47 protein-coding genes and 1 tRNA gene are annotated in these 57,671 nt (G+C 71.3%); 26 read left to right on the top strand and 22 right to left on the bottom strand.

Translation table 11 applies throughout. The annotated features are described in order from the left end of the window. Window positions 1-371 precede the first annotated feature (371 nt). The 4 genes from CXQ92_RS18690 to ssd all read right to left on the bottom strand — a co-directional run bounded on the left by CXQ92_RS18690 (window position 372) and on the right by ssd (window position 4,379). The gene (locus CXQ92_RS18690) at window positions 372-1,100 is read right to left on the bottom strand and encodes a hypothetical protein (protein WP_181033650.1); all 729 of its coding nucleotides are present in this window, start codon (window positions 1,098-1,100) and stop codon (window positions 372-374) included. Next, window positions 1,100-1,888 (bottom strand): type II secretion system F family protein, encoded by a 789-nt coding sequence (locus CXQ92_RS12655; protein WP_181033649.1) that lies wholly within the window; start codon window positions 1,886-1,888, stop codon window positions 1,100-1,102. Before CXQ92_RS12655 ends, CXQ92_RS18690 begins: the two co-directional genes overlap by 1 nt. Next, entirely contained in the window at window positions 1,885-3,141 is a 1,257-nt protein-coding gene (locus CXQ92_RS12650) for a TadA family conjugal transfer-associated ATPase (protein ID WP_104168248.1), read from the bottom strand. Before CXQ92_RS12650 ends, CXQ92_RS12655 begins: the two co-directional genes overlap by 4 nt. Window positions 3,142-3,305: 164 nt before the next feature. Further along, entirely contained in the window at window positions 3,306-4,379 is a 1,074-nt protein-coding gene (gene ssd / locus CXQ92_RS12645; protein WP_104168041.1) for a septum site-determining protein Ssd, read from the bottom strand. Window positions 4,380-4,484: 105 nt separating this feature from the next. Between ssd and CXQ92_RS12640 the strand changes: the two genes are divergently transcribed. Then, window positions 4,485-6,179 carry a bifunctional 3'-5' exonuclease/DNA polymerase gene (locus CXQ92_RS12640; protein ID WP_104168247.1) on the top strand — a complete coding sequence of 565 codons (1,695 nt, stop codon included), beginning with the start codon at window positions 4,485-4,487 and terminating at the stop codon, window positions 6,177-6,179. 89 nt (window positions 6,180-6,268) lie between these two features. Here the strand turns inward: CXQ92_RS12640 and CXQ92_RS12635 are convergent, their stop codons facing one another. From CXQ92_RS12635 to CXQ92_RS12625, 3 genes are all read right to left on the bottom strand, one after another. Then, a complete protein-coding gene (locus CXQ92_RS12635) occupies window positions 6,269-6,952 on the bottom strand; it encodes a CoA pyrophosphatase (protein WP_104168040.1) in 684 nt (227 codons plus the stop codon). 96 nt (window positions 6,953-7,048) lie between these two features. Then, on the bottom strand, window positions 7,049-7,852 hold the full coding sequence (gene nth, locus CXQ92_RS12630) for an endonuclease III (protein ID WP_104168039.1): 804 nt from the start codon (window positions 7,850-7,852) through the stop codon (window positions 7,049-7,051). A 56-nt stretch (window positions 7,853-7,908) separates the two neighbouring features. Beyond that, entirely contained in the window at window positions 7,909-9,324 is a 1,416-nt protein-coding gene (locus CXQ92_RS12625; RefSeq protein WP_104168038.1) for a hypothetical protein, read from the bottom strand. Window positions 9,325-9,611: 287 nt separating this feature from the next. Here CXQ92_RS12625 and acs point away from each other — a divergent pair, with 287 nt between their 5' ends. Then, entirely contained in the window at window positions 9,612-11,570 is a 1,959-nt protein-coding gene (acs, locus tag CXQ92_RS12620) for an acetate--CoA ligase (protein ID WP_104168037.1), read from the top strand. Between the two features lie 61 nt (window positions 11,571-11,631). Here acs and CXQ92_RS12615 read toward each other — a convergent pair whose 3' ends face one another. Next, entirely contained in the window at window positions 11,632-12,054 is a 423-nt protein-coding gene (locus CXQ92_RS12615) for an organic hydroperoxide resistance protein (protein WP_104168036.1), read from the bottom strand. A gap of 107 nt (window positions 12,055-12,161) precedes the next feature. Here CXQ92_RS12615 and CXQ92_RS12610 point away from each other — a divergent pair, with 107 nt between their 5' ends. The 4 genes from CXQ92_RS12610 to CXQ92_RS12595 all read left to right on the top strand — a co-directional run bounded on the left by CXQ92_RS12610 (window position 12,162) and on the right by CXQ92_RS12595 (window position 16,546). Next, complete coding sequence (locus CXQ92_RS12610) at window positions 12,162-12,740, top strand: TetR/AcrR family transcriptional regulator (protein WP_104168035.1); 579 nt, start codon at window positions 12,162-12,164, stop codon at window positions 12,738-12,740. A 72-nt stretch (window positions 12,741-12,812) separates the two neighbouring features. Further along, entirely contained in the window at window positions 12,813-14,159 is a 1,347-nt protein-coding gene (locus CXQ92_RS12605; RefSeq protein WP_258069896.1) for an MFS transporter, read from the top strand. 3 nt (window positions 14,160-14,162) lie between these two features. Beyond that, window positions 14,163-14,645 (top strand): type II 3-dehydroquinate dehydratase, encoded by a 483-nt coding sequence (aroQ, locus tag CXQ92_RS12600; protein ID WP_104168034.1) that lies wholly within the window; start codon window positions 14,163-14,165, stop codon window positions 14,643-14,645. 56 nt (window positions 14,646-14,701) lie between these two features. Beyond that, window positions 14,702-16,546 carry an ABC transporter ATP-binding protein gene (locus CXQ92_RS12595; protein ID WP_104168033.1) on the top strand — a complete coding sequence of 615 codons (1,845 nt, stop codon included), beginning with the start codon at window positions 14,702-14,704 and terminating at the stop codon, window positions 16,544-16,546. 6 nt (window positions 16,547-16,552) lie between these two features. Here CXQ92_RS12595 and CXQ92_RS12590 read toward each other — a convergent pair whose 3' ends face one another. Continuing rightward, window positions 16,553-18,025, bottom strand: coding sequence for a reverse transcriptase domain-containing protein (locus tag CXQ92_RS12590; protein WP_181033648.1), 1,473 nt, complete (start codon window positions 18,023-18,025; stop codon window positions 16,553-16,555). Window positions 18,026-18,327: 302 nt separating this feature from the next. Here CXQ92_RS12590 and CXQ92_RS12585 point away from each other — a divergent pair, with 302 nt between their 5' ends. Further along, window positions 18,328-19,302 (top strand): DUF5996 family protein, encoded by a 975-nt coding sequence (locus CXQ92_RS12585; RefSeq protein ID WP_258069895.1) that lies wholly within the window; start codon window positions 18,328-18,330, stop codon window positions 19,300-19,302. A gap of 77 nt (window positions 19,303-19,379) precedes the next feature. Here CXQ92_RS12585 and CXQ92_RS12580 read toward each other — a convergent pair whose 3' ends face one another. The 3 genes from CXQ92_RS12580 to CXQ92_RS12570 form a co-directional block, all read right to left on the bottom strand. Next, window positions 19,380-20,321 carry an ABC transporter permease gene (locus CXQ92_RS12580; protein ID WP_104168031.1) on the bottom strand — a complete coding sequence of 314 codons (942 nt, stop codon included), beginning with the start codon at window positions 20,319-20,321 and terminating at the stop codon, window positions 19,380-19,382. Continuing rightward, a complete protein-coding gene (locus CXQ92_RS12575) occupies window positions 20,318-21,322 on the bottom strand; it encodes an ABC transporter permease (protein ID WP_104168030.1) in 1,005 nt (334 codons plus the stop codon). The genes CXQ92_RS12580 and CXQ92_RS12575 overlap by 4 nt, the downstream gene beginning before the upstream one ends. 96 nt (window positions 21,323-21,418) lie before the next feature. Further along, window positions 21,419-23,113 (bottom strand): ABC transporter substrate-binding protein, encoded by a 1,695-nt coding sequence (locus CXQ92_RS12570; RefSeq protein WP_104168244.1) that lies wholly within the window; start codon window positions 23,111-23,113, stop codon window positions 21,419-21,421. A gap of 203 nt (window positions 23,114-23,316) precedes the next feature. Here CXQ92_RS12570 and CXQ92_RS12565 point away from each other — a divergent pair, with 203 nt between their 5' ends. Then, window positions 23,317-24,321, top strand: coding sequence for a DUF2332 domain-containing protein (locus tag CXQ92_RS12565; RefSeq protein WP_104168029.1), 1,005 nt, complete (start codon window positions 23,317-23,319; stop codon window positions 24,319-24,321). 19 nt (window positions 24,322-24,340) lie between these two features. Here the strand turns inward: CXQ92_RS12565 and CXQ92_RS12560 are convergent, their stop codons facing one another. Further along, on the bottom strand, window positions 24,341-25,540 hold the full coding sequence (locus CXQ92_RS12560) for a MarP family serine protease (protein ID WP_258069894.1): 1,200 nt from the start codon (window positions 25,538-25,540) through the stop codon (window positions 24,341-24,343). A 232-nt stretch (window positions 25,541-25,772) separates the two neighbouring features. On the opposite strand from CXQ92_RS12560, the gene CXQ92_RS12555 reads away from it, so the two are divergent. Further along, window positions 25,773-26,450, top strand: coding sequence for a Crp/Fnr family transcriptional regulator (locus CXQ92_RS12555; RefSeq protein WP_043441798.1), 678 nt, complete (start codon window positions 25,773-25,775; stop codon window positions 26,448-26,450). Between the two features lie 173 nt (window positions 26,451-26,623). Here the strand turns inward: CXQ92_RS12555 and CXQ92_RS12550 are convergent, their stop codons facing one another. The 3 genes from CXQ92_RS12550 to CXQ92_RS17870 are packed head-to-tail and all read right to left on the bottom strand — an operon-like array spanning window position 26,624 to window position 28,182. After that, a complete protein-coding gene (locus CXQ92_RS12550) occupies window positions 26,624-27,538 on the bottom strand; it encodes an NUDIX hydrolase (protein ID WP_104168027.1) in 915 nt (304 codons plus the stop codon). A gap of 3 nt (window positions 27,539-27,541) precedes the next feature. After that, entirely contained in the window at window positions 27,542-28,024 is a 483-nt protein-coding gene (locus CXQ92_RS12545) for a RidA family protein (RefSeq protein ID WP_258069893.1), read from the bottom strand. Between the two features lie 2 nt (window positions 28,025-28,026). Further along, entirely contained in the window at window positions 28,027-28,182 is a 156-nt protein-coding gene (locus CXQ92_RS17870) for a DUF4177 domain-containing protein (protein ID WP_137370103.1), read from the bottom strand. Between the two features lie 35 nt (window positions 28,183-28,217). Between CXQ92_RS17870 and CXQ92_RS12540 the strand changes: the two genes are divergently transcribed. The 5 genes from CXQ92_RS12540 (at window position 28,218) to CXQ92_RS12520 (ending at window position 35,399) form a co-directional block, all read left to right on the top strand. Beyond that, window positions 28,218-30,479, top strand: coding sequence for a transglycosylase domain-containing protein (locus CXQ92_RS12540; RefSeq protein WP_104168025.1), 2,262 nt, complete (start codon window positions 28,218-28,220; stop codon window positions 30,477-30,479). A 61-nt stretch (window positions 30,480-30,540) separates the two neighbouring features. Next, entirely contained in the window at window positions 30,541-31,428 is an 888-nt protein-coding gene (locus tag CXQ92_RS12535) for a metallophosphoesterase (protein WP_258069932.1), read from the top strand. A 113-nt stretch (window positions 31,429-31,541) separates the two neighbouring features. Beyond that, window positions 31,542-33,365, top strand: a complete 1,824-nt coding sequence (locus CXQ92_RS12530) for an ABC transporter ATP-binding protein (RefSeq protein WP_104168023.1) — start codon at window positions 31,542-31,544, stop codon at window positions 33,363-33,365. Then, the gene (locus tag CXQ92_RS12525; protein ID WP_104168022.1) at window positions 33,362-35,224 is read left to right on the top strand and encodes an ABC transporter ATP-binding protein; all 1,863 of its coding nucleotides are present in this window, start codon (window positions 33,362-33,364) and stop codon (window positions 35,222-35,224) included. The genes CXQ92_RS12530 and CXQ92_RS12525 overlap by 4 nt, the downstream gene beginning before the upstream one ends. A gap of 98 nt (window positions 35,225-35,322) precedes the next feature. After that, window positions 35,323-35,399 (top strand) — tRNA-Pro (locus CXQ92_RS12520). Between the two features lie 54 nt (window positions 35,400-35,453). On the opposite strand, the gene CXQ92_RS12515 is transcribed toward CXQ92_RS12520, so the two are convergent. From CXQ92_RS12515 to purD, 3 genes are all read right to left on the bottom strand, one after another. Further along, window positions 35,454-36,443 (bottom strand): hypothetical protein, encoded by a 990-nt coding sequence (locus CXQ92_RS12515; RefSeq protein WP_104168021.1) that lies wholly within the window; start codon window positions 36,441-36,443, stop codon window positions 35,454-35,456. Window positions 36,444-36,740: 297 nt separating this feature from the next. Beyond that, entirely contained in the window at window positions 36,741-37,640 is a 900-nt protein-coding gene (locus CXQ92_RS12510) for a phosphoribosylaminoimidazolesuccinocarboxamide synthase (protein ID WP_104168020.1), read from the bottom strand. Beyond that, entirely contained in the window at window positions 37,637-38,929 is a 1,293-nt protein-coding gene (purD, locus tag CXQ92_RS12505) for a phosphoribosylamine--glycine ligase (RefSeq protein ID WP_104168019.1), read from the bottom strand. The genes CXQ92_RS12510 and purD overlap by 4 nt, the downstream gene beginning before the upstream one ends. 105 nt (window positions 38,930-39,034) lie before the next feature. Here purD and CXQ92_RS12500 point away from each other — a divergent pair, with 105 nt between their 5' ends. The 9 genes from CXQ92_RS12500 to purM all read left to right on the top strand — a co-directional run bounded on the left by CXQ92_RS12500 (window position 39,035) and on the right by purM (window position 48,338). Next, window positions 39,035-40,708: a molybdopterin-dependent oxidoreductase gene (locus CXQ92_RS12500; protein WP_104168018.1), complete on the top strand. Its 1,674-nt coding sequence runs from the start codon at window positions 39,035-39,037 to the stop codon at window positions 40,706-40,708. 114 nt (window positions 40,709-40,822) lie between these two features. Continuing rightward, on the top strand, window positions 40,823-41,827 hold the full coding sequence (locus CXQ92_RS12495; protein WP_104168017.1) for an asparaginase: 1,005 nt from the start codon (window positions 40,823-40,825) through the stop codon (window positions 41,825-41,827). Window positions 41,828-41,839: 12 nt separating this feature from the next. Further along, the gene (locus CXQ92_RS12490) at window positions 41,840-42,205 is read left to right on the top strand and encodes a sterol carrier family protein (RefSeq protein WP_104168016.1); all 366 of its coding nucleotides are present in this window, start codon (window positions 41,840-41,842) and stop codon (window positions 42,203-42,205) included. Continuing rightward, window positions 42,202-43,761: a DUF2079 domain-containing protein gene (locus tag CXQ92_RS12485; protein ID WP_181033647.1), complete on the top strand. Its 1,560-nt coding sequence runs from the start codon at window positions 42,202-42,204 to the stop codon at window positions 43,759-43,761. The genes CXQ92_RS12490 and CXQ92_RS12485 overlap by 4 nt, the downstream gene beginning before the upstream one ends. Before the next feature lie 19 nt (window positions 43,762-43,780). Further along, complete coding sequence (locus tag CXQ92_RS18685) at window positions 43,781-44,212, top strand: hypothetical protein (RefSeq protein WP_258069892.1); 432 nt, start codon at window positions 43,781-43,783, stop codon at window positions 44,210-44,212. 99 nt (window positions 44,213-44,311) lie between these two features. After that, window positions 44,312-44,485: a DUF1059 domain-containing protein gene (locus CXQ92_RS12475; RefSeq protein WP_104168014.1), complete on the top strand. Its 174-nt coding sequence runs from the start codon at window positions 44,312-44,314 to the stop codon at window positions 44,483-44,485. A gap of 11 nt (window positions 44,486-44,496) precedes the next feature. Then, on the top strand, window positions 44,497-45,618 hold the full coding sequence (locus CXQ92_RS12470; RefSeq protein WP_258069891.1) for an EAL domain-containing protein: 1,122 nt from the start codon (window positions 44,497-44,499) through the stop codon (window positions 45,616-45,618). A gap of 48 nt (window positions 45,619-45,666) precedes the next feature. Continuing rightward, the gene (gene purF / locus CXQ92_RS12465; RefSeq protein ID WP_104168012.1) at window positions 45,667-47,226 is read left to right on the top strand and encodes an amidophosphoribosyltransferase; all 1,560 of its coding nucleotides are present in this window, start codon (window positions 45,667-45,669) and stop codon (window positions 47,224-47,226) included. Then, window positions 47,223-48,338 carry a phosphoribosylformylglycinamidine cyclo-ligase gene (purM, locus tag CXQ92_RS12460; RefSeq protein ID WP_104168011.1) on the top strand — a complete coding sequence of 372 codons (1,116 nt, stop codon included), beginning with the start codon at window positions 47,223-47,225 and terminating at the stop codon, window positions 48,336-48,338. Before purF ends, purM begins: the two co-directional genes overlap by 4 nt. A gap of 80 nt (window positions 48,339-48,418) precedes the next feature. Here purM and CXQ92_RS18425 read toward each other — a convergent pair whose 3' ends face one another. Together CXQ92_RS18425 and CXQ92_RS12450 are read right to left on the bottom strand one after the other, a co-directional pair. Further along, a complete protein-coding gene (locus CXQ92_RS18425; protein WP_219815719.1) occupies window positions 48,419-51,454 on the bottom strand; it encodes an endo-1,4-beta-xylanase in 3,036 nt (1,011 codons plus the stop codon). A gap of 26 nt (window positions 51,455-51,480) precedes the next feature. After that, window positions 51,481-52,620 carry an endo-1,4-beta-xylanase gene (locus tag CXQ92_RS12450; protein ID WP_104168009.1) on the bottom strand — a complete coding sequence of 380 codons (1,140 nt, stop codon included), beginning with the start codon at window positions 52,618-52,620 and terminating at the stop codon, window positions 51,481-51,483. A 181-nt stretch (window positions 52,621-52,801) separates the two neighbouring features. Here CXQ92_RS12450 and CXQ92_RS12445 point away from each other — a divergent pair, with 181 nt between their 5' ends. From CXQ92_RS12445 to CXQ92_RS12435, 3 genes are all read left to right on the top strand, one after another. Beyond that, the gene (locus CXQ92_RS12445; protein ID WP_104168008.1) at window positions 52,802-53,827 is read left to right on the top strand and encodes a LacI family DNA-binding transcriptional regulator; all 1,026 of its coding nucleotides are present in this window, start codon (window positions 52,802-52,804) and stop codon (window positions 53,825-53,827) included. Between the two features lie 99 nt (window positions 53,828-53,926). Beyond that, window positions 53,927-55,117: a xylose isomerase gene (gene xylA, locus CXQ92_RS12440; RefSeq protein ID WP_043441759.1), complete on the top strand. Its 1,191-nt coding sequence runs from the start codon at window positions 53,927-53,929 to the stop codon at window positions 55,115-55,117. A gap of 3 nt (window positions 55,118-55,120) precedes the next feature. Beyond that, on the top strand, window positions 55,121-56,617 hold the full coding sequence (locus CXQ92_RS12435) for an FGGY family carbohydrate kinase (RefSeq protein WP_104168007.1): 1,497 nt from the start codon (window positions 55,121-55,123) through the stop codon (window positions 56,615-56,617). A gap of 172 nt (window positions 56,618-56,789) precedes the next feature. Here CXQ92_RS12435 and CXQ92_RS12430 read toward each other — a convergent pair whose 3' ends face one another. Continuing rightward, window positions 56,790-57,605 (bottom strand): GAF and ANTAR domain-containing protein, encoded by an 816-nt coding sequence (locus CXQ92_RS12430; protein ID WP_104168006.1) that lies wholly within the window; start codon window positions 57,603-57,605, stop codon window positions 56,790-56,792. Window positions 57,606-57,671: the final 66 nt, after the last annotated feature.

Genomic DNA, 57,671 nt, shown 5'->3' with positions numbered 1-57,671 from the left:
GGGCACCGGGTGCCTCCGTGGACGCGCTGCTTCGACAGGGGCGAGGGCGTCCAGGATCCACCCGGGGTACCCGGAAGGCCGAGCCCCTTCCATCCGTGTGCTGCGGCCGAATCGACATGGCATGCCCTTTCGTCGGCGTGGAGTCGTCCCCACGTGCTGTGAGCGACGGATGTCGCTGGATCAACTCTGGCGATCCTGGGGTTTGCTGCGGGGTGGAGGAGTCGCTAAGTGGATAACCCGGGATTTCCCCGGGCCAGCGGGGCCGCGGTCGTCCGGAGTGCACGGAGCCGGCATGAAGGGGGCGCCCACGATCGGACGGACGGGGCTGGGAACGGACGCCTGCGGGACGGCACGAGCGACAACCGGCCGGGTTACAGGTCGGGCAGCAGGCCCAGGACCAGGGGCACCACGCCCAGGCAGATGAACGCCGGCAGGGAGCACAGGCCGAGCGGCAGGACGAGCTGGACCCCGAGCGCGGCGGCCCTCCTGTCCACCTCGCGGTTGTGTCGCCGTCGGAGTTGGGCGGCGTGCGCATGCAGGAGCGCCGCGGACGGAGCCCCGGTGGCCGTGCCGAACCGCAGACCCCGCCGGATGTCCTCGATGACCGGCAGCGGGTCGGTCCCTCGGAGTGTCCGCCGCCGCAGGGCAGGTCCGGGCAGGGCCGGTCCCAGCAGGGCAGGTCGCCGGCCGGGCGCCAGCCGCTCGGGCCTCGATTGACCGGTCGTCGGGAAGCCGGCCGTCGGGAAACCGGCCGCCGGGAAACCGGTCGACGGGCCATCGGTGGACAGGCGGCCCTCCGCAGCACCCGCGTCCCACGCGGCCTCCCAGGAGGCACCGAGGAGGCGCGCCGCTCGCACGCGGGTCAGCACCGAGCCGACGGCCGGATCGCAGGCTTCCCCGACGACCAGCAGGGCGCTCTCGACGGATGCTCCCGCGGACAGCACGGCAGCCAGCAGGTCGAGGATGAGCGGGCCGTCCTGGATCCCACCGCGCAGCGCCCGATCCACCGGCGCATTCCTGACCCGGTGCAGCCGCCCCGACGGCGCCGTCAGGACCAGTGCTCCCGCGGCGAGGAGGAGGGACACGACCACCCCCGCCATCACGGGGCGCCGTCGACTCGACCGACCAGGCGGCGGGACCAGAGGCGGGCCACGACCATGAACAGGACGCCTCCGGCGAGGGCCAGCCGTCCGGGTAGGGACCCCAGCAGCACCTCCAGTGGATTCACGCCGAGAGTGAAGGCCAGGACCACACCCAGGGCGGGAAGCCATGCCAGGAGCACGACCGTGGCACGTGGTCCGGCGAGCGCCGTCTCCCGCGCCGCCAGGCCGTCGAGCTGGGCATCGAGCTGCGCGGCGTACTGCTCGAGGATCCCGGCGAGGGGCGCACCGCTGCGCTCCGCGACGATCAGGCACCCGGCGAGATCGATCCACAGCCGGTCGACGCGGGCGCTGGTCCGGTCTCCCCCCGACGGCCCGGGGCCGGCATCCCGCGCCTGGCGGAGAGCATCAGGGACGCTCAGCCCGAGCTCGGCCGCCCGCCGGGCCGTCGCCATCACCGGCAGCGCCGTCGCCGCGAAGGCGGTGCGTCCGTCAGCGTGGACACGCTCCATGTCCGCCCACAGGACATGGGGAGGGCGGCCCGCGCGGAGGAGGCCGGCGAGCTGGTGCACGAACAACGGGAGCTCGTGCAGGTCGACGGCCCCGCGCGCGGCGGACCGGCTCGGGTCGGCGGCGTCGAGGAACCATCGGGACTGCCGCGCAGCCCCGACCGTCGGGACGGGTTCCTCACCCGCCCCGGACACCACCCCGCTTCGTCGGCCGGGCCGGGGATGGGCGAGGGTGATGCCGGCCATGGCCAGCAGGAGAGCCACCGCGATTCCGCTCACGGCGCCCGGCGGCCGTGTCCTGGCCCCGCCTCGCGCCCGGGCCCCGGCTCGGCGTCGTGGCCCGGGGGCTGTGCCTGGCCTGGCCCCGCGCCTGGCCCGGTCCGGTGCCCCGGATCCCGCCCGCCCTCGGACCACTGCACCCGATGCGCGAAGCCCTCCCAGCCCGCAGCGCGCCGGCATCCCATCCCGGTGTCCGTGAGGACGGGTATCACGGCGAGTTCCCCCGAGGGGGCTCGCTCCAGGCTCCCGATGCTCTCAACACGCCGGCCTCGCGCGTCCCGCACCACGTGCACCACCGCATCGAGGGCGCTCGCCGCCTGCAACACCACTCCCTCCGGGCTGAGCCCGGCGAGCGCCGCGAGTGCGTTCAGTCGCGCGGGTACGGCCTCGGCGGAGTTGGCATGGAGGGTCGCACCGCCGCCGTCGTGTCCCGTGTTCATCGCCGCGAGCAGCTCGCGGACCTCGGCGCCCCGACACTCCCCCACCACGAGCCGGTCCGGCCGCATGCGCAGCGCCTGCCGGACGAGCTCCGTGAGATCCAGCACGCCCGCGCCCTCGAGATTGCCGTGCCGGGCCTGCAGCCCGACCGTATGCGGGTGGTCAGGATTCAGCTCGGCGGCGTCCTCGACGAGGACCAGGCGCTCGTGGGGCGCGGCCAGGCCGAGCAGGGTGGCCAGGAGCGTGGTCTTCCCCGTCCCCGTTGCTCCACTGATGAGGAAATTCAGGCGGTGCCGCATCATCAGCCGGAGCGCCTCGGCCATCATCGGCGGGACCGTCCCGCTGTCCACCAGCTCCCCGAGCGAGAACATCCGTGCTCGGCGGATCCTGATGGACAGCAGGGTCCCGGCCGTCGAGATCGGCGGGAGGACAGCGTGCACGCGAAGGCCTCCCAGCTGGACGTCGACGGCGGGGCAGCCGTCGTCGAGGCGTCTTCCACCCGCCGCGACGAGGCGGACGGCCAGTGCCCGCACATCGGCATCCGATGCGAAGGCGCCCCCGATGCGGCGCAGGCCCGTCGAGCCGTCGATCCACACGTCGTCCGGTCCGTTGACCAGGATGTCCGTGATCGAGTCATCGGCGAGGAGGTGCTCGAGCGGGCCCAACCCCTTGAGTTCCGCGCGGACGCGGTCGAGCGCCGACAAGGTGCCCTCCGAGCCGAGCAGCCTGCCGCTCGCGCCGACGGCGTCCGCGAACGCCGCACCGGTGGCCTGGACATTCCCGGCAAGAACGGCCCTGCGGACCGATTCCACCATCGATGCGGCGCCCGGATCACCGCCGGCTGGAGCGCCCTCTGCCCAACCCGCCACGACCGGACGGGCCGACGCGCTCCGGCCTGCTGCACGCAGCTGGCGCCTGGTGGGCGCTGCCGCGGTTCCGCCGTCCTCCGGCCCGCCCGGTGCGATCCCGCCCTCCCCGGTCATCCCGCCCTCTCCAGACCGGCGACGACCGACTCGACGAGCTTCCGGGCCCGCCGGGGCAGCGGGAAGTCCAGCATCCTGCCGCCGGCTTCCGCTGCCGAGGACCCCCGGACGAAGGGCAGGTACGGCAGCGGACCGGCGCGTCCGGCGAGGTCCGCGACCAGCCAGGCATCCAGTCCGTCGAGCACCGGACCACGCAGGACGACGGTGGTCGGCAGTGAGCTGTAGGCCTCGAGGATGCGGGTGACCGCGACGGCGCTCCGCGGCCTGGAGGGGACGAGGAGGACGAGCTGGTCGCACAGGGGAACCAGGGACTGGATCGCGGCGCTGCCGGCGCTGCCGAGGTCGACGACGCTCAGGTCGAACGCTCCACGGGCGGCGTCCAGAACGGCTCCGGCGGACTCCATCCCGTGGCCGGGGTGCGGACCGGCCCCCTCGGAGTGCCCGGCATGGGACAGCACAGCCAGGTGTCCGTCGGCCGGCAGCGCCGCCACGAGCTGCTCCGCGTTGAGGGTTCCCCGGAGGTCGCGCAGGTCGCCCCAGCGCACCCCCGGGCGCTCCTCGATCCCTAGTGCAAGGTCGAGGCCGCCGCCCAGGGGATGCCCGTCCACGAGCAGGGTGGACGTCCCCAGACCGGCCGCGTGACGTGCGCACCAGAAGGCGAACGTGCTCACGCCTGCCCCGCCGGCGGCACCGAGGAAACCGACCACGGCTCCGGAGGCAGCGGGGTTGAGCCGTCTGCCGAGATGCTCCGCGAGCCAGCCCGCACCCTGCGGGAGGATGACCACCCGGGAGGACGCCACGTTCGCCGCAGCGGCCCACGCCCGCGTCTCGTCGTCGGCCGCCCCCACGACGATGACGTCGCGGTGGCCCGGCAGTCCGCCGGTCGCCTGGTCGGCGCCGAGGAGCAGCACGGCGGGCTCGAGGGGAAGGGCCTGCGCGAGGTCGACGGCGAAGTGCGGGGCGACCCCCGCGGCTGCGCAGGCACGTGCCACCTGGTCCTGGACGAACTGGGACCCGCCGGCCAGGACCACAGGCCCTCGTCCCTCCGGAGTCCGTGTCTGCTGGGTCATCCCTGAAGCATCGTCGGGCGGGAGCTGCGCGGCGTGCCGGATACCCCGTATGTGGACAACGCGCTGGATTGCAGGAATGACACCGGCGCGACCGATGATATGGACATGTACATCGCCGTGGCGCAGGAGCCGTCGACCCGCGACAGCCGCGGCGCCGTGGTGCTCCAGCCCCTGGACGCCGCCGGCGCCCGCATCGGTGGGCGGCTGGTGGTGGACCACGACCGGCTGCCCGCCGCCGTCGCGCAGGAAGGAGTCCGTCGCCCGGTCTGGGTCTGGACGGGCACGAGGCTCTGGTACCCCGATTTGCTGTCGGCGGGGGTCGACGTCGACCGCTGCCGCGACATCGGCCTCACCCGCGCCATCCTCGCGAACGCCCCGTCCTGTCCGCCCTCGCCCTACCTGGCGTCGATCCGGGCCGCTGCCCTCACGGCGGACGGCACCGAACCTCCCCGGACCCTGCTCCCGCCACCGCCCCCGCCGAACCAGCACTCGCTGTTCGACGAGCCGCACGAGGCCACGGGTCCCCTCCTCGACGACGTCATCGAGGAATTCACCCGGCAGCTCTCCACCATCGCCGGCTCTACCGACCCCGGGCGCCTGAACCTCCTCGTCGCCGCCGAATCCGCCGGCGCGCTGATCGCCTCCGAGATGGAGCACTGGGGGCTGCCCTGGCGCAGGGACGTGCATGAGGACCTCCTCGAACGGGCGCTGGGGCCGCGACCCGCCGAGGGCATCCGGCCGGCGAAACTCGAGTATCTCGCCGGCGAACTGCGCCGGACCCTGGGCAGTCCCGCGCTCAACCCCGACTCCCCCCAGGAGGTCCTGAGAGCCCTGCACCGGGCGGGTATCGAGGCGAGGACCACGCGGTCGTGGGAGCTCGAGCAGCACCACCACCCGGCCATCAAGCCGCTGCTCGCGTACAAGAAGCTGTCGCGGCTCCTGACCGCGAACGGCTGGAACTGGCTCGACGCGTGGATCCGGGACGGGCGGTTCCGGCCGGAGTACGTGGTGGGCGGAAGCGTGTCCGGACGCTGGGCCTCCCGCGGCGGGGGCGCCCTGCAGATCCCGCGGCAGGTCCGCGACGCCGTCCGCCCCGACGCGGGCCACGTCTTCGTCATCGCGGACGCCGCTCAACTCGAGCCCCGGGTCCTCGCGGCGCTCGGACGGGACTCCGCGCTCGCCGCGGCGGCCCGGGGCAGGGACCTCTACCAGGGCATCGCCGACCAGGGCTTCGGTGGCGACCGCTCGCAGGCTAAGCTCGCGATGCTCGGCGCCATGTACGGCGCGACGAGCGGCGAGTCGGGGCGTCTGATGCCCCAACTGACGCGCGCGTACCCGCGGGCCATCGGCGTCGTCGAGGCCGCAGCGCGGGCCGGGGAATCCGGCGACGGCGTGTCGAGCTACCTGGGCCGGGGCTGCCCTCCCGCATCGGAGGAGTGGCGTGCACGGCAGCGCACGACGACGGCGGAGGAACAGCGCCGCGCGGACAGCGCGGCGCGGGCCCGCGGACGCTTCACCCGGAACTTCGTGGTCCAGGCGACCGCGGCGGAATGGGCCCTGTGCTGGCTCGCGGAGATCCGGCGGCGGCTCGCGGAGAGCACCATCCCGGTGCCGCGCAGCCGGATCGCGTTCTTCCTGCACGACGAGGTGGTCCTGCACGTCCCGGAGGACCGGGGCGCGGAGGCGACGACGATCCTCGCCGACGCCGCGCGGGCGGCGACACGGTTGATGTTCGGGGAGATCCCGATCGAGTTCTCGATCTCGACGATCACCGTCACCTCCTACGCCGACGCCAAATAGGCGCGTCCCACCGTTCGACCGCGTCGTCGACAGAGCCCTTCACGGGGCGGAGCGCCGGCCTCCCGGCGAACGCAACGGGCCCGGGCGGCTCACAGCGGTGCGGGGATCTCCTGCGATCGGTCCCACGGCCTCGTCCAGCCGAGCCCGTCGAAGATCGCGTCCAGGAGCAGCGCGGTGAATCCCCAGACCACGGCGTCCGGCGTGAGGAAGGCGGGGGTCCTGCTGACGAACCCGTTCCGGCGGACCACGGCCGTCCTCCGACGGGAGGGGTCGAGGAGCGTGCTCACCGCACACCGGAAGACGAGCTCGGACTCGGCCGTGTCCACCGCGTGGACCGGGGACTGTTCCGTCCACCACGCGAGGACGGGCGTGACCATGAAGTTGCTGACCGGGAGCCCCACCTCAGGCAGTGCGCCCAGGATCTCGATGCCGTCGGAATCCACTCCGGTCTCCTCGCGCGCCTCGCGCAGCGCCGCAGCGCCTTCGTCCATGTCCTCGGCGTCGATGGTCCCGCCGGGAAATGCCACCTGCCCGGGATGGTGGGCCAGGGAACTGGCGCGCATCACGAAGAGGAGATCGACGTCGTCGGGTCCGGGTTGCGGCGGGGAGGAGTGCGGCAGGCCCTCCCTCGCCCCGAACAGGATGAGCACGGCAGCCCGTCGGCTCTTCGCGGGATCGAGTGTTGCGAACTGCCAGCCCTCCACGCGCACGAGGGGCGCCCCCGTCACCTGCAGGGACGCCACCCACCGGGCGAGCTCGTCGCGGGCCGTCACCCCCGGGTCTCCGCGGGTCCTGCGGCGACCGCGTCCCGGGCCGTCGGGCACCGACGCACGCCGCTGCGTTCCGGCACCGACCGCAGCCGGTCGGTCCTACGCACCCAGCCCGTGCCCGGCCTCGCGGAGCTCGGTCCGCGTCTGCCCGGCGCGCATGGACGCGAGCAGATCCTCCCGACCGGGCGCGAGCTCGTACTTCAGCAGCTTCGCCGCCTTCATCGGGTCCGTCTCCCCGTCACCGTAGGACGGGCACAGCGCGGCCACGGGACAGACACCGCAGGCAGGCTTCTTGGCATGGCAGATCCGGCGGCCGTGGAAGACGACGTGGTGCGAGAGCATCGTCCAGTCCTTGCGCTCGAACAGGGCTGCCACGTCCTGCTCGACCTTCACCGGGTCCTCCGCCGCCGTCCACCGGAAGCGGCGGGCGAGCCGCCCGAAGTGGGTGTCCACCGTGATGCCGGGGACCCCGAAGGCATTTCCCAGGACGACGTTGGCCGTCTTCCGCCCGACCCCGGGAAGCGTCACCAGATCATCCAGGGAGCCGGGCACCTGGCCGTCGAACTCGTCGACCAGACGCCGGGACAGGGCGAGCAGGCTGTTGGCCTTCGCACGGTAGAACCCCGTGGGCCGGATGAGCTCCTGCAGTTCGCTCTCCTCGGCCTCGGCCAACGCCCGCGGGTCGGGGTAGCGCGCGAACAGCGCCGGCGTCGTGAGGTTGACGCGCACGTCGGTGGTCTGCGCGGAGAGGACCGTCGCGACCAGCAGCTCGAACGCGTTCCTGAAGTCGAGTTCGGCCACCGCGTACGGGTAGGTCTCACCCAGGACCCGGTTGATCTTCCGCGCCCGCCGCTTGAGGGCGACCGGCGACTCCTCGTCGACCTGCGCTTTCCTGCCTGCCACTCGCGTGTCTCCTTCCGGTACTGCTGTCCGCCGGCCATGCAGCGGCAGGGCGGGGGTCAGTCCTGGGGGGCGCGTTCGATGTTGCGCAGATCCCGGAGGATACCCACGGTGCCCGTCCGCTTGTCCTGCACGAAGAACTCGGAGCCGCGATCCTCGATCCCGACCTCCCAGTCGCCGGGCTGCAGTGTGAAGACCTCACGGCCCGTCTGTTCGTCGAAGACCGGACGGGGGGACCCGACGGCGAACCAGAACGCCTCGACGACGGACTCCTCGTCCGCCGACCGGGTCGCCGTGATCGGCTCCTGGCGGTCCCGCTCCTCGGAGGACGGTGCGGTGTCGGTCCGGGCCGGCTCGTCCCGGACGACCTCGTGGACCCGGGTCTCGCCGACGGACGACGGCTGGATCGCGGTGGAGGAATGCCCGTCCGCGCTGCCTCGCGCCGCGTCGCGACCCTGGACGGCGTGGGCGCCGCCCTCGGACGCGCCCGACGGGCGAGCCGGCTCCTCCGACACGCGGGAGTCCGTGTCGGAGGTGGTGCCGGACGTGGTGTCGGAGGTGGTGTCGGCCGAGGCGCGGGTCGTGGCACCGGACGTCGCGGGTGTCCTGGCGGTGCCGGGCTCCATCCCGGACTGGCCCGCGGCGGCCGCGCCGGCACCCACGGCGCCCGCTCCCCCTGCCCCGTACAGGCCGGCACCGTTCTGCAGGACGGCGGCGGCGGCGGGGTTCACGCCCGACTTGTCCTTCCGGCCGAACCGGGAAGCCCATCCGGCAGTGTCCTTCGCGGGGGCGTCCAGCCCGGCGGTGTCCTTCGCGGGGGCGTCCAGCGCGCCAGTGTCCTTGGAGGAGGGGGCAGGCTTCTCGGAAGCGGGCTTGGCGGGGCGGGGCTGCGCCGCCGTGATGGAGCGCGCCACCGGGTGGGCCGGTACCTCGGGGCGGTCGGCGAAATCGTCCTTGAGGACGGGCAGGAACGGTGCGAGGACCGTCGCGGTCAGCATGCCGAGCGCACCGATCAGGGCCACCAGGGGCCCGGGGTGGAACTGGGTCACCGTCTGCAGGAAGAAGTACGTGGTGGCCAGCACCGCCGAGACCGACGCGAACTGGTCGACCGACAGCGAGCCGACGCGCAGCCCCGAGCTTCCCAGACGGCGTCCGGCAAGGAGAGCCAGGGAGACCACGGGCAGCAGGATGCCGATGCCGACGAAGAAGAGCGGCGCGGTGTTCCAGAAGTTCTCGTACCGCACGATCCCGTCGAGGAACGGCAGCAGGGTGCCGATGAAGACGAGCAGCACACCGCCGCCGAAGAGCACTTCCCGCAGCGTGAACGGTCCGACGAGGGCCCGGCTCCGGCCGACGGGCCGGCTCTCCGTGGACGGCCCGACCGACCCCGTTGTCTGCACGGACGACGGGGACCGCTCCGCACCGCCCGCCGGCCCGTGGCTTGTGCTGCGATGTTCCTCGGATGCTTCGGTCATGGTGTACTCCCGTTCATGGCGGTGGTGTCCGGCGGAGCACCAACGGCCTCCGACGTCGATTGCCTTCCTCCACCCTAGCCACCGGCCCAGACCTTCTCCAGCAACCACGGGCACCAGCACCGCGCCGCTCATCGCACAATCGCCGCAGTTCGGCTAGGCCCTGTGACGTCCGGCACACGCGGTCGGGGAGAACTCGATAGGGTTCCCGTAGAGCACGTGGTGGTGCGCCGGACGGGCGTACCCCGCTTCTTCTGTCCGTTACCGACCACGTCACAAAGGGGTAGATCATGACCGCCGAACGACAAGGCGACGCCTTCGAGAACCTGCTGCACGAGGAACGCCGCTTCCCGCCGAGCGCGGAGTTCGCGGCGCGGGCGGTCGCACAGCCGTCGCTCTACGACGAGGCCCGAGAGCAGGGCACCGAGTTCTGGGCCAGGCAGGCCCGCGAGCTGCTCACCTGGGACCGCGATTTCACCCAGACCCTCGACTGGTCGGACGCACCGTTCGCCAAGTGGTTCGTCGGCGGCACCGTGAACGCCGCCTACAACGCCCTGGACCGGCATGTGGAGGCCGGCCTCGGCGACCGCGTGGCCATCCACTTCGAGGGCGAACCCGGGGACACGCGCACCATCACCTACGCGGAACTGACCCGGGAGGTCAAGAAGGCCGCCAACGCCTTCGAGTCCCTCGGCGTGCAGAAGGGCGACCGCGTGGCCGTGTACCTGCCCATGATCCCCGAGGCCGTCGTCACCATGCTGGCCTGCGCCCGGATCGGCGCCGTGCACTCCGTGGTCTTCGGTGGCTTCTCCGCCGAGGCCCTCCGCAGCCGCATCGACGACGCCGAGGCCAAGCTCGTGGTCACCGCCGACGGCACGTACCGCCGCGGCAAGCCGAGCGCTCTCAAGCCGGCCGTGGACGGCGCCCTCGAGGCGGAAGGCCACACTGTCTCCCACGTCGTCGTGGTCCGCCGCAACAACGAGGCCGTCGCCTGGACCGAAGGACGCGACCTCTGGTGGCACGACGTCGTGGACAACGCCACGGACGAGCACACGGCCGTCGCGCACGACGCCGAGCACCCCCTGTTCATCCTGTACACCTCGGGGACCACGGGGAAGCCGAAGGGAATCCTGCACACGACCGGCGGCTACCTCACCCAGACCGCGTTCACCCACCGCAACACCTTCGACCTGCGTCCGGAGACCGACGTCTTCTGGTGCACCGCGGACATCGGGTGGGTCACCGGGCACAGCTACGTCACGTACGCGCCCCTCGTGAACGGCGCCACGCAGCTCATGTACGAGGGGACGCCGGACACCCCGCACCAGGGCCGCTGGTGGGAACTCATCGAGAAGTACAAGGTGAGCATCCTCTACACCGCACCGACGGCCATCCGGACCTTCATGAAGTGGGGGCGGGACATCCCGAAGAAATACGATCTCTCCTCGATCCGGGTGCTCGGCTCCGTCGGTGAGCCGATCAACCCGGAGGCCTGGATGTGGTACCGGGACGTGATCGGCGGGGGCAAGGCGCCGATCGTGGACACCTGGTGGCAGACCGAGACCGGGGCGCACATGATCGCCCCCATGCCCGGGGTGACCGCCACCAAGCCGGGCTCGGCGCAGGTCGCCGTGCCCGGGATCGCGATCGACGTCGTCGACGAGATGGGCGAGTCCGTCCCGGACGGGGCCGGCGGCTACCTCGTCATCCGCGAACCCTGGCCCGCGATGCTGCGCGGCATCTGGGGTGACCCCCAGCGGTTCAAGGACACCTACTGGTCGCGCTTCGACGACATGTACTTCGCCGGCGACGGTGCGAAGAAGGACGCCGACGGCGACATCTGGCTCCTCGGCCGCGTCGACGACGTCATGAACATCTCGGGCCACCGCCTCTCGACCACCGAGATCGAGTCGGCCCTGGTCAGCCACCCCTCGGTGGCGGAGGCCGCCGTCGTGGGGGCGAGCGACGAGACGACGGGCGAGGCGATCGTCGCCTTCGTGATCCTGCGCGGTTCGGCGAAGGACGACGACGACATCGTCACCACCCTGCGCAACCACGTCGCGAAGGAGATCGGCCCGATCGCGAAGCCGCGGAACATCCTGGTGGTCCCCGAACTGCCGAAGACCCGCAGCGGGAAGATCATGCGGCGCCTGCTCAAGGACGTCGCGGAAGGCCGGGAGGTCGGCGACGCCACCACGCTGTCCGATCCCACGATCATGCAGCAGATCGCCGTGTCGCTGCGGAAGTAGCAACCAGGGAGACGAGGAAGGCCCCCGCACCTGCGGGGGCCTTCCTCGTCCAGGGGACGGATCAGCCGATCGTGGCGTCGACCGTGACCTCGATGTTGCCGCGCGTGGCGTTCGAGTAGGGGCACACCTGGTGGGCCTGCTCCACGAGCCGGTCCGCGGTCCCCTGGTCCACCCCGCCGATCTCGGCGTGCAGGGCGACGGCGAGCTGGAACCCGCCGCCGTCGACCGGGCCGATGCTGACCTCCGCCGTGACCGCCGTCTCGCTGATCGTGGCCTTGCTGCGGGCCGCGACGAGCTTGAGGGCGCTGTGGAAGCAGGCCGCGTAGCCGACGGCGAAGAGCTGCTCGGGGTTGGTCGCGCCGCCCGTACCGCCCATCTCGGTGGGGACCGCGAGGTCGACGACGAGCTGCCCGTCGTCGGTCCGTGCCTTGCCGTCGCGGCCGTCACCGGTCGCCGTCGCCACTGCCGTGTAGAGAGCGCTCATGGTGTCGATCCTTTCGTCGTGGGGGCCGGATGCCCTTGCCGACTATGTAGACTAACTAGTAACTCTACTTCCACCAAATCGGCACGACAACCGCAGAACGGAGCATGATGACCGCCCCTCCCGTCCGCGAGCGCATCCTCGCGTCGGCAACCCGCCTGTTCGACGCCACGAGCATCCGCTCGGTCAGCGCCGACCGGGTCATCGCCGACGCCGGCACCACGAAGGTGACCTTCTACCGCCACTTCCCGACCAAGGACCACCTCGTCGTCGCCTACCTCGAGGACCAGCTGGGCCGGCTGCAGGCGGCGGTCGACCGCGAGCGGGCCGAGGGTGCCGACGCCTGCGAGGTCCTGCTCCGGCTGGCCGCCGCGAACGGCGCCGCGGCGTGCCGGCCGGGCTTCCGCGGGTGCACGTTCATCAACGCGGCCGCGGAGTATCCCGCGGACGGCTCGATGGTGCGGGGCGCCGTCGAGCAGTACCGGACCTGGCTGCACGCCGTGGTGACCGGGCTGCTGACCGAACTCGCGGTGGAGGGACCCGACGTCGTCGCGGACCAGCTCATCATGCTGCGCGACGGCGCCATGGTGCACGGCTTCATGGGAGACCCCGCGGCCGTGACCGGGTCCCTCACCACGGCCGGACGGGCGATCATCAGCGCGCGCCGCCGCACCCCCCTGCCCGCCTGAGCCGCACCGGGACGGATGTGACGTTCGTCCTGAAAGGTGGCCGACGCCCTCGGGCGAGAGGATGATTTCAGCGTGTCCACAACCCTGCAGCAGCCTCCCGCCACGAATCCCCGCATGGCCCGCCGCGTCGCCGGCGCCTCCTTCGTGGGGACGGCCCTCGAGTCCTACGACTTCTACGTGTTCGGCACGGCGGCCGCGCTCGTCTTCAACACGGTCTTCTTCACCGAGCAGGACCCCCTGGCCGGAACCCTCTCGGCGTTCCTGGTCTTCGCGATGGGATTCGTCGCCCGCCCGCTCGGCGCCATCCTCTTCGGGCACCTCGGGGACCGGATCGGCCGCAAGCGCACGCTGATCTGGACCATCACGCTGATGGGCCTGGCGACCGGCACGGTGGGACTCCTGCCGGACTACACCACCATCGGCGTCTGGGCCCCGGTCATCCTGACCGTGCTCCGCCTCCTGCAGGGGCTCTCGCTCGGCGGCGAGTGGGGCGGCTCCATCCTCATCGCCACCGAGCACGCCGAACCGCGCAAACGGGCGCTCTACGCCTCCATCCCCCAGCTCGGCTCGCCCGTGGGCACCATGCTCATCTCCGCCATCTTCCTGGCCCTCGCCGTCATCGCGCCGGAGGTCATGACCACCTGGGGGTGGCGCATCCCGTTCCTGCTCGCGTTCCCGTTCCTCGCCGTCGCGATCTACCTGCGGCTCGCGATCGACGAGACGCCCGTCTTCCGGGAGACGAGCCGGGAGCACGCGCTCCCCCGCGTCCCCTTCCTCGAGGTCCTGAAGTCCCAGCCCGCCGCCATCGTGGTCGCCATCGCCTCCGCCGTGCTGGGCATCGGCTCCTACTTCCTGATGGTCACCTACACGCAGGCATACGGCACCGGGACCCTCGGCCTGTCCCAGGAGACGGTCCTGAACGCGGCACTCGTCGGCTCCGTCCTGCAGCTCGTGACCATCCCCGCGTTCGGCTACCTGGCGATGCGCATCGGCTCGGCGAAGGTCGTCGCCGGGGGCGCACTGGGAACAGCACTGATCGCCTTCCCCCTGTACTGGGTCATCAGCATCGCCACCGAACCGGTGTACATCGCGGCGATCATCCTCGGCGGCATCCTCCCGACCGCCAGCTGGGCGGCGCTCGGCGGGCTCATGGCGGACATCTTCAAACCGGTGACGGCGTTCACCGCGCTGTCCTTCGCCTACAGCATCGCCGCGATCGTCGCCGGTTTCGCGCCGTCGATCACGCAGCAGTTCGGCATCGCCACCGACGGCGCGTGGTGGCACCCGGGCGTCGTCCTCGCCGCGATGAGCCTCGTCACCGTGGCCGGGGCGTCGGGCGCGGTGCGCCTGCGGTCGCGGCTCCAGGATCCGGTGACGGAGACGGCCGCCTCGGCAGCCGCGCCGGTGCGGCATAGTTAGGGCATGACCCCGCGCACGCCCAGCATCCTCGTGATCAACGGACCCAACCTGAACCTGCTCGGCACGCGGGAACCGGACGTCTACGGCACAGCGACCCTCGACGACGTCGTCCGTCTGGCCTCGGACACCGCGCGGGGCCGCGGCTGCACCGTCGACGCACTGCAGTCCAACCACGAGGGCGGGATCATCGACGCCATCCACGCCGCGCGCTCGACGGCAGACGGAATCGTCATCAATGCCGGGGCCTACACGCACACCTCGATCGCCATCCGCGACGCGCTCGCCGGCGTCGGCCTGCCCGTGGTCGAGGTCCACATCAGCAACGTGCACCGCCGCGAGCCCTTCCGGCACCACTCGTACATCTCCGGCGTGGCCGACGCCGTGATCGTCGGCGCGGGCATCGACGGCTACCGGCTCGCCGTCGACCACCTCGCCGGCCGGCTCACCGCGGCGATCCCCGACGCCGCACAAGCACCAGAAAGTTAGCGCGGGTCCGTCCCGCCAGGACACCGATCACCCGACCCATAGGGCACGATGGTCCTATGACGGACATCACTCCCGCCGGCAGCGCGGCCGCCCAGCCCCAGGACCTCGACGCACCCCTGCTCGAGGTGAGGAACCTGGCGGTGAGCTTCCGCACCACCCACGGCGAGGTGCAGGCGGTCGAGGAGGCGAGCTTCACCCTGGGCCGCGGCAGCGCCCTGGCGATCGTGGGCGAGTCCGGCTCGGGCAAGTCGACGACGGCGATGGCGTGCATCGGCCTGCTGCCGGGCAACGGCAGGGTGACCTCCGGGAGCATCCTCTTCGAGGGCCAGGACCTCACGAGCCTGCCCGAGGCGAAGATGCGGTCGATCCGCGGCCGGGCGATCGGCCTCGTCCCGCAGGACCCGATGTCCAACCTCAACCCGGTGACGAAGATCGGCACCCAGGTCGCCGAGACCCTCCTCGTCCATGGGATGGCCACCAAGAAGAACGTCACGCAGCGCGTGATCGAGGTCCTCACCGCGGCCGGGCTGCCCGACGCCGGTGAGCGTGCCAAGCAGTACCCGCACGAGTTCTCGGGCGGCATGCGCCAGCGGGCGCTCATCGCGATCGGGATGGCATGCCGGCCGCGCCTGCTGATCGCCGACGAGCCGACATCGGCGCTGGACGTCACCGTGCAGCGCACCATCCTGGACCAGATCGAGGTCATGACCGAGCAGCTGGGCACATCGGTGCTCCTCATCACCCACGACCTCGGTCTCGCCGCCGAGCGCGCCTCGCAGCTCGTGGTCATGCACCGCGGCCGGGTCGTCGAGACCGGCCCGGCCGATCAGCTGCTCAACGACCCGCAGCACCCCTATACGCAGTCGCTCGTGCGCGCGGCTCCCAGCGTCGCCGCGGTCCGCCTGAGCCCGGGAGCGTTCACCGCAGACGCCGCGAGCCGGCTGAAGCTCGCGGAGGCCGTCTTCGCGGAGCAGGGCTCCGGGCACGACGGTGCGGCGGCACCGGCGAGCAACGCCGCCCCTCATGCGGCCGGCGGCGCCCACGAGGCGACGTCGTCGTCGGACCGGCCCGCACCGCCCGCGAGCGACGGGACGCCCGCCGCTCGCGGGAACCTCGTCGAGATCCGGGACCTCACGAAGGTGTACAAGCGGCGCGGCAGCAAGGAGGACTTCTACGCGGCGAAGAACGTCACCCTCGACATCCCGCGCGGGCAGACCGTCGCGATCGTCGGGGAGTCCGGCTCGGGCAAGACCACGACGGCGCGCATGCTGCTGAAGCTGGTCGAACCGACGTCGGGCTCCATGACGTTCGACGGCATGGACGTTGCGACGCTCGACAAGGCGCAGCTCAGCGACTTCCGGCAGCGGGTGCAGCCGATCTTCCAGGACCCGTACTCCTCGCTGAACCCGATGTTCACGATCGAGCGCATCGTCGAGGAGCCCCTCAATGCGTACAAGCGCGGGTCGAAGAAGGAGCGCGCGGCCCGGGTGCGGGAGCTGATGGACCAGGTCTCCCTGCCGCAGAACGCCCTGCGCCGCTACCCGGCGGAGCTCTCGGGCGGGCAGCGGCAGCGCGTCGCCATCGCGCGTGCCCTCGCGCTGAAGCCGGAGCTGATCGTGTGCGACGAGCCGGTCTCCGCGCTCGACGTGCTGGTGCAGGCGCAGATCCTGAAGCTCCTCGGCGACCTGCAGTCGGAGTTGGGCCTCAGCTACCTGTTCATCTCGCACGACCTCGCGGTGGTGCGGCTCATCTCCGACTACGTCTGCGTCATGAAGGACGGCGAACTGGTCGAGGCGGCCAGCTCGGAGGAGGTCTTCCAGAACCCCCGCCACCCGTACACGCGGAAGCTGCTGGCATCCATCCCGGGCAACGAGCTCAACATCGGCGAGCTGGCCTCCTAGCGCCCCTCACCAGCTGATCCGTTCGAAGGCGTCCCTGAGCCTGCGGCCGCGCTGCGGGTTCAGGGACTCCACCCAGGCGATGCGCCCGGCGAGGTGTGCCCGGAAGTCGGCCTGTCCGCGCCGCTGGGACTCGGGTCCGTGCACGCGGCAGTTGTGGAGGATCGCCTTGAGGGCGTCGTAGTCCGTCCGGGCCACATTGGTGTGCGCGTTCACGACGACGCCGGTCACGGTCTGCCGCACCGAGGCGCCGCTCACCCGGGTCTTGAGCCGGTTCACCGCATGGCCCTCGGCGAGGACGATGCGCTCGACACCGCGGAGAAAGGAGTCGGTGCGCCGGGCGAGGCCGACTGGGCCGCTGAAGGCGAGGTCGTCCGCGTACCGCGTGTAGGTGCCTCCGGCCGCGGCGGCCCAGCCGGCCAGCCGCGAGTCGAGGCGCCGGACGGCGAGGTTGGCGAGGGCGGGCGACGACGGCGCCCCCTGCGGCAGATGCGCCTCCCCCAGCACCCGACCGAGGGCGAAGCGTTCCCCGGTGCTGCCGCCGTCGGGCATCGACCGCAGCACCGCGTCCGGCACCTCGTGCGTGCAGAGTCCCGTGAGGGCGTGGGCGGTCGCTTCCGGGAAGCCCGCCTGGCGGAAGACCCCGAAGACCCGGCCCGGTGTGACGCACGCGAAGAAGGAGACCAGGTCGAGGGCGATGACGACCTCGGCGCCCGTGTGGGCCGCCGCGCCCGTCCGCGCGCTGCGTCCGGGCACGAATCCGTGCGCGGCGTCGTGCAGGGGGATCGGTGCGAGGATGTGGTCGAGCACGCGGCGCTGCACCGTCCGCAGGCGGATCCCGGGGATCTCCAGGAGCCGCGGTACGCGTCCCGGGCGCACACGCCACTCGTACCGGTAGTGGTGCAGCGCGCGGGTCGCTGCCCGTCGATTCCAGTGCCGGGTGTCCGCGAACCAGTCGAGCTCTCCCGGGGTGAGCCGCAGCTCCCGCGCGAGCCAGGCGAGGTCCCTCGTCCCGGGTGTCCCGACGGGGCCTTCCGGAGCGGACCCGGTCGGGGCCTGAACCTCCGGAACCGCGGAGAGGTACCGCGCCGGGCTGTCGGGCGTACCGCGGGCGGACGCCCTGGCGATCGCGTCGGTGAAGGCGGACTGGGCGGCGATCCACCGGGCCAACTCCCGGGGCGCGCCGTCGGGCCGCCTCGGATAGCCGGCCAGCACGCAGCGGGCGAGAGGACCCAGCCAGCGCCGCCGTGCACCGAGGAGGGCAGCGCCCGCCACGATCAGCTCCTCCCGCCGCCAGTCCGGAGCATCGAGGAAGGCGTGGGCCAGGAGGAGCGAGAGGCCCGGGGCGCCCGGCGCGGGCTCACGGGCCAGGGTGGCCGAGGCCCGCGTGGGCCGTGGAGAGGGCGCAGGGCGTCCGCCGCGGCGCGCCGTGGCGGGACCCTTCAGGCCGCCGTCTCCCGTCGTCGGACCGGTGTCGTTCATGGCTCCCCCTCCGAACCCGCACGTGCCGCCCCGCGGCTGGGCGACGGACCCCGGCCGACCTGTCCCTCTTGTTCGGGCGCTGAGCTGCGCGGAGCGCAGTCGGGCGCCTGAGGCGCCCTGTGCTGGTCGGTCTGCGTACCCCGGGGTGGCCCCGGAGAGGAACGCGCACGGCATGCACGTCCCGCCTCGACCGGGGTCCGTCGCTGCCACCCTAGCAAGCGGCCCGGGCCGGGCGTCGTCCCTCCCTGTACGGGCACCCGGCCGGGCACATAGATTGGCGGCACACGACGACGGGAGCCACCATGCGCGGGCACGGCACGATGAGCGGGACGACGACGGCGGGCGGGACGACGACGGCGGGCGGCTGGCCCGCGCTCCGGGTCGAGGACTGGCAGGACACCCGGGCGACACTGCACATGTGGCTCCAGGTCGTCGGCAAGGTCCGGATGGCCCACGCTCCCCTGGTCAACCACTGGTGGCAGGTGCCGTTCTACGTGACGCCGCGAGGCTGGGCGACGTCGTCGATCCCCTACGGCAACGGCATGTTCGACCTGGAGTTCGACGTCGTGCACCACCGGCTGCTGGTGCGCACCAGTTCGGGTGAGGATCGCAGCGTCCCCCTCGAGCCGCAGTCCGTCGCCCGATTCCATGAGCGGACCATCGCGGCGCTGGCCGGCGTGGGGATCGACGCACCGATCCGGCCGGTCCCGACGGAGGTGGATCCGGCGGTGCCCTTCGCCGAGGACCACGGGCACGCGTCCTACGATCCCGCCGCCGTGACGGCGTTCTGGCGCCAGCTCATCCAGGCCGAGCGGGTCCTCACGCGCTTCAGGGCCGAGTTCCTCGGCAAGGTGAGCCCCGTGCACTTCTTCTGGGGAGGCATGGACCTCGCCTGCACACGGTTCTCCGGAAGGCCCGCGCCCATCCACCCCGGGGGCGCCCCGAACTGCGCGGACTGGGTCATGGAGGAGGGTTACTCCCACGAACTCTCGAGCTGCGGGTTCTGGCCCGGCGGCGGCGAGGAAGGTGCCTTCTACTCGTACGCCTACCCCGAACCCGAGGGGTACCGCGACGCGCCCGTCGACGTCGAGGGTGCGTTCTACAGTGCGGAGTTCAGCCAGTTCCTGCTGCCCTACGAGGCCGTCCGCACGGCCACCGACCCGGATGCGGTGCTGCTCGCCTTCCTGCGCGCCACGTACGACGCCGCCGCGACGACGGGCGGCTGGGACGGCGGACTCCTGACGGACCCTCAGCGGCTGGACGTGCACGCCCGCTGACCGGCCGGGACGCGGGAGCGGCCACCGGCCCGGGGGCTGGTGGCCGCTCCCGCGTCCCGTGTCCTGCGGCGGACGGCCTACTTCTTGCGGGTCTTCGGGTCGAGGGCCTCGCGCAGCGACTCCCCCAGCAGGGTGAAGCCCAGCGCCGTGATGACGATGCACGCACCCGGGAGGAAGGCGAGCTGCGGAGCGACGGCGAGTTCGACCTGCGCGTAGGTGAGCATGCGCCCCCATTCGGCGGTCTGCGGCAGCCCGCCACCGAGGCCGAGGTAGGCCAGCGCGGCGGCGTCGATCACGGCGGTGGCGAGGCTAAGGGTGGCCTGCACGATCACGGGACCCATGCTGTTCGGCAGCAGGTGGCTCATCGTGATCGTCCGGCGGCTGAGGCCGAGGGTCTGCGCCGCCAGGATGTAGTCGGCACCCCGCTGCGACAGCATCGTCGAGCGCAGGAGCCGCGCGAAGATGGGGATCTGCGAGACGCCGATGGCGATCATGATCGCGTAGGTGCTCTGGCCCAGCATCGCGGCGATGCTGACGGCGAGGAGGAGGCTGGGGACGGACAGCAGGATGTCCACGAACCGCATGATCGCGCTGTCCACCCAGCCGCCGAGGCCCCCGGCCAGGACGCCGAGCAGCATCCCGCCCGCGAGGCCGAGCGCCGTCGAGACGACGCCGATCAGCAGCGATGCGCGGGCGCCCCAGATGAGCTTGCTGAGGACGTCCCCGCCGAAGCGGTCCAGTCCCAGCGGGAATCCGTCGATCTCGCCCGGACCCGGAATGGTGGTGGGGGTGATCGACGTGCGTCCCGGGAGTTCGTCGCCGCCGTAGGGCGCGAGGATCGGCGCGAGGATGGCCACGAGGAGGAAGAGCCCGATGATGACGGCGCCGACGATCGCCTGCGGGTTCCGGCGCAGCCGGAGGTAGGCGTCCTTCCACAGACCCGTGCCGCGCCCGGTGTCGACGGCGGGATCGTTCGGGGCCACGGAGCCGCCGGCGGCGGGGGGCAGGATGGTACTCATTGCACACGCACCCTCGGGTCGATGACGGAGTAGGAGAGGTCGACGATCAGGTTGATGAGCGCGTAGAGGACGGCGATGAAGATGATGAAGCCCTGGAGGACGGGGTAGTCGAGCCCGAAGATGGCGTCCCGCAGGAACCGGCCGATGCCGTTGAAGGCGAAGACCGTCTCGGTCAGCACCGCACCGGAGATGAGCAGGCCCAGCTGGAGGCCGATGGTCGTGACGACGGGGAGCATCGCGTTCCGCAGGATGAAGCTGCCGCGGATGGTGCTCTCCCTGAGTCCCTTGGCGCGGGCGGTGCGCACGTAGTCGGCGTTCTGCACCTCCAGGACCGAGGCGCGCGTGATGCGGACGATGATCGCCAGCGGGATGGTGCCGAGGGCGAGCGCGGGCAGGATCAGGTGCAGGAAGGCGTCCCAGGCGGCGTCGTACTCGCCCGTCAGCAGGCCGTCCAGCACGTAGAACTGCGTGTAGTGCGTGGCGTCCATCCGCGGGTCCTGCCGGCCGTCCGGCGGCAGGAGCGACCACTGGATCGCGAACAGGTACTTGAGGATGAACGCGAGGAAGAAGACCGGCACCGTGATGCCGATCAGGCTGAGGACCACCGAGCTGTGGTCGATGAACCGGCCGTTGTGCCGCGCCGCGAGGTACCCGAGGGGCACGCCGACGCCGATGGCGAAGATCAGGGCGACGATCGTCAGTTCGACGGTGGCCGGGAACCGGGTGGCGAACTCCTCGAGCACGGGGCGCCCGGTGTTGATCGAGACCCCGAAGTCCCCCTGGAGCAGCTTGCCCATGTAGGTCAGGTACTGGGTGATCAGAGGGCGGTCGAACCCGTACAGCTCGTTGATCCGGGCGATGGCTTCCGGGGTGGCCTTCTCCCCGAGGAGGGCGGTGGCCGGGCCGCCCGGGAGATTGCGCACCCACAGGAACAGCAGGACGGACAGGCCGAACAGGGTGGGGATGAGCAGGGCTAGCCGCTTACCGATGACGCGTAACACTGGGGATCCTTCCGGGTGAACCGGGATGCCGGGCGGGGGTAGGACAGCGCGGGCCGACCACCGGGATCAGTGGCCGGCCCGCGCTGCGTGGTACTGCTACTCGCTCAGCTCGATGTCCGTGAAGACCTCGTCGTTGACGGGGCTCGCCGGGTAGGAGGTGACGCGCGGCGCGAAGGCCAGCGACGGAGCGGGGTGGGCGAGCGGGATGGCCGGATTGAACTCGGCGATCTGCTCGTTGATCTCCTTGTACTTCTCGGTCTGCTCGTCACGATCGCTCATCCCACGGGCCTCGTCGAGGGCCGCGAACAGCTCGGGGTTGTCGAAGCCGAACTCCTGCTTCTCCTGGCCGAAGAAGACGCCGATGAAGTTGTCGGTGTCGTTGTAGTCGCCGGTCCAGCCCAGCAGGTGCAGGCCGTGGTCGGGTGTCGCCTGGACCTGGTTCAGGTAATCGGGGGACCAGGCGGCGGGAGCGGGCTCCACCGTGATGCCGACGTCCGCGAGCTGGGCCTGCAGGTTGGTGAAGACCTGCTCCGGTGTCGGCATGTACGGACGGGAGACGTTCGTCGGGTAGTTGAACGTCACCTCGAAGCCGTCGGGGTAGCCCGCCTCGGCGAGCAGTTCCTTGGCGCGCTCGGGGTCGAAGTCGTAGGTGGTGACGTCCTCGTTGTACCCGTCGACGACGTCGGGGATGAACTGCGTGGCGACCTTGGTGCCTTCGGGCAGGGTCTGCGCCACGAGGGCTTCCTTGTCGATCGCGTGGGCGATGGCCTCGCGGACCTTCGGGTCCTTGAGCTCGGGGATGGCCTGGTTCATGCCCAGGTAGAGGATGGTGAAGGGGTCGCGCGCGGTGATGTTGTAGCCGGCGTCCTCGAGGGACTGCGTGTCGGCGGGAGCGACGAGGTCGTAGCCGTCGATGTCCCCGGCCTCGAGTGCCTGGCGGCGAGCCTGCGGATCGTCGATGATGCGGAAGATCGTCTTGGTGATCTGGCCCTTGTCGCCCCAGTACTCGTCGTAGATCGAGAGCTCGAGCTGCTGGCCGACGTCCCACGAATCGAACTTGAAGGGGCCCGTACCGACGGGGTGGCCGAGGGCGTATTCGCTCAGCGACGGGGCTTCGGCCGTGCCGCCGATCTCGTCGGCCGAATACTCCTCGAGCGCCGTCGGACTCTGCATCGCGAAGGCCGGCAGCGACAGCGCGGGGACGAATCCGGCGAACGGCTTGGCCAGGTTGATGGTGACTTCATTGTCCCCATTGGCCTCGCAGGACTCGTAGACGGCGTTCTCGGGGCTGTCGGCGAAGCCGCGGAACAGCGACCCGTAGTAGTACGACGTCGACTCCGCCTGCTGGATGCCGGTCCAGTTGTACCAGCGGTCGAAGTTGAAGCAGACGGCCTCGGCGTTGAACGGAGTGCCGTCGTGGAAGGTGACGCCCTCCTTCAGCTGGAAGACCGTGGACAGGCCGTCCTCGGCGGTCTCCCAGGACTCCGCGAGCAGCGGCGCGGGGTCGGCGGTGCCGGGTTCGACGCCGACGAGGCCCTCGAAGATCTGCCGGCTGACGCGGAAGGACTCGCCGTCGCTCGCGAACGCGGGATCGAGCGACTTCGGGTCGGAGGACGCGGCGAAGACGAAGGTGGAATCGACGGCGGAGTCCCCCTCGGCGCCGGTGGTCTCCTCGCGCTGGCTCTGGACGCAGCCTGTGAGCAGGAGTGCGGTGATGGAGATACCGGCGGTGAGCGCAGCGCGTTTCCTCGCGAAACCTGCGCCGCGCACGGATGTGCCTCGGTTAGACATGTATTGCTCCCTGGTGACGAGTGATTCCTGGCGCATGTGCCGGCATCCCTGGGGATCGCGACGACGAACGCGCTGATAGGTGTGACGAGCCTAACTTCCCGGCGGGGCACAAACAGCATTTCGGGGGTCCCGGTGGTTACGATTTGGTATCGTGCGGCGAGCCGGTCCCCCTGGCGAACCGCCCCCGGGGATCAGGAGGGCCGATGACGGAGATCGAAGCGACCACCGCTGAGCGCTACCGCCGCTTCGCCGAGGTGGAGGCGCGGGGCTACTCGCCGCTCTATGACGAGTGGTGCACGGGGATCAGCGACGACGGCGACATCCTCGCCCGCCTCGACACCCTGCCACCCCACCGCCGCCAGCCGGTCCTGTTCCTCGGTGCGACGCGCTTCGTCGGGGTGCCCCTCGGGGACTACTCCGCCTTCCGCTCCTTCGTCCTCGCCGAGTGGTCGTCCATCCGTGCGGTCATGGAGAGCCGGACCACCCAGACCAATGAAGCGGGGCGGTGTGCGGTCCTGCTTCCGCTCCTCGCCGCCATCAGCGCGGAGGAGGGCCGGCCGCTCGCCCTCATCGAGGTCGGAGCATCGGCCGGCGCCTGCCTCTACCCCGACCGGTACGCGTACTCCTACACCCCGGGGCCGGTGCTCGAACCGGGCAGCGGCTCGCCGGTCCCTCCCCTCGAATGCGCCGTGTCCGGGGACGTGCCGCTGCCCTCGCGGCTGCCGGAGGTCGTCTGGCGGGCCGGGATCGACCTGAATCCCCTCGACGCCCGGGACGAGGACGACGTCCGATGGCTCGAGTCGCTCGTCTGGCCGGAGCACGGCTTCCGCGCCGAGCGGCTCCGCGCCGCCCTCGGCGTGGTCCGCGCCGATCCGCCGCTGCTCGTCCGCGGTGACCTGAACGACCACATCGAGCCGCTCGTCGAGCGCGCGCCGCAGGACGCCGTCGTCGTCGTGTTCCACAGTGCGGTGCTCGCCTATCTCGACCAGGCCGGCCGGGACCGCTTCGCGGGCACCATGCTCAGGCTGGCGGCGGACCGGGACCGCCCGGTGCACTGGCTGTCCCACGAGGGCCACCGCACCCTGACCGGCGTGCCCGGCGCCATGCAGCCGGCGCCCGGCGAGCGGGACGGCCTGTTCGTGCTGCAGCACAACGGCCGGTCGGTGGCCCGTACGGGTCCGCACGGGCAGTCCATCGCCTGGCTCTGACGCCGTCCGGGTCAGGCGCCTATCCGCGTGTGCACTGTCCTGCGGAGACGGTGTCGTCCAGACCCCCGGCGCTCTCGGCGATGGGGCGCAGTTCCGCGAGGGAGAGGGCGTAGCCCACGGGCGCGTCCGCCGTGGACTTCGCGAAGACGACGCCCGCCACCCGACCCTGGGGGTCCAGCAGCGGACCGCCCGAGTTCCCCTGCTGCACGTTGGCCGCGAGGCTGTAGATCTGCAGGGGCCGGGGGTCCGCGCCGTAGATGTTGTTGACGAGCACGGGTGAGAGTCCCTGCACGCTCGCAGGCTGGATCCGGTAGGGGCCGCCCGCGGGGTAGCCGGCGAATGCCGCCGTCGCACCGTTCGCGAGCTCCTCGCCGAGGGACAGCGGAGGGGCCTGCAGCCCGTCGACGGCGATCACGGCGACGTCGCGCACGGTGTCGAGCTGCACCACCCGGCCCGGCAGGGCGCCACCTCCCGGCACTTCCACGACGGGCCGTTCGACGCCGGCCACGACGTGCGCGTTCGTGATGACGCGCCCGGGTGCGACGACGAAGCCCGAGCCGGTCTGATTCTGCCCGCACTGGAAGGCCGTGCCGGTGATGCGGACCACCGAGGCCCCGGCGGCGGCGAGCCCGGGTGTGTCCACCGCGGCGTCGGGCACCTCGGCGGGGGTGGCGGGTCCCACACTTTCGAGGATGGTGGGGATGCCGTCGTCGACCGCGATGGAGCGCAGCTCGGCCATCCAGGTGCGCACGGGCCCCGGCGTGGTCGTGTCGATGGTCCGGATGACCTGCGAGGACGCGATGTGCTGGGACAGGAACGGGACCCCCAGGGTCCCGACGCTGAAGGCGAGCATCGACAGGACCAGGGCGGCGACGACGACGTTCACCACCCCGCCGAGAATGCGGTCGATGAGGCGCAGGGGCGGGAAGTCGGACCAGCGCCGGATGGACGCCCCGAGGGCGGAGCCGACGCCCTGCCCGACGATGATGAGGACGATGACCGTGCCGATGACCGCGATCAGGCGCCACGGATTGTCCGGCACCCAGCCGCTGACCAGGGGTACGGCGAAGAAGGCGGCAACGGCTCCGGCGACGAAGCCGGCGATACCGCCGAGGGTGACGAGGAACCCGTTGCGGAGCCCGGCGACCAGATAGCCGAGGAGGACCACCACCAGGATGATGTCGAGGAGGGTGAACTCCCCGAGGCTGACTTCCGGCACGTACATTCTCCCCTGGCTCTGGGCGCGGGACGGCTGCACAGGTCCCGGCACTGCGAGCGATTCTAGCGGCGAAGTGTAGGAGAAAGCAGGGAGCGGCCGTGCTCCCGGCCTGCAATCCGGGCTCGGGAGACGTGTATCAGTCGTCACAACCGCCCGGGTACGGCAAGATGGACAGGAGACGACAGCGGGGACCGCCGCGGAACGACGCACGACAGACGCATCAGGAGAACTAATGGACATCGAGGTACTGCGCCGGGCACCCCTCTTCGCATCACTGGGAGACGACGTCTTCGCCGCACTCACGGACGAGCTGATCGAGGTCGATCTGCCCCGCGGGTCGTCGGTCTTCCGCGAGGGCGATCAGGGCGATCAGCTGTACTTCATCGTCTCCGGCAAGATCAAGCTCGGGCGCACGGCACAGGACGGCCGCGAGAACCTCCTCGCGATCCTCGGCCCCGGCGAGCTGTTCGGCGAGATGGCGCTCTTCGATCCGAGCCCCCGCACCGCGACCGCGACCGCCGTGTCCGAGACACGCCTGGCCGGCCTGAAGAACGAGAACCTGCGCGCGCTGCTCGAGACCCGCCCCGAGGTCTCGGCCCAGCTACTCCAGGCCCTGGCCCGCCGCCTGCGCCGCACCAACGAATCGCTGGCCGACCTCGTGTTCTCGGATGTCCCGGGTCGCGTGGCGAAGGCCCTGCTGGACCTCGCGGACCGATTCGGCCGGCCCGCCACGGACGGCATCCTCGTGGCCCACGAACTCACGCAGGAGGAACTGGCGCAGCTCGTGGGCGCTTCCCGCGAGACGGTCAACAAGGCCCTGGCCGAGTTCGTCCAGCGCGGCTGGCTCCGCCTGGAGGCGCGCGCCGTCGTCATCCTCGACATCCAGCGCCTGCGCCAGCGCAGCCGCTGACCCCGGGCGCCGGGGCGGTCTTCTTCCTCGTCTGAGTGCGCAGCTGTGGTGGGTATCGGCCACGCCGTCACCCACCACAGGTGCACGACGGACCTGAGGGGGAAGGGGTCGGGGAAGGAAGAGCCCGAGGGAAGGGCCACGGAGGAGGCGGGGAGAAACCCTGAACGACGCCGTCAGCGCCCGCGCTGGACCGACCCGCCCTCGGTGAGCTTGGGGCATTCGACCTGCAGCATGAGATCGCCGTCGCGCTCGGAGAGTTCCGGATGGTAGAGCTTCACGGGGCGCTTGTGGGAAAGGTACGCGATGCAGCCGCGCGAGGAGCCGATCTTCTCGAGGATGATCTCCACGGCCGGCACCGCGAGCTCGCTGAGCGTGCAGCCCACGGTGTTCGGCTGGCTCACCTCGTCACCGAGCCGGGTGGTGGCGCGGTCGGCCACCTCCTGGGCGGCCCAGCGCCACTCGCCCCAGACGCCCTTGCTCTCGAGGATGCTCGGTTCCTGGTTCACGGGCTGTGCAGCCGCGAAGTAGTGGGTGTCGAACCGGCGGTGGGCGAAATCCGGGGTGACCCAGTGCGAGAGCGGCTTGATGAGGTCCGTCCGGACGCCGAGCCCGCGGCGGCCGAGGATGTCCGCGAACCGGCACTCCCCCTCGTTGATGGCCTCCCGCGCCTTCATCCACTCCCTGGCCTGCGTGCCCTCGACCAGCGACGACGCGTCGGGCCCGGCCAGCAGCACACCGGTCTCCTCGAAGAGTTCCCGGATGGCACACAGCACGTGGCGCCGCGCCACCCGGTGGTCCTCGACGCCGAGCATCTTCGCCCACATCGACGGCGTAGGGCCGTACCAGGGGATCTCCTCGTCGTCGGACTCCTCGACACTGCCGCCCGGAAAGCCGATGACACCCAGCGGGGACTGCCCTCGCCGGTAGGTCAGGTACGTCTCGGTGCCGATCGCGCTGTCGCGCAACAGGACCACCGACGACGCCGGGCGCGCCTTGAGGGGTGTGCGTTCCCCGTGTTCGATCCAGCTCTGTGCTGCCGAACGCTGGTCCGGATGTACAGGGAAGAGCCTGGTGCTGAGACGGTCCACGGCCTAGACGAACTCCGCGATGATCTCGACCTCGACGGGAGAGTCGAGGGGAAGGACCGCCACGCCGACGGCGGAACGGGCGTGCACGCCCGCGTCGCCGAGCGCCGTGCCGAGGAGGTCCGACGCCCCGTTGATCACGCCCGGCTGGCCGGTGAACGAAGGGTCCGAGGCGACAAAGCCCACGACCTTCACGATCCGCGTGATGCGGTCGAGGTCGCCGATCACGCTCTTGATCGCAGCAAGCGCGTTCACGGCGCAGACCGCGGCGAGGCTGGTCGCGGTCGCGGCGTCCACACCCGCTCCGACCTTGCCCGAAGCTGGGAGTTTGCCGTCAATGAAAGGGAGCTGCCCCGAGGTGTAGACGTGGCTGCCGCTCACGACGGCAGGGACGTAGGAGGCGACCGGCGGGACGACGGCGGGCAGGGCGACCCCGAGGTCGGCGAGACGTGCTTCGACCCCCGAGATCACCGGATTCGCTGCGGACACAGCTAGCTCTTCTCCCTCTTGAGGTAGGCCACGAGGCCGTTGCCGTCGGGCCCGGGAACCACCTGGACGAGCTCCCATCCATCGTCACCCCACTGATCGAGGATCTGCTTCGTCGCGTGGATGATGAGCGGAATCGTGGAGTACTCCCATTTCGTCATGAAGAAAGCCTAGCGCGTGCTTGTAAACTGGAATAATGGCTGCGCGCAAATCACCCCTCTTCGACACGGCTACCACTCTCGGCAGGATCACTGCATTCCTCGGAATCAGCGGGCTTGCCGGTGTGCTCGCCGCGGGTCTCCTCGTACCGGTGGCCGCGGCTGCCGGCACCGGGGCGTCCGCCTCGATCCAGTTCTTCGAGGAACTGCCGGCGGAGCTGGAGCTCGAGGCGCTCGCCCAGCCGACGAAGATCCTGGCGGCCGACGACTCCCTCATCGCCACCCTGTACGAGGAGAACCGGCAGCCGGTCACCCTCGACCAGGTATCCCCGGTGATGAAGGACGCCCTCATCGCGATCGAGGACTACCGCTACTACGACCACGGCGGCGTGGACCTCGAAGGCATCTTCGGCGCCATTGCCAGCAACGTCTCGAGCGGGACGAGCCGTGGCGCGTCCACCCTCACGCAGCAGTTCGTCACCAATGTCCTGAACGACTCGGCCCGGCAGAACGGCGGGACGGTCACCCTCAACGGCGGCGGGAAGTCGGTGGGCGACAAGCTCCGCGAGATGAAGCTCGCGATCGCCGTGGAGAAGGAACTCTCCAAGGACGAGATCCTCGAGGGCTACCTCAACATCGTGCAGTTCAGCGGGACGAGCTACGGAGTCCAGGCCGCGTCCAAGTACTTCTTCAACGTGGACGCGAAGGACCTCAACATCCAGCAGAGCGCCCTGCTCGCCGGCGTGGTGAACGGTCCGACCTACTACAGCCCCACGGAGAATCCCGAGCGAGCGCTCGAGCGGCGCAACCTCGTCATCGACGCGATGCTCACCCGCGGCAAGATCACCCAGGAAGAGCACGACGCCGCCGTCGCGACGGACCTCGGGCTGGACATCACCCCGACCCTGAGCGGATGCGTCGGCGCGGACCAGGCGCCGTACTTCTGCGACTACGTCTCGCACCTCATCCTGAACGACCCTGCCTACGGCGAGACCCAGGAGGACCGCCAGAAGGTCCTCTTCCGGTCCGGGCTGACGATCAAGACCACGCTCGACGCCCGTGTGCAGGCCGCCGCGCAGACCGCCGTGACCGAGACCGCCAACCCGGACACCACGGACGGCAAGGTGGGGCACACGATGGTGAGCCTCGATCCGAAGACCGGCAACATCCTGTCGATGGCCCAGAACACCCGGTACAACCCGGAAGCCGGCTCCGGCAACACGGTCCTGAACTTCAACGTCGACCAGTTCGACGGCGGGGACCCCACCAAGAGCCTCGGCGGCGGCGGCGGCTTCCAGCCGGGCTCGACGTACAAGCCGTTCACGGTGGCCGCGTGGGTCGAGGACGGCAAGGCTCTGAACCAGTACCTCGACGGCAGCAAGCGGACCTACCCCCAGGGCGACAGGTGGGAGGCGAGCTGCGCCCGGGGTGGCCAGTTCGAGATCCAGGAGGAGGACGGCTACACGCCGCAGAACTACGGTGACACGAACTACCGCACCACCACGGTCCTCGACGGCCTCGCGCAGTCCCTGAACACCATCACCATGTCCAGCGCCAAGCAGCTCGACCTGTGCCGCATCCGCGACATCGCCTACGACCTCGGTGTCCACCAGGCCAAGAGCTCCGAGGGCGAGGAGGAGCGCTTCGGCTTCCAGCCCTCCGCCCTGATCGGTGGCGGTGGCGAGGCAGCACCCATGTCGATGGCCAAGGCCTTCTCCGGCTTCGCCAACGAAGGCGTCGTCTGCGACCCCCGCGCACTGACCGAGGTGACCGCGGTGGACGGCACCAGCTACCCCGTCCCGGCGGTCTCCTGCGACCGGAAGATCTCCCAGGACGTCGCCCGTGGCGTGAACTATGCGACGCAGGAAGTCATGACGGACGGCTCCGGCCAGCTGCTCGAGTACGGCGACATCCCGATGGCCGGCAAGACGGGCACCAACGACGCACGGTCACAGACCTGGTTCATGGGCTACAACTCGGGCATGGTGACGGCGAGCTGGATCGGCAACTGGCAGGGCGAGGGTCCCGACAGCTCGCTGAGCGGATTGCAGATCGGCGGCCAGGTCTACCCGGAGATCGACGGTTCGCTCATCGCAGGTCCCTCCTGGGCCCGCTTCATGCAGCAGATCCCCGGCCTGTACGAAGGGACACCCTTCGTCGATCCGCCGAGGCGCATGATCGACGGCACCCAGCGCGGCACCACGCCGGACGTGAACAACCGGGGAACTGGCACGCGCGGCTCCACCGGTGGTACCACTGGAGGAACGACCGGGAACAACGGCAGTGGAGGAAACGACTAGCGTGACATCGACTCAGACATCCCGGAGCGGGGCACCGCTCGGCTGGGCGGCGGGCCTCACCCTGACCGCCGCGGCCGCAACCCTGGCCTACGCTTCGACCGTCGAGCGCACGCTGTACGAGGTGAGGGAGGAGACCCTTCCCATCCTCCCGCCGGGTGCGACTCCCCTGCGGGTCCTGCACCTCTCGGACATCCACATGGTGCCGGGGCAGAAGTCCAAGGCCGATTGGCTGCACGGCTTGGCGAGCCTGAAGCCGGACCTCGTGGTCAACACCGGTGACAACCTCAGCCACCGGAAGGCCGTGAAGCCCCTCCTCGACGCGCTCGAGCCGCTGCTGCAGGTTCCCGGGGTCTTCGTCCCGGGCTCCAACGACTACTACGCACCGGCCCTCAAGAATCCACTGCGCTACTTCGCGGGTCCGTCGATCGCACCCAAGGAGTCCGCGCCGAAGGATCTGCCCTGGGCGGACATGTTCAGCGCGTTCGGGGCGGCGGGCTGGGTGGATCTCACGAACCGGTCCCAGTCGATCGGCTTCAGGGGCATGCGCATCGATTTCACGGGCGTCGACGATCCCCACCTCGATCGCGACCGGTACGCGCCCTATCCCTCCGGGAGCAGCACCTCGGCCGAGGCGCCGCACATCCGGGTGGCCGTCGCCCACGCTCCCTACCAGCGCGTCCTCGACTACTTCACGGCCGGCGGCGCGGACCTCATCCTGGCCGGGCACACGCACGGCGGCCAGGTCTGCGTCCCGGGCTACGGTGCCCTCGTCAGCAACTGCGACCTGCCGACCTGGCGCGCGCGGGGACTGACACAGTGGGAATCGGACGGGCGCTCCGTCCCGCTCAACGTCTCGGCCGGCATCGGGACCTCACGCTTCGCGCCGATCCGGTTCGCCTGCCGGCCCGAAGCCGTGCTCCTGACGCTCACCCCCGGAAGCGGGACCTAGCCGGCACCCGCCTGCTGCTTCGGGCCCCGGAGGCTGTGACCGGCATTACAGCCCCCGTGGCCTAGGATCGTTGCTGAGGGACACCAACAACCATCGATCACCGAAGAGTTGGCATGAAGAACCAGAACACACTGCGGGAATCGCTCGGCCGCCTGTATCCGCACGTCAAGCCCATCGTTCCCCGGCTGGTCCTGGGCCTGCTCTGCGCGCTCGGCGCGAGCGTCATGGCCCTTGCGATCCCCCAGGTGCTCCGCGTCCTCATCAACGACGCCCTGGCGGAGGGCGGGTCCGCGCGCACGGTCTGGATCGCGTCGGGCGTCGTCCTGCTCCTCGGCGTCCTCGAGGCCACGTTCGTGGCCCTGCGACGCCAGTTCGTCATCACCCCGGCGACGACGGTGGAGACGAACATGCGCACGTCCTTCTACCGGCACCTGCAGCACCTGACCGTCGAATTCCACGACCGGTGGGGCAGCGGGCAGCTCCTCTCCCGCGCGATGAGCGATCTCAACCTGATGCGGCGGTGGATGGCCTTCGGGCTCATCATGCTGGTGGTCACGTCGCTGACCGTGGTGATCGGCGTCGTCATCATGTTCTTCATGAGCTGGGTCCTGGCCCTGATCTTCCTCGCGGCCGCCGTGCCGCTGATGGTCTACGGCTACCGCTTCCGGACCTCCTACAGCCGTGTGTCCCGCAAGAGCCAGGACCAGGCCGGCGACCTCGCGACCACGGTCGAGGAGTCCGTCCACGGCATCCGGGTCCTGAAGGCGTTCGGCCGTAGCCAGGAGGCGCTCGAGGACTTCGAGGAGCAGGCCGAGGAGCTCCGCCGGACCGAGATCTACAAGGCGAAGTCCCTCGCGAACTTCTCCATGGTCGTCACGCTGCTGCCCGAACTCGCCCTCGGTGCGTCCCTCGTCGTCGGGGTGATGCTGGCCGCGAACGGCGACGTCAGCATCGGCGCCCTCGTGGCCTTCTTCGCGACCGCCGCCGCGGTGGCCGGACCCGTGGAGTTCATCGGCCCGCTGCTCGCCATGACCTTCACGGCGAAGACGGCCATCGACAGGCACTACGAGGTCATGGAGTCGGAGAACACCATCACCGACCCGGCCGCGCCCGTCCACCTCGAGGCGCCCCGGGGCGACGTCGTGTTCGACGCCGTCCACTTCCGCTACCCCGACGCGCAGGAGGACACCGGTGACGTGATCGACGGCGTCGACCTCATCCTGCGCGCCGGCGAGACCATGGCCCTGGTCGGGGTGACGGGGTGCGGCAAGAGCACGCTCCTGCAGCTCGTCCCCCGCCTGCACGACGTCACGGCGGGCCGCATCACGATCGACGGCGTGGACCTCAGGGAGTTCACCCTCGGCGAGCTGCGGACCCTCGTGGCGGTCGCGTTCGAGGACACCACGCTGTTCTCGAACTCCGTCCGCGACAACGTCCTCATGGGCTCCGACGCCACGGGCGCGGAGGCCGAGCGGATCCTCGCCGAGGCGCTCGAGGTCGCGCAGGCCCGGTTCGCGTACGAGCTGCCCGAGGGTCTCGACACGCTCATCGGCGAGGAGGGCCTCAGCCTGTCCGGCGGGCAGCGCCAGCGGATCGCTCTCGCCCGGGCGATCGCCGCGCAGCCGACCGTCCTGGTCCTCGACGATCCGCTGTCCGCGCTCGACGTCGCCACCGAGGAGCGCGTCGAGGTGGGGCTCCGCGCCATGCTCCGCGCCACCACGACGCTCATCGTCGCCCACCGTCCGTCCACGGTCGCGCTCGCGGACCGGGTGGCCCTGATGCAGGACGGGCGGATCGCCGACGTCGGCACGCATTCCGAACTGCTCGCCCGCAACGACCACTACCGCTACGTCATCGCCAGCCTCGACGACGAGGAGATCGCGCAGCTCGGACGCACCGTCCAACCCGTGCCCGACGACGAGGAGGCACTGGCATGAGCCGCACCACGGCAGTGCCCGGCGGGGCGCCGAAGGACGGGGACGGGCAGGGGACCACCTCCGCCGGTGTCCTCAACGAGGACGACGTCCTCCTCGACCGCGCGCAGAGCAGGTCCGTGCGGGCACGGTCCTTCCGCCTCCTCGGCTCGCTGATCCGACCCAACCGCCGGCAGTTCCTCTGGACCGTCCTGCTGGTCGTCGTCTCCCAGGCCGCGCGGGTGGCCGGACCGGCGATCATCGCGTTCGGCATCGACCGCGCCCTGCCCGCCCTCATGGCGGGCGATCCCCGCATGCTGTGGCTCGCCGGCGGCACCTACCTCCTGGCCGCCGTCCTCGCCTCGGTCCTGACGGCGGGCTACGTGCGGGCGACGGCGCAGCTCAGCCAGGCCATGCTGCTGGACCTGCGCGTGCGGGTCTTCCGGCACACGCAGCGGCTCAGCCTCGAGTTCCACGAGAAGTACACCTCCGGGCGCATCATCTCCCGGCAGACCTCGGATCTCGAGGCACTCCGGGAGCTGCTCGACACCGGCGTCAGCTCCCTGGCGTCCGGGGCGATCTTCATGCTGTTCACCGCCGTCACGATCTTCGCCCTCGACTGGCGGACGGGCCTGCTGATCCTGGCCGCGGCGGTCCCCATGTTCTTCCTCGCCCGCTGGTACCAGAAGCACTCGCAGATCGCCTACCGGGAGTCCCGCGTGGTGTCGGCGAAGCTGATCGTCCACTTCATCGAGACGATGACCGGGATCCGCGCGGTCAAGGCGTTCCGCCGCGAGACGGTCAACGCCGACCGCTACGACGAGCTGGCGGAGGACTACCGCCTGGTCACGGTCCGCTCCATCAACCTCAACGGCGTCTTCCAGCCCGGGCTCGTGCTGATCGGCAACGTGACCGTCGCCGTCGTCCTCGTCCTCGGGGGCTTCCGGGTCCTCGGCGGCACGCTCGAGGTCGGTGCCCTGCTGGCCCTGCTGCTCTACAGCAAGCGGTTCTTCCAGCCCGTGGACCAGATGGCCATGTTCTACAACTCCTTCCAGTCCGCCGCGGCGGCACTGGAGAAGGTCTCCGGCCTGCTCGAGGAGGTGCCCACGGTGCGTCCCCCGAAGCACCCGGTCTCCCTCCCGGACCCCCGTGGCGCCGTCGAGTTCCGGGACGTCGAGTTCCGCTACGGGAACGGACCCGTGGTGCTGCCGCGCCTGGACCTGACCATCCACGCCGGGCAGACCGTGGCCCTCGTGGGCCAGACGGGGGCCGGCAAGTCCACGCTGGCCAAGCTCATCGCGCGGTTCTACGACGTCTCCGAGGGCAGCCTCACGCTCGACGACGTCGACCTCCGCGATCTCGCGCCCACCGACCTCCGGCGGGCCGTCGTCATGGTCACGCAGGAGGCCTTCCTCTTCAGCGGCTCCGTGGCGGACAACATCGCCCTCAGCAAGCCCGAGGCCGGCCGCGAGGAGATCGTCGCGGCAGCCCGGGCCGTGGGCGCCGAGGAGTTCATCCTGGAGCTGCCCGAGGGCTTCGACACGGACGTCAACAAGCGCGGCGGCCGTGTCTCGGCGGGGCAGCGGCAGCTCATCAGCTTCGCGCGCGCGTTCCTCGCCGATCCGGCGGTCCTCATCCTCGACGAGGCGACGTCCTCGCTCGACATCCCGAGCGAGCGCCTGGTGCAGGAGGGCCTGCAGAAGCTGCTCGGCAACCGGACCGCCCTGATCATCGCGCACCGGCTCTCCACCGTGGCCATCGCCGACCGCGTGCTCGTGGTCCACGACGGCCGGGTCGTGGAGGACGGCACGCCCGCCGAACTCATCGGGGGCACGGGACGCTTCGCGACGCTGCACGCGGCCTGGAAGGACTCGCTGGTCTGACGCGTCCGGGCGGAGCGCGCGCCGGTTTTCCTCGCCGCTGATCCTCCGCTATCCTTGGACAGTTGCTGTTCGGGAGGTCCGCCTTCCGGGAGTGGCATCGGGGTGTGGCGCAGCTTGGTAGCGCGCGTCGTTCGGGACGACGAGGCCGCAGGTTCAAATCCTGTCACCCCGACCAGTGGACGGGAGGCCCGCCGGCAGCAGCCGGCGGGCCTCTCGCGTCCGGCCGCGGTCAGCGCGCGGAGACCGTCACCACCTCGTAGCCATCGGGATCGACGACGCCGAACTTCGCGTTGGCGAGTGCCAGCGTGCTGCCGAACAGGGCCACCGTCGTCGGCACCTCGAACAGCGGGCTCGTGATGACGTCCTCGACCTCGCCGCGGGTCAGGTCCTTCGACAGGTCGATCCGGCTGACCTGGTTGATCCTGTTCTGGACGGCGAACACGGTGTCCCCCTTGGCCAGGATGCCGTCCACGTTCGGGAGCGCGCCCGTCACGATGTCCGCACTGACGCCCGTCTCCGGGTCCACCGTGTAGAGGGCCTGGTTCGCCGAGTGCGCCACGATCAGCGTCCTGCCGCGGTCCACCGACGTGATGCCGTTGAGGTTGAAACCCGGTGTCACTGCCGCGGCCGGGCCGGACAGGGCGATCGTCTCCGGTTCCCCGAGCTCCCCGTGGTCGCCCACGGGCACGAAGTACAGCTCCGCGGCCTGGGAGTTGGTGAAGTAGGCGCCGTCCCGCGTGAGCGTGACGTCGTTGATGAATGCACTGCCCGTGGCGAGCAGGAGGTCGGCCACCTCCGCCCCGGTGTCGGTGTCGTAGACGTACGCCCGGCCCGTCGCTCCCCCCGAGACGAACAGCAGATCGTTCCGCACATCGGCCTTGAGGCCGACGGCGGCCCTGCCCTCGGGTGCGTCGATGAAGAGTTCCGCGGTCCCCTTCCGGAGGTCGCCGCGGAAGATGTCGCCGCGGCCGAGGTCTCCCGCGTAGAACGTGGACCCCTTGCCTCTGGCGATGCCCTCGGCGGAGGATGCGCCGGGCAGCGGGATGCTGGTGTCCTGCTGCCGATGGGAGGACACCGACGCCGGGGGAGACGGCGTCGGCGGTGCGGCCACGGCGCCCGCCGCCGGCAGCAGGACGGCGGTCGCGGCGAGGGCGACGGCCGCCCGGGCAGCGCGTCGGGTAACGGTCGGGCGGTGGGTGCTGTGCTGGGTGCTGTTCACGGTGCTCCTCGATGGATCGGCGCCGATCGTCGCCCTGAGGATCCGCACGGCGCGGGGTCGGATGAAGCTTTCGGAGAAAGCCGGGCCGACCGGCCGAACTGCAGATCGGACCGAGTCGACAACGATCCGCTCACGGGCATCGTCCCCGTGGTCCGGCGTGGCGTCGGCCGGTCGTTGCTTCGGACGCCGTCGTGCACGGGTTCCGCACCCGGAGGAGCGTGTCCCGGCGCGCCACACCGCAGAAGCAGGGGCCTACCCCTGAAGCCGGGAACGGCGCCACGTCCGGCGTGACGCGCCTCAGGCGAAGGTGCGGCCCGTCAGGCGCTCGTAGGCCTCGATGTAGCGGGCGCGCGTGCGCTCGACGACGTCGGCGGGCAGCGCCGGCGGCTCCGACTGCCGGTCCCAGCCGGAGGCGTCGGAGGTCAGCCAGTCCCGGACGAACTGCTTGTCGAAGGAGGGCTGCGCCTGCCCGGGGGCATAGAGGGCGGCGTCCCAGAAGCGGGAGGAGTCCGGCGTCAGCACCTCGTCACCGAGGGTGATCAGACCGGTGTACGGATCGAGGCCGAACTCCACCTTCGTGTCGGCGAGGATGATGCCGCGCTCCCGGGCGATCGCCTCCGCCGCGGTGTAGATGTCGAGGGTGAGGGACCGCAGCTGCGCCGCGGTGTCGTCGCCCACCGTCATGACGACGGCGTCGTAGGTGATGTTCTCGTCGTGCTCGCCCACCTCCGCCTTCGCCGACGGCGTGAAGAGGGCCGGCTGGAGCCGGGAGCCGTCCACGAGGCCCTCGGGCAGCGGCAGGGAGCAGACGGTCCGGGACTGCCGGTACTCCAGCAGCCCGCTGCCGGTCAGGTAGCCGCGGGCGATGCACTCGATCGGGTACATGACGAGCCGGCGGCAGATCATCGCCCGGCCCTCGACGGCGGCGGGCACGCCACCGGCGGCGTCGGACGCGATCACGTGGTTGGGGATGCCGGTGAGCCGCTCGAACCACCAGAGGCTGAGCTGCGTGAGCACGCGCCCCTTGTCGGGGATCCCGGTGGCGAGGACGTGGTCGTAGGCGCTGATGCGGTCGCTCGCCACCACGAGCACGACGTCGTCGCGGCCGTCCTCCGGCTCGTACAGGTCGCGGACCTTGCCGGAGTAGACGTGCCGCCAGCCCGGGAGGTCGGGATGCTCCGGTGCGAAGGTGCTCATGCCGTGGCCGTCGCGGGGCCCGTGACCGCGATCTCCGCGCGGGAGGCCTTGAGGGCGATGTCCGTGCGGAACTGCCCGCCCGCGAGGTCGATCCGGCCGAGGCTCTCGTACGCGGTGGCCCGCGCGTCCGCCAGGGAGTCCCCGACCCCGACGACGGCCAGCACCCGGCCGCCGGAGCTCACCACCTTGCCGTCCCGCAGGGCGGTGCCGGCGTGCAGGACGTGCGCGCGCTCCACCTGCGCGGCCCTCTTCAGCCCGCGCACGCGCCGGCCCGTGACCGGGGCGTCGGGGTAGTTCTCGGAGGCGAGCACGACGGCGACAGCCGTCTCGGGCGACCAGTTGAGCGGGTCGATCTGGTCGAGGGCGCCCTTGGCTGCGGCGAGCAGCACCCCGCCCAGCGGTGTGGTCAGGCGCGCGAGGACGGCCTGCGTCTCCGGGTCCCCGAACCGTGCGTTGAACTCGATGACGCGCATGCCGCGCGATGTGAGTGCCAGGCCGACGTAGAGGACGCCCGCGAAGGGCGTGCCGCGGTGCGCCATCTCGTCGATCACGGGCTGCGCCACGCGCGTGATGACCTCGTCCACGAGGCCGGCGGGCACCCACTCGAGCGGCGAGTAGGCGCCCATGCCGCCCGTGTTGGGGCCCTGGTCGCCGTCGTGGATGCGCTTGAAGTCCTGCGCGGGTGCCAGCGGGACCACGGTGCGGCCGTCGGAGAGGACGAACAGCGAGACCTCGGGTCCGTCGAGGTACTCCTCGATGACCACGGTGCCTCCCGCCGCGAAGCACGCGGACGCATGGGCGCGGGCCTCGTCGAGGTCGTCGGTGACGACCACCCCCTTGCCGGCGGCGAGCCCGTCGTCCTTCACCACGTAGGGCGCGCCGAACGAGCAGAGCGCCGCGTCGGCCTCCTCGTCCGTCGCGGCGACGCGGGCCATCGCGGTCGGCACGCCGGCGGCGGCCATGACCTGCTTGGCGAAGGCCTTGGAGGCCTCGAGCTGCGCGGCGGCCCGCGTCGGCCCGAAGACGGGGATCCCGGCGTCGAGCAGGGCGTCCGCGACGCCGGCGGCGAGCGGGGCCTCGGGTCCGATCACCACGAGGTCGGAGCCCAGCCGACGGGCCAGGCCGACGACGACGGCGGGATCGTTCGCGTCGATGTCGTGGGTGGGGACGTCCCCGGCGATCCCGGCGTTGCCGGGGGCGGCCTGCACCTCCCGGACGAAGGGATCGGCCAGCAAGGCCCGGACGATGGCGTGTTCGCGGCCTCCGGGGCCCAGTACAAGAACCTTCACAGTAGGACAGCGTACTGGAGGGGCTACCGGCCGGACACAGGGACGGCTCCTGTTACGGCGACCCGCGCCACCCATACGGTCTCCGGACCTCTCCGAATACTTCCCATGAGCAACCTCTCGACGTCCCGCCGCGGCCTCCCCCTGCTGGCCGCGCTCGCCGGCATCATCGCCGCCGGCGTGGTGCTCGGCGTCGCCGAACTCGCCGGGGCCTTCTTCCGGGCGAGTGCCACCCCCGTCATCGCCATGGGATCCACCTTCATCGACTTCACCCCGCCGTGGATGAAGGACTTCGCCATCGCGACGTTCGGGACCGACGACAAGCTCGCCCTGCTCGTCGGCATGGGCATCACGATCGTGCTGCTGGCGGCCGCCCTCGGCATCGTGGCGTTCCGGCGGTGGGCGCTCGGCGTCGTCGGGGTGCTGTTCATGGGGGCCGTCATCCTGGCCTGCGTCCTCACCCGGGCCGGTGCCGCCCTGCCCGATGCCCTCCCGACGGCCGTCGGCACCGCCGCGGGCCTGCTGGCGCTGCGGCTGCTGATCGCCCGCCTGCGGCACGCGGCCGTCGTTCCCTCGCCCGACGGTCCCGCGTCGGGGGACGCCGCCGGCCGGCCGGCCGTCGCGGAGGCCGATGGGACCGACCGGGACGACGGCGCACGCACCGGGGCCGTCGCGGTCGCACCACCGATCGCCGGTGCACCGGGCGCGGGCACGACCTCGCGCCGCGGGTTCTTCGCCGCCGCAGGCGTGACCGCCGTCGTCGCTGCCGTGGCCGCCGGCGGGGGCCGGCTGCTCGCGGGGGCGCGCAACGACGTCGCCGCGCTCCGGGACAGCCTGCAGTTCCCGGCTCCGGCCAGTCCCGCGCCGGCGCTGCCCGCGGGCGTGCAGTCGCCCGTGGCGGGCGTGACACCCTTCGTCACCCCGACCGGCGACTTCTACCGGATCGACACGGCGCTCAGCGTCCCGCAGCTCACCACCGACGACTGGGTGCTCCGCGTGCACGGCCTGGTGGAGGAGGAGTTCGAGCTCACGTTCCAGGACCTCCTGGACGCCGATCTCGTCGAACGCCACATCACCCTCACCTGCGTCTCCAACCCCGTGGGCGGCTACCTCGCCGGGACCGCGAAGTGGCTCGGCTACCCGCTGCGCGACGTCCTCGCCCGGGCCCGGCCGCTCGACGGTGCGGACATGGTCCTGTCCACGAGTTCGGACGGCTTCAGCGCCTCCACTCCCCTGCCCGTGCTGCAGGACGACCGCGACGCCATCCTCGCCGTCGCCATGAACGGCGAGCCGCTGCCCGTGGAGCACGGCTTCCCGGTCCGCATGGTGGTCCCCGGCCTGTACGGGTACGTCTCGGCGACCAAGTGGGTCGTGGACCTGGAGGTCACGCGCTTCGCCGACCGGACGGCGTACTGGACGGACCGCGGCTGGTCCGAGCGGGGGCCCATCAAGACGATGGCGCGCGTGGAGGTCCCGAGGTCCTTCGCGCAGGTGGACGGCGGCGCCGTGATGCTCGGCGGCGTCGCCTGGTCCCAGCAGCGCGGCATCACCGCGGTCGAGGTCTCGATCGACGGCGGCGACTGGGAGGCCGTCACGCTCGCCGCCGAGGCCTCCGTGGACACCTGGCGCCAGTGGTCGCACGAGGTCTCCCTCGAGTCCGGGCTGCACACGGTCAGGGCGCGGGCCACGGACGCCGTCGACGGCCTCCAGACCGACGAGCGCGCGGACACCGTCCCCGACGGCGCGTCCGGCTGGCAGTCGGTGCAGTTCACCGTGACGTAGCCGCCGGCAGCTCCCCGACCTGCGCCCACCGGATGACCGTCCTCTCCGGTGGGCGCAGCCATGTCGACGGAGGATCCCCGCGGGTCGCCGCAGCGGATAGGGAATACTGGGACCATGCCCTCCACTTTCACTACGGCTGACGCCGTGGACTTCGCCGTCCTCGAACGCAACGGTTTCATCGAGTCCCGCCACGTGGGGGCCGCCGTCGTTCTCGCCGCCGACGGCTCCGTGGTCACCGGGCTCGGGGACATCACGAGCCCGATCTTCCCGCGGTCCACGCTCAAACCGTTCCAGGCGCTGGCCAGCATGAAGGCGGGGGTCCCGCTGCGCGGACCGCAGGTGGCCCTCGCGGCGGCCAGCCACGTGGCCAGCAGGGAGCACATGGACGTGGTGAGGACCATGCTCGACGCCGCCGGCGTCACCGAGGACCACCTGCAGTGCCCTGCGGACTGGCCGCAGGACGAGGAGGCCCGCAACGAACTCGTCCGCGGCGGCCTGGGCAAGCAGCGCATCGCCTTCAACTGCTCCGGCAAGCACGCGGCGTTCCTGTGGGCCTGCACGGAGAACGGCTGGGACACCGCCACGTACCTCGACCCCACCCACCCGCTGCAGCGCTCCGTGGCCTCCGTCATCGAGGAGTACACGGAGGAGTCCGTCTCCGCCTGGGGCGTGGACGGGTGCGGCGCGCCCGTCGCCGCCGTCTCGCTCACGGGCCTCGCCCGCGGGATCGGGAAGATCGCGAAGGCACCGTCGGACAAGCACGCGGACGCGCGGGCGGCGACGATCGCCACCGCGATGCTGGACTACCCCTGGGCCGTGCACGGCGCCGGCATGGAGAACTCCGTGGTCATGGAGGATCTCGGCGTGCTCGCCAAGAGCGGCGCCGAGGGCGTCCTCGTCCTCGCCGCCCCGACCGGCGCGACCCTGGCCCTGAAGGTCCTCGACGGCAACGCCCGCGCGGCGACCCTGGTGGGCCTCACGCTCCTCGCGGCATCCGGTGCGATCGACGCCGAGAAGGTCGGGGCCACCCTCGAGAAGGTCGTCTCCCCGGTCCTCGGCGGGGGCCGCTCCGTGGGCAGCCTGCGCCTCGCCGCCCCCGTCCTGGCCCTGCTCGACTAGGCGCGGCAGCGCATGGCACGACGACGCATCACCGGTGAGGACGGCCACCGCGCCCTGGCACAGGTGGCCGACGGCTCGGCCGGCCGCTCCGAACTCGCCATGGCGGTACGGTTCACCCTCGAGGAACTCGCGGAGCTCGCCCCCGGCAACAGCGTCGAGGTGCGGGTCCCTCCCTTCGGCGTCACCCAGTGCGTCGAGGGGCCCCGCCATACCCGGGGTACGCCTCCGAACGTGGTGGAGACCGATGCCACCACCTGGTTGGCGCTCGTCACCGGGGCCGTCGCGTGGCCGGACGCCGTGGCGGCGGGCAAGGTGGCGGCCTCCGGCGGGCGCGCCGACCTGAGCGCCTGGCTGCCCGTCGTCGGGCGCCGCCCGTGACCGGTGACGCCCCGAGCGCCGGCCTGACGCCGCAGGTGGGCCCAGCGCAGGTGGGCCCGGTGCCCGGTGCCGGATCGGCGCCGCGCCGGACGACGGCGTCCCGCAGCAGACACGCCGTCGACCCGGACCGGGAACCGGAGCGGCGGGATCGCCCCGCCACCCTCCGCGGGCGCTCGGCCGCGGCGATCCGCCGGCAGCCGCCCGGCGCCTGGCTGACGGGTGTCGCTGCCGCCCTCCTCTACACCGTCTTCTCCGTCACCCAGTGGAACCGGCTGGAGTCGCCGTCCTGGGATCTCGGGATCTTCACGCAGCTCGCCAAGGCCTATGCGGGCGCCGGTGCCCCGATCGTCCCCATCAAGGGCGAGGACTTCAACCTCCTGGGTGACCACTTCCACCCGCTGCTCGTGCTGCTGGGACCCGCGTACGCGGTCGCGCCGTCGGGCCTGACCCTCCTGATCGTGCAGAACCTGCTCCTCGGGCTGTCCGTGGCGGTCGTCGCGCGCACGGGCATGCGGCTCCTCGGGTCCGCCGCCGGGATCGCCGTCGGGATCGCCTATGCGCTGTCCTGGGGGCTGCAGTCCGCCGTCGCCGCGCAGTTCCACGAGATCGCGTTCGCCGTGCCGCTCCTGGCCCTCAGCCTCGAAGCCGTGCTGGCGCGGCGCGTGCTGCCCGCCGTCCTCTGGGGCGGCCTCCTCGTCTTCGTGAAGGAGGACCTCGGGCTCACCGTGATGGCCCTCGGGCTGGTCGTCGCGTGGCGGCTGCGGGCGGTCGCCGGCCTGTGGCTCGCGGTGTGGGGGGCACTGTGGCTGGTCCTCTCCGTGCGCGTGATCCTGCCGGCGCTCAACGCCGCCGGCCAGTACGACTACTCGGACCGGATCGACGCCGGTGCGATGATCGCGGACCCGGCCGGCGCCGTCGTCGGCCTCCTCACCGGCACCGCGAAACACGAGACGCTCCTGCTGCTCCTGCTCGCCGGCGGCGTCCTGTTCCTGCGCTCGTCGCTGAGCCTGGTCCTCCTGCCCACCCTGCTGTGGCGGTTCGCCTCCGGCCAGGAGGGGTACTGGGGGCCGGAGTGGCACTACAGCGCGGTCCTCATGCCCGTGCTCTTCCTCGGCCTGGTGGACGGCGTGCACTCCCTCCGGAGCGACCGCCGCCGCTGGGTGCGGTCCGCCGCGCTGCTGGGGGTGCCCGCCGCCGTCGCCGCCTGCCTGGTCCTGCTGCCGGGCCAGAAATTCGCCGTCCTCGCGGAGGCGGACACGTATCGTCAGTCCGCGCGCTGGGACGCCGCCCACCGCATGATGGGCCTCATCCCCGAGGGTTCCACGGTGGAGAGCGGCGTGGTGCTCATGGCGTACCTCGTGCCGGAGACGCGCGTGTACTGGCTCGGCAACACGAACCCCGCGCCCGACTACCTGATCGTCGACGCCGACGACTGGAGCTGGGGTGCCACCCGCCCGGCCGACGCCGAGGCCCACGCCGAGCAGCGGTTCCCGGGAACGGACTACACCCCGGTGTTCGACGAGGCGGGCTACCAGCTCGTGCGGCTGGAACGCTGACGCCCGGTAGCCTTAAAGCATGACCTCCGAGCAGCCGCACACCTCCCCCGACCAGCCGGACCAGCGGGGCGACGATCAGGCACCCGCGGACGCTCGGCCCGTCCCGGCGGACCGACCGGCCGATCTCCCGGACACACCGGTCCGCGACGTCCCGCCCGCGGACGCGCCGCCGCTCACACCGGCCGTCCGCGAGGTGACCGTCCGCCGGGCGCCGAAGTTCGTGCCCTTCATGGCGGTCGGCGCGATCCTCGGTTTCCTCGCGGCCCTGGTGCTCGCCTACACCGGCCCGGAGGATCCGACCCTCACGCGCGAGTCCGTCCTCGGGTTCTTCACCGTGGCCTTCGCCCTGCCCGGGCTGCTCCTCGCCGCGCTGCTGGTGCTCGTCATCGACCGCCGCAGCATCAGGCGCGCCGAGCGGGCGCGGGCGGAGCGCACGGACGACGACGCCTGAGACCCTCCACCGGCGGATGCCGCTGCTTACACCCCGGGCCGGGGTGACGACAGTAAGGCGTGATGGGGGAGCCATCGAGCGGGAGAAGAGGACTGTGCCATGAAGCTATTCGCATGTGGAGATGTCGTACCGGGCTGCGACGCCCGCTGGATCTGCAGCACGGAGGATGACATCCTCGCCGCGGTGGGGGCCCACGCCGCCTCGGCCCACGGCCTGACGGAGATCACGCCCGAGCTCGTCGGCGCGGTCCGCGGCAGCATGGCCACCGCCTGAGCCCGCTCCCGGTGGAGCCCCTCGACCGGACGGTGGCCGCGCGGGAGTCCGCCGAGCTGGCCGCCGCGTGCCTCGGTGAGGGGATCACCTCCGCCTACCAGCCCATCATCGACACCGCCCGCGGCACGGTGGTCGGTTACGAGGCCCTCGTCCGCTTCCCGGCGTACGGCGAGAAGGATCCCGAGGCGTGGTTCGCCCGGGCGCGGCGCGCGGGGCGTGCGGCGGACCTCGAAGCGGCGGCGCTCCGCAGCGCCTTCGTGCACCGGGGAACGCTCCCGCCGAACTGCTTCCTCACCGTGAACGTCTCGCCCGCCCTGCTCGCCTCACCCGAGGTGCGGCAGGTCTGGGCCGACCAGGGGCCCCTCGGCGGCGTCGTCGTGGAGCTGACGGAGCAGACACCCATCGATTCCTACCTCCACCTGGAACCGCACCTGAACGCCCTGCGTGCGGCCGGTGCCATGATCGCCGTCGACGACGCCGGGTCCGGTTACGCGGGCCTGCAGCACCTGCTCGCGCTGCGGCCGGCCATCATCAAGATGGACCGCGAACTGGTGCGCGGCATCGACACGGACGAGGCCAAGCGTGCCCTGATGGAGATGATCGGACTCTTCGCCGGCAGGGTCGACGCCTGGATCCTCGCGGAGGGCATCGAGCGGATCGAGGAACTCGACACCCTGACCGCCCTCGGGGTCCCGCTCGTGCAGGGGTACCTGCTGGGCCGGCCCGCGCCGCCCTGGCAGGGCCTCGACCTCGACCTCGCGCTCCGTCTGTCCACCCGGGCGCGCGATGCCACCGCGTCGACGGTCCGCGGCGTCGTCGAACCGGCGCCGACCGCACCCTCCCCCGGCGCGGCGGCGGCCCTGTTCACGAACGACCCGGACCTCACCGACGTCGTGCTCCTCGACGGGCGGAGACCGCGGGCGGTGCTCACCGAGGAGGCGGCCCGCCTGGGAGTCGTCACCACCGGCCTGGTCGTCAACGTGGACACCCCGATCGACGAGGCCCTCGCCCGCTCCGTGACCCGGGAGGCCGGCTCCCGCTTCGCTCCGCTGCTGGTGACCGACAACGCGGGGCGATTCGTCGGGATCGCCCGGATGGAACGGCTGATCGGGAAGCTGGCCAGCACGAAATGAACGGGGCCGGAAGAAGGGCGGCACACCGTACCGTGAGAGAATGGCGGCATGCTGCGCGGCGACGGACACCTCTCCCATGATCTTCTTCCCGGCGAAAAAGGACCCCAGGACGCCTGCGGCGTCTTCGGAGTCTGGGCGCCCGGCGAGGAGGTCGCCAAGCTCGCCTACTACGGCCTGTACGCGCTGCAGCACCGCGGCCAGGAGTCGGCGGGCATCGCCACGAGCGACGGCCACCGGATCAACGTGTACAAGGACATGGGCCTCGTGTCCCAGGTCTTCGACGAGTCCACGCTCAACACCCTGACCGGGCACATCGCCGTCGGCCACTGCCGCTACTCCACCACCGGGTCCTCGCACTGGGCCAACGCGCAGCCCACCCTCGGCGCCACCGCGGCGGGCACCGTGGCCCTCGCCCACAACGGCAACCTCACCAACTCGGCCGAGCTCCACCAGATGGTCCTCGCCCGCCACGGCAAGCCGCGTGCCGGCGAGATGGCGCAGGGCAACACCACGGACACCGCCCTGGTCACCGCGCTCCTGGCCGGGGACGACGACCGCTCCCTCGAGCAGACGGCCCTGGCGCTGCTGCCGAGCATCCGCGGCGCGTTCTGCTTCGTGTTCATGGACGAGGGGACGCTCTACGCCGCCCGGGACACCTACGGCGTGCGCCCCCTCGTCCTCGGCCGGCTCGAGCGCGGCTGGGTGGTCGCCTCCGAGCAGGCGGCCCTCGCCACCGTCGGCGCCAGCTTCATCCGGGAGATCGAGCCCGGCGAGTTCATCGCGATCGACGAGGACGGCGTGCGCAGCAGCCGCTTCGGCTCCCCCACCCCCGCCGGCTGCGTCTTCGAGTACGTGTACCTGGCCCGACCCGACGCCGCGATCGCCGGGCGCTCCGTGTACGAGGCCCGCGTGGAGATGGGCCGCCAGCTGGCCCGCGAGAACACGGCCGAAGCGGACATCGTGATCCCCGTCCCGGAGTCCGGGACGCCCGCCGCCGTCGGCTTCGCCGAGGAGTCCGGCATCCCCTTCGCCCACGGCTTCGTGAAGAACGCCTACGTGGGCCGCACGTTCATCCAGCCCAGCCAGACGCTGCGCCAGCTCGGCATCCGGCTCAAGCTCAACGCCCTCGAATCCGTCATCCGCGGCAAGCGCATCATCGTGGTGGACGATTCCATCGTCCGCGGCAACACGCAGCGCGCCGTCGTCCGGATGCTGCGCGAGGCCGGCGCCGCTGAGGTCCACGTCAAAATCTCCTCGCCGCCGGTGCGCTGGCCCTGCTTCTACGGCATCGACTTCGCGTCCCGCGCGGAGCTCATCGCGAACGGCGCGGCGATCGACGAGATCAGCAAGTCCGTCGGCGCCGACAGCCTCGCCTACATCTCCGAGGACGGCATGATCGATGCCACCCAGCAGCCCCGCGAGCGCCTCTGCACGGCCTGCTTCACCGGGACGTACCCCATCGAACTGCCCGGCGGCGACCGCCTGGGCAAGAACCTGCTCGAGCGCCTCGACCCGGCCGACCGGTCCGGTGCGGTGGGCTGCGATCCCGGGCCGGACGCCGAATTCGAAGCCGTACTGACCGACGACGACAAGAAGGAGCGGGTATGAGCGCGCCCCACCCGATCACCTACGCCAGCGCAGGAGTGGACGTCGAAGCGGGTGACCGCGCCGTCGAGCTCATGAAGGACGCCGTCCGGGCCACGCACGGCGAGCAGGTGATCGGCGGGGTGGGCGGTTTCGCCGGGCTCTTCGACGTCTCCCGCCTCCTCACCTACACGCGCCCGCTGCTCGCGACGTCGACCGACGGCGTGGGCACCAAGGTCGCGATCGCGCAGGCCATGGACATCCACGACACCATCGGGTTCGATCTCGTGGGGATGGTCGTGGACGACATCGTGGTGGTCGGCGCGGAGCCGCTGTTCATGACGGATTACATCGCGTGCGGGAAAGTGGTCCCCGAGCGGATCGCGGACATCGTCCGCGGCATCGCGGCCGGCTGCTCGGTGGCCGGCACCGCCCTGGTGGGCGGGGAGACCGCGGAGCACCCGGGGCTGCTCGGCGAGCACGAGTACGACGTCGCGGGAGCCGCGACCGGCGTGGTCGAGGCGGACCGCGTCCTCGGCCCCGAGCGCGTCCGGGCGGGCGACGTCGTGATCGGCATGGCCTCCTCCGGCCTGCACTCCAACGGCTACTCCCTCGTCCGCCGCGTCATCAACCAGGCCGGGTGGTCGCTGGACCGGCAGGTCTCCGAACTCGGGCGGACGCTCGGCGAGGAACTGCTCGAGCCCACGCGGGTCTACGCCGCGGACTGCCTCGCCCTCGCCCGGAACGACGCCGCGCAGGTGCACGGGTTCAGCCACGTCACCGGCGGCGGGCTCGCGGCGAACCTCGCCCGCGTTCTGCCGCGCGGGCTCGAGGCCACCGTGGACCGCTCCACCTGGGGGCTTCCCCCGATCTTCACGATCGTCTCGCAGCTCGGGTCCGTCCCTCTGCCGGACCTCGAGCGCACCCTCAACCTCGGCGTCGGCATGGTGGCGATCGTGGGGGCCACGGGCGCCGACGCCGCCCTGGCCCAGCTGAACGCGGCCGGCGTCCCGTCCTGGGTGATGGGCAGCGTGCAGGTGACCGGCAGCGGGAGCACAGACGGACCTGACTACGTCCAGGGCGCCAAGGGCGTGGACGGCGGCTCCGTGCGGCTCCTCGGCGCCTACGCCTCCTGACGGACACCGACGACGAAGCCCCTGCCCTCCGGAGAGGACAGGGGCTTCGTCGTGCCGGCCGAGGCGGCCGCGGGACCGTATCAGGGCTTTCCGGGCTGCTTGCGGGTCACGACGACGTCGAACGAGCTGGTGCGGGTGTTGCCCGCCTCGTCCGTGGCGGTGCAGGTGACCGTCGTGACACCGATGACGAAGCGGGAGCCCGACGCCGGATCACAGTCCAGCGGGACCGCCCCGTCGAGGGTGTCGATGGCGGACGGCAGGGTGTACTTCACCTTCGCGCCGCTGGCACCGTTGGAGACCGCCTGGACGTCCGACTGGCCGGCGATCCGGGGCGGCAGCACGTCGGCCGGCCGCGCGGGCAGGCGGGACGGATCGACGATGCCCCAGTACGCCGGGGTGACCTGCAGGTCGTCGTCGAACGGCAGCGGCTGTTCCCACGGCCGGGCCATCGGCCACGTGCGCAGCCAGGTGCGGGCGTTGCTGATGCCCCAGAAGGTCACCGAGTCGACGGACTCGTTGTGCTCCCACAGCATCGCGAACAGGTCGCGGTAGTAGTACCCGACCTCGGCCGCCGCGTCCGCGTCGTCCTCGAACGCCGGACTGTACGGATCCTGCGGGGCGCCGCTGACATCGGCGCCCTGGTTCTCCGTGGAGGCGTTCACGTCGAGTTCCGTGATGGCCTGCAGCAGCTCCGGGTTCAGGCGCTCCACGGCCACGATGGAGTCCTCGAGCCACTCCACCGGCCGGGCGACGTCCACGTGGGCCTGGTGCCCCACGCCGTCGATCGGCACGCTGCGCGCCTCCAGTGCCCGGATCAGGTCGAGGTAGTCGGCGCGCTTCTCCGGCATCTCGGTGTTGTAGTCGTTGATGAACAGGGCCGCGTCGGGGAAGTAGCGGTCCGCCAGGCGGAAGGCCTCGTCCACGAAGCCCTCGCCGAGCACCTGGAACCACCGGCTGTCCCGCATGTCGTGCGGATTGGCCGTGTCTCCGTCGGCGATGACCTCGTTGACGACGTCCCAGGCCCAGATGGGGCTGTCTCCGTCGGGGTAGCGCGCGTCGATGTGGTCCGCGATGCCCTTGATGTGGGCTTCCATGCGGGCCTTCAGCAGTGCCTGATCGGCAGGGCTGTCCGTCAGGTCGCGGCTGCCGTCCTTGAAGAACCATGCCGGGGTCTGCGAGTGCCAGGCGAGCACGTGTCCGTAGACCTGCACGTTGTTGGCATCGGCGAAGTCCAGCAGCTGGTCCAGCTGGGCGAAGGAGAACTGACCCTCGACCGGCTGCACGCTCTCGGGCTTGCCCGCGTTCTCGGGGGTGATGGCGTTGAAATGCTTGCGGACGAGGTCCGCCGCCGTCCCCACGGTCTCCCGGGCGTCGACGGCGACACCGACGTGCTCGATCCCGTCCGCCCCGAGGACGTCCTTGAGCCCGGGCACATCGGTCTGGATGGGCTTCTCGCCGAAGGCGGCGAGGCTGAAGTCGTCGAGGAGGAAGTCGACGCCGACGGGCCCCTCGACGTAGATCTGCGCCTTGTCGGCTGCCGCCCCGAGGGTGTAGGTACCCTTCAGCTGCGTCCAGCCGTCGGCCGTGACGGTCGCCGCGGCGCCCGCCACACCCTCGTACGCACTTGCACCGCCGTTGTCGCGCTGCACGGACACCTTGAGGGAGGCGGGTGTCTGGCCCGGAGCGAGTGTCGCCCAGACCGACACCTCCACCGCTGATCCCACGGGAAGTCCTGCGGTGACGTCGAGGGCCGCGCCGTGCCAGGGCTGGGTGCGGTCGGTGACGAGCAGGCTGCCGGTCCCGGTCCGGGCATCGCTGCCGGCGCTGACCTGCACGCCGTCGCCCCGTGCCGTCCAGCCGTCCGTCCCGGTCTCGAACCCGCTCGTGACCCCGGTCGCCTGCCCGGCGCCGCCGGTCGGCAGGGCGAAGGTCCAGCCCTCGGCCAGCTTCTCGCTCACGACGGTCGCCACGGCCTTGACCGTGGTGGACCGGTCGCCGCCGCCGTCGTGCGCGAGCACCACGGCACCGGGCGTGAAGGCCCGGCGGAGGTTCTCGGTGAGCGTGGTCTCGCTGAGGTCGTTGCCGTCCCAGTCGGAGATGACGTTCCCGAGGCCGAGCGGCTGCATGCCGAGCGCCGCGGCCACCTCGCCGGTGGCACCCCAGCTGCCGTTCGGCGCCCGGAAATACGGCACCGGGAGGGCGGGGTCACCCGCGGCGGCGCGGATGATGCGGAGGTTCTCCTTCAGGTCCGTTTCGACCTGCGCCTGCGTCCACGAGCCCATGTCCGCGTAGGACGTGCCGTGGTTGCACAGCGTGTGCCCTTCGGCGACGATCCGCCGGAGCAGGTCCGCCCCGCCGTCCGCCTGCACGTTCTGGCCGATGACGCAGAAGGTCGCGGTGATGCCCTTGTCCTTCAGGAGGTCGAGGACCGCGGCGGTCTCTCCGGGGTTGGGGCCGTCGTCGAAGGTGAGGGCGACGACGTTCCCGGTGCCGCGGGCCGAGGCGAGAGGCGTGGTGGTGGGGTTGGCGGCCCCGCCGGGGATGAAGGCCGGATCCGGCGTGGGCTCCCAGGCTCCGCCGTCGCCGGGCCCGGCGGTGCCGGTGATCACGACGTCGTCCACGAGGTAGTCGTAGGGCGCACCGAGGTCTCCTGTCCCGAGGTAGGCGCGCAGTGTGGCGGGGTCGGCACCCGCAGGGGCGTTGAACGTGCCGCTCACCGTGGTCCACGCATCGGCCGACACCGTGGTGTTGCCCACCCAGCTGTATGCGGGTTCGACGACGAAGCGTGCCGACGTCGTCGTCCCGGGGGCGGCGGACAGCTTCACCTGCGCCGAGAAGGAGTAGGTGCCCCCGGCCTGCAGGAGGTTCGCCGGCGTCTTGATGCCGTCGTAGTCGTTGGCCCTGCCCGTGACCAGCAGCGCCTTGTCGCCGTCGGCGTCGACCACCGAGAGGGCGGCACCGCCGTTCTGGACCAGCGGCCCGAAGGCGCCGTCCTCGAAGTCCTCGGTGAGGAGCACTGCCGGCTCCTCGGCGTTCGCCGCGGGCAGCGCCAGGGCGCCGGCTCCGGCCACCAGGCCGAAGGCCGTGGCGCCCGCGATCAGACAACGTCGTCTCATGGTTCTTCCTGTCCTGTCGTCGATCATCAGCGGTTGCCGCGACCGGGGGACGCCTGCTCGAGGGTGTCCTGCAGCGCGTAGTAGGCGGGCTTGCGGGTGAAGTCGTTCCACATGACCGTCGCCTCCCCTTCGCCGCTGAAGAACACGGGCACCCAGGAGTACTTGTCGGTGAAGCCCCAGATGGTGAAGGAGTTGCACTCGTCGACGCTCACGCACGCGTCGAGGGCGCGCTGGTAATAGCTCGCCTGCGTCGCGAGCTGGGCGTCCGTGGGCGAGGTCCCCGCCGCGACGTCCATGCGCACGTCGATCTCCGTGATCGCCGTCTCGAGGCCCAGGTCGTCGAAGCGCTGCAGGTTGGCCTGCAGGTCGCCCGGGAAGCCGTACCGCGTGCTCAGGTGGCCCTGGATGGCGAAGCCGTCCACGGGGACGCCCTGGGCCTGCAGGCGCGGGATCAGTTCGAGGTAGGCGTTGCTCTTCGCGTTGATGCCTTCGACGCCGTAGTCGTTGAAGAACAGCTTGGCCTTGGGATCCGCCTCGTGCGCCCAGCGGAACGCGTCGGCGATGATCTCGGGGCCGAGCTCCCGGATCCAGATGTTGTCCGTGGTGCGCAGCGTCCCGTCGCCGTTGAAGATCTCGTTGGCGACGTCCCACTGCTGGATCTTGCCCGCGTACCGGCCCACCACGGTCTGGATGTGGTCCTTGAGGATGGCGCGCAGCTCGTCCTTCGTGAAGTCGCCCTCCTCGAGCCAGGCCGGGTTCTGGCTGTGCCAGAACAGGGTGTGGCCGCGGACCACCTGCTTGTTCTCCTGGGCGAACCGCACGATCGCGTCCATCTCGGCGAACCGGTAGGTGCCCTGCTCCGGGTGGACGAACTCCCACTTCAGCTGGTTCTCGGGTGAGACCGAGTCGAACTCCGCCGCGAGGCGTTCGCGGTACTCCTGGTCGAAGGTGAACGGATCCGGGTAGGGCTGCGTCTCGTGGTGACCGCCGCCTGCGACGGCGGTGCCGATCTTCAGGTCCTGCGGGGCCACCCAGCGGAGGGTGTCCTTCTTCTCGATCCCCTGCGGCCGGGGCGGCTGGTGCTGCGCCGCGAGTGCCGGCGCCGCCGCGGGAACAATCATGGCGGACGCGAGGACTGCCGCGGCGATGGATGAACGAACCTGCATGAGCTCTCCTTTGAGGTACCTGAGGCACGGTGGCCGATCCGATGATCAGCAGATTTCCGGAAGTTTCCGGAAATACCGTTGCTGTAGGTTAGGAACACCGCACCCCGGAGGTCAAGGGTGCGTCGAGTTCCGACCCCGGGGATGCCCTGCTGCAGCGTCGGGGCTTCCCAAGGAGGACGACATGCAGGAGAATGCCCAGCCCGCAGTCACGATCTCCGCCATCGCCGCCGCGGCGGGCGTGTCGATCCCCACGGTGTCCCGCGTCCTGAACGGCCGGTCCGATGTCGCCCCCGCGACCCGCGAGCGCGTCGAGGTCCTGCTGCGGGAGTACGGCTACCGGCGGCGCGGAGCGGGCCGGCCGGCGCCGTCCGGGCTGGTGGACCTGGTGTTCAACGATCTCGACAGCCCGTGGGCGGTCGAGATCATCCGCGGCGTCGAGGAGTCGCTGAACGCCGAGGGCCTGTCCGTGGTGGTCTCGGCGATCCACCGCCGCGGCGGCAGCGACTCGACACGCAAGTGGCTCGACACCCTCGGTGCCCGCGCCAGCGACGGCGCCATCCTCGTGACGACGGACCTGGATTCCTTCCTGCATGCGGAACTGCAGCGCCTCAACCTGCCCCTCGTCGTCGTGGATCCGGCCGGCGTGCCCGACCTGGAGGTGCCGACCATCGGAGCGACCAACTGGACGGGTGCCGTCACCGCGACCGAGCACCTCCTCCAGCACAACCATCGCCGGGTCGGGTTCGTCGCGGGCCGCCCGGGCCTGTGGTGCAGCAGGGCACGCCTCGACGGCTACCGGGCAGGGCTCGATGCCGCCGGCATCGCCTTCGACCCGGAGCTCGTCATCGGCGGGGACTTCGACTACGCCTCCGGTTTCGCCGCCGGCACGGAGCTCCTCACGCAGTCCGACCGGCCGACCGCCATCTTCGCGGCCAGCGACCAGATGGCCCTCGGGGTGTACGAGGCGGCGCGCCAGCAGGGACTGCGCATCCCGGACGACCTCAGCGTGATCGGCTTCGACGACCTCCCCGAGGCCGGCTGGGCCTCGCCGCCCCTGACGACCGTGCGCCAGCCCCTCTCGGAGATGGGGAGCCTCGCAGCCCGCACGCTCGTCCGCCTCATCCGCGGCGGGGCGGTGGAGAGCCCGCGCATCGAGCTCTCCACGCGGCTCGTCCAGCGGTCGAGCGTCCGCGCCCTGCACCCGTAGGGCACCCGGGGCAAGTGCGGCGTCGTGCTTGACTCTGGGCCCAAACCTAATATGTTTGTAACGGCAACATATTAATCACACATACTTCTGGAGCACTCAATGACGATCGAGCCCACCCGTGACGACAAATTCTCCTTCGGCCTCTGGACGGTGGGCTGGGAGGCCCAGGACCAGTTCGGTTCCGCGACCCGCGCGCCCCTCGACGTGGTCGAGGCCGTCAACCGCCTGAGCGACCTCGGCGCCTACGGCATCACCTTCCACGACAACGACCTCTTCCCCTTCGGCTGCTCGGCAGCGGACCGCCAGCGCGAGATCGACCGGCTCACCGGCGTGCTGAAGTCCACCGGCATGGTGGTCCCCATGGTCACCACCAACCTGTTCAGCCACCCGGTCTTCAAGGACGGCGGCTTCACCAGCAACGACCGCGGCGTCCGCCGCTTCGCCCTCCGCAAGGTCCTGGACAACATCGATCTCGCCGCCGAGCTCGGCGCCAAGACGTTCGTCATGTGGGGCGGCCGTGAAGGCAGCGAGTACGACGCCGCCAAGGACATCCGCGGAGCCCTCGAGCGCTACCGCGAGGCCGTGAACCTGCTCGGCGACTACGTCACCGACAAGGGCTACGACATCCGCTTCGCGATCGAGCCCAAGCCCAACGAACCGCGCGGCGACATCCTCCTGCCCACGCTCGGCCACGCGATGGCCTTCATCGAGACCCTCGAGCGCCCCGAACTGGTCGGCATCAACCCCGAGACCGGTCACGAGCAAATGGCGGGCCTGAACTTCACCCACGGCATCGCGCAGGCCCTCTACCAGGGCAAGCTCTTCCACATCGACCTCAACGGCCAGCGCAGCATCAAGTTCGACCAGGACCTCGTGTTCGGCCACGGCGACCTGCAGAACGCGTTCTCGCTCGTGGACCTGCTGGAGAACGGCGGCCCCACGGGCGGCCCGTCCTACGACGGACCGCGCCACTTCGACTACAAGCCCAGCCGCACCGAGGACATGGACGGCGTGTGGGACTCGGCGGCCGCGAACATGCAGACCTACCTGCTCCTCAAGGAGCGCGCGGCCGCGTTCCGTGCCGACCCCGAGGTCCAGGCGGCCCTCACGGCTTCCCGGGTGTCCGAGATCAACGAGCCCACGCTCAACGAGGGCGAGGGCTACGAGGCCCTCCGCGCGGACCGCGCCTCCTACGAGGACTTCGACGCCGACGCCTACTTCAACGGCAAGGGCTTCGGGTTCGTGAAGCTGCAGCAGCTCTTCATCGAGCACCTGCTCGGAGCCCGCTGACCCATGGCCCTCGTTGCCGGCGTCGACTCCTCGACGCAGAGCTGCAAGGTCGTCGTCGTGGACACCGCGACCGGCGCCGAGGTCCGCACCGGCCGTGCCCTCCATCCGGAGGGCACGGAGGTGGACCCGGAGGCGTGGTGGCGGGCACTGCGTGCCGCGCTGGAGTCCGCGGACGGCCTCGGGGACGACGTCGACGCGCTCGCCGTCGCGGGCCAGCAGCACGGGATGGTGCTGCTGGGCCGTGACGGCAGGGTGCTCCGCGATGCACTGCTGTGGAACGACACCCGGTCCGCGGACGCCGCCCGGGACCTGATCGGCGAACTCGGGCTCGGGGAGATCGTCGCCCGGACCGGCCTGGCCCCCGTGGCCTCCTTCACCGGCGCCAAGGTGCGGTGGGTGCGGGACGCCGAACCCGACGTCGTCCCGGCCATCGCGGCCGTGGCGCTCCCCCACGACTGGCTGACCTGGCGGCTCCGCGGATTCGGCCCGGAGGGCGAGTCGCCGCTCGGGCCCGTGCTGGAGGAACTCGTGACCGACCGCTCGGATGCGAGCGGGACCGGCTACTGGAGCCCCGCGGCGGACGCGTACGACCTCGCGCTGTTCGAGCACATGCTCGGTTGTCCGGGTCGTGAGGCCCGCACCGGCCGTGGGGCGGAGGGTGACGGGGAGACCCGTCCGGACGCGGTGGTCCTCCCTCGCGTGCTCCGCGCGGATCAGGCTGCCGGCGCCGTCCACCCCTCCTTCATCGCATCGGGTGACCGACGCATCGTGGTCGGCGCGGGCGCGGGTGACAACGCGGGTGCCGCCCTCGGGCTCGGCGCGGAGGAGGGCGACGTCGTGGTGTCCCTCGGCACCAGCGGCACGGTCTTCGCCGTCGCCGCCGACGCCGTCGCGGACACGAGCGGGACCGTTGCCGGGTTCGCCGATGCCAGCGGGCTGTTCCTGCCGCTGGTGGCCACCCTCAACGCGGCGCGCGTCCTGTCCTCGGTCGCGGGGATCCTCGGAGTGGACCATGACGGGTTCGCGGAGCTGGCCAGGACCGCCGGGCCGGGCTCGGACGGCGTCGTCCTCGTGCCCTACTTCGAGGGAGAGCGCACGCCGAACCTCCCGACGGCGAAGGCCAGCTTCCACAACCTCAGCATCGGGTCCGCCACGAGGCAGAACCTGGCCCGGGCGGCGATCGAGGGCATGCTGTGCGGACTGGCCGATGCCCTGGACGCGGTGCGTGCCACCGGCGTGCAGCCGCGCCACCTGCTGCTGATCGGTGGTGCCGCCCAGAACACGGCCGTGCAGGAGGTGGCGGCGCAGGTGTTCGACCTGCCCGTGCGCATCCCGGCACCCGGCGAGTACGTGGCGCGGGGAGCCGCGGTCCAGGCTGCGTGGGCCCTGACGGGCACGCGGCCGTCCTGGACGCTCGGGACCGTGGAGGACCGCGCCGTCGATCATCGGCCGGTCATCCGCGAGCAGTACCGGACGGCGGTCGGTTCCCTCCGGTTCTGAGGTCCCCGGAAACGACGGGAGGCACCATCCGATCAGGTGGTGCCTCCCGTCGTCCGGGCGGTACGGGGCCCGCGGGCGACGCGGCTGCAGGAGTAGGCGACGAACAGGATGACCGCCACGACGGTGCCCCTGCCGGCCGCAACGTGTCCCTTCCGCTCGACGCGCGGCTCCCCTAGTGTGCGGTCTTCTTCCCCGGCAGTTCACCGCTGCTGATGAGGTGATCGGCGACGTCCCTCAGCTTGATGTTGCTGCGCTGGCTGGCCATGGACAGCACGAAGAACGCCTGGTCCCCTGTCACTTTGTGGCGTTCCATGAGGATGCCCTTGGCCTGGCCGATCACATCCCTCGAATCGACGGCTGCATGGAGTTGCCGGCTCTTCTCGGCCTCGGCGAACGCCACGGACGCGTGGGAGGCGACCAGCAGGCCCACGTTCTCCGACTCGTCCGTGAACGCGTCGGCCTCGTACGAGTAGAGGTTCAGCGCCCCCAGGTCGTCGCCTTCGACCCACAGCTGGATCGAGAGCATCCCCTTGGCGCCGGCCTCGGCGGCCCGCTGCGCGAACAGCGGCCACCGCTCCTCGTGCGCCATGTCGGCCACCCGCACGGTCCGGCGCTCGTACGCCGCTTCCAGGCACGGCCCCTCCCCGGTCTCCATCTGCAGCGCGTCGATGCGTACCGGGAGATCACCGGAGGGGGCGCGGGAACCGACGTTCTTCCGCCCGGTGACGACGCTGACGGAGCCTTCGTCGACCCCGGGGATCAGGTCGAGGGCCGCGTGGACGAAGCCGGCGAGGATCGCGTCCGAGTCGGGTTCCTGCTGCAGCGACCGGGCGAGCTCGGCCAGTTCCGTGGCGAGATCGCGCTCCCGGTCATTGTCGCCGTGATGTGACGACGGCCTGCCCCTGCCCTTGCTCTGGTTCTCGCTCGTCGCGGCGGCCTCTCCGGCTGTCGTGCCCTCCTGGACGCGGCCTTCACTGTGCTCAGTCATAGGGATCATCGTGTCAGATGGAGCGGGCTACGCCCACTGATCGACCCGGGCCCACCGGCGCCGTCC

Source organism: Arthrobacter sp. SX1312 (assembly GCF_002929295.1).
In the GTDB taxonomy this organism is placed as follows: domain Bacteria; phylum Actinomycetota; class Actinomycetes; order Actinomycetales; family Micrococcaceae; genus Arthrobacter_D.
The sequence above is the reverse complement of the archived record's forward strand: the minus strand, read 5'-3'. Positions and strand labels throughout refer to the sequence as shown.

Coding starts and splice junctions, on each gene's coding strand:
- CXQ92_RS18690 (WP_181033650.1), bottom strand. CDS start 1,100: ATGGCGGGGGTGGTCGTGTCCCTCCTCCTCGCCGCGGGAGCACTGGTC.
- CXQ92_RS12650 (WP_104168248.1), bottom strand. CDS start 3,141: ATGGTGGAATCGGTCCGCAGGGCCGTTCTTGCCGGGAATGTCCAGGCC.
- ssd (WP_104168041.1), bottom strand. CDS start 4,379: ATGACCCAGCAGACACGGACTCCGGAGGGACGAGGGCCTGTGGTCCTG.
- CXQ92_RS12640 (WP_104168247.1), top strand. CDS start 4,485: ATGTACATCGCCGTGGCGCAGGAGCCGTCGACCCGCGACAGCCGCGGC.
- CXQ92_RS12625 (WP_104168038.1), bottom strand. CDS start 9,324: ATGACCGAAGCATCCGAGGAACATCGCAGCACAAGCCACGGGCCGGCG.
- acs (WP_104168037.1), top strand. CDS start 9,612: ATGACCGCCGAACGACAAGGCGACGCCTTCGAGAACCTGCTGCACGAG.
- CXQ92_RS12615 (WP_104168036.1), bottom strand. CDS start 12,054: ATGAGCGCTCTCTACACGGCAGTGGCGACGGCGACCGGTGACGGCCGC.
- CXQ92_RS12610 (WP_104168035.1), top strand. CDS start 12,162: ATGACCGCCCCTCCCGTCCGCGAGCGCATCCTCGCGTCGGCAACCCGC.
- aroQ (WP_104168034.1), top strand. CDS start 14,163: ATGACCCCGCGCACGCCCAGCATCCTCGTGATCAACGGACCCAACCTG.
- CXQ92_RS12595 (WP_104168033.1), top strand. CDS start 14,702: ATGACGGACATCACTCCCGCCGGCAGCGCGGCCGCCCAGCCCCAGGAC.
- CXQ92_RS12590 (WP_181033648.1), bottom strand. CDS start 18,025: ATGAACGACACCGGTCCGACGACGGGAGACGGCGGCCTGAAGGGTCCC.
- CXQ92_RS12585 (WP_258069895.1), top strand. CDS start 18,328: ATGCGCGGGCACGGCACGATGAGCGGGACGACGACGGCGGGCGGGACG.
- CXQ92_RS12580 (WP_104168031.1), bottom strand. CDS start 20,321: ATGAGTACCATCCTGCCCCCCGCCGCCGGCGGCTCCGTGGCCCCGAAC.
- CXQ92_RS12570 (WP_104168244.1), bottom strand. CDS start 23,113: ATGTCTAACCGAGGCACATCCGTGCGCGGCGCAGGTTTCGCGAGGAAA.
- CXQ92_RS12565 (WP_104168029.1), top strand. CDS start 23,317: ATGACGGAGATCGAAGCGACCACCGCTGAGCGCTACCGCCGCTTCGCC.
- CXQ92_RS12555 (WP_043441798.1), top strand. CDS start 25,773: ATGGACATCGAGGTACTGCGCCGGGCACCCCTCTTCGCATCACTGGGA.
- CXQ92_RS17870 (WP_137370103.1), bottom strand. CDS start 28,182: ATGACGAAATGGGAGTACTCCACGATTCCGCTCATCATCCACGCGACG.
- CXQ92_RS12540 (WP_104168025.1), top strand. CDS start 28,218: ATGGCTGCGCGCAAATCACCCCTCTTCGACACGGCTACCACTCTCGGC.
- CXQ92_RS12530 (WP_104168023.1), top strand. CDS start 31,542: ATGAAGAACCAGAACACACTGCGGGAATCGCTCGGCCGCCTGTATCCG.
- CXQ92_RS12525 (WP_104168022.1), top strand. CDS start 33,362: ATGAGCCGCACCACGGCAGTGCCCGGCGGGGCGCCGAAGGACGGGGAC.
- CXQ92_RS12510 (WP_104168020.1), bottom strand. CDS start 37,640: ATGAGCACCTTCGCACCGGAGCATCCCGACCTCCCGGGCTGGCGGCAC.
- CXQ92_RS12500 (WP_104168018.1), top strand. CDS start 39,035: ATGAGCAACCTCTCGACGTCCCGCCGCGGCCTCCCCCTGCTGGCCGCG.
- CXQ92_RS12495 (WP_104168017.1), top strand. CDS start 40,823: ATGCCCTCCACTTTCACTACGGCTGACGCCGTGGACTTCGCCGTCCTC.
- CXQ92_RS12490 (WP_104168016.1), top strand. CDS start 41,840: ATGGCACGACGACGCATCACCGGTGAGGACGGCCACCGCGCCCTGGCA.
- CXQ92_RS18685 (WP_258069892.1), top strand. CDS start 43,781: ATGACCTCCGAGCAGCCGCACACCTCCCCCGACCAGCCGGACCAGCGG.
- CXQ92_RS12475 (WP_104168014.1), top strand. CDS start 44,312: ATGAAGCTATTCGCATGTGGAGATGTCGTACCGGGCTGCGACGCCCGC.
- purF (WP_104168012.1), top strand. CDS start 45,667: ATGCTGCGCGGCGACGGACACCTCTCCCATGATCTTCTTCCCGGCGAA.
- purM (WP_104168011.1), top strand. CDS start 47,223: ATGAGCGCGCCCCACCCGATCACCTACGCCAGCGCAGGAGTGGACGTC.
- CXQ92_RS18425 (WP_219815719.1), bottom strand. CDS start 51,454: ATGAGACGACGTTGTCTGATCGCGGGCGCCACGGCCTTCGGCCTGGTG.
- CXQ92_RS12450 (WP_104168009.1), bottom strand. CDS start 52,620: ATGCAGGTTCGTTCATCCATCGCCGCGGCAGTCCTCGCGTCCGCCATG.
- CXQ92_RS12445 (WP_104168008.1), top strand. CDS start 52,802: ATGCAGGAGAATGCCCAGCCCGCAGTCACGATCTCCGCCATCGCCGCC.
- xylA (WP_043441759.1), top strand. CDS start 53,927: ATGACGATCGAGCCCACCCGTGACGACAAATTCTCCTTCGGCCTCTGG.
- CXQ92_RS12435 (WP_104168007.1), top strand. CDS start 55,121: ATGGCCCTCGTTGCCGGCGTCGACTCCTCGACGCAGAGCTGCAAGGTC.
- CXQ92_RS12430 (WP_104168006.1), bottom strand. CDS start 57,605: ATGACTGAGCACAGTGAAGGCCGCGTCCAGGAGGGCACGACAGCCGGA.